Source organism: Nocardia sichangensis, from assembly GCF_047200615.1.
GTDB lineage: Bacteria > Actinomycetota > Actinomycetes > Mycobacteriales > Mycobacteriaceae > Nocardia > Nocardia sichangensis.
The window spans coordinates 57,672-105,237 of sequence record NZ_JBJZOK010000030.1 but is presented as its reverse complement, the minus strand read 5'-3'; the positions used below and the strand labels follow the sequence as shown (position 1 = coordinate 105,237).

General features: G+C 67.5%; 35 protein-coding genes, 1 tRNA gene and 1 pseudogene (1 of these 37 running past the window's edge). 18 read left to right on the top strand and 19 right to left on the bottom strand.

The genetic code is table 11. From position 1 onward, the window contains the following. Window position 1: 1 nt before the first annotated feature. The 8 genes and pseudogenes from ACL03I_RS31690 to dnaA form a co-directional block, all read right to left on the bottom strand. Window positions 2–1,183 carry a DUF3566 domain-containing protein gene (locus ACL03I_RS31690; RefSeq protein ID WP_412807662.1) on the bottom strand — a complete coding sequence of 394 codons (1,182 nt, stop codon included), beginning with the start codon at window positions 1,181–1,183 and terminating at the stop codon, window positions 2–4. A 39-nt stretch (window positions 1,184–1,222) separates the two neighbouring features. Next, window positions 1,223–3,739: a DNA gyrase subunit A gene (gyrA, locus tag ACL03I_RS31685; protein WP_355073421.1), complete on the bottom strand. Its 2,517-nt coding sequence runs from the start codon at window positions 3,737–3,739 to the stop codon at window positions 1,223–1,225. Window positions 3,740–3,809: 70 nt separating this feature from the next. After that, the gene (gyrB, locus tag ACL03I_RS31680; protein WP_356963234.1) at window positions 3,810–5,855 is read right to left on the bottom strand and encodes a DNA topoisomerase (ATP-hydrolyzing) subunit B; all 2,046 of its coding nucleotides are present in this window, start codon (window positions 5,853–5,855) and stop codon (window positions 3,810–3,812) included. Window positions 5,856–6,166: 311 nt separating this feature from the next. Continuing rightward, window positions 6,167–7,078, bottom strand: a complete 912-nt coding sequence (locus tag ACL03I_RS31675; protein ID WP_355073424.1) for an alpha/beta fold hydrolase — start codon at window positions 7,076–7,078, stop codon at window positions 6,167–6,169. Between the two features lie 128 nt (window positions 7,079–7,206). Then, on the bottom strand, window positions 7,207–7,776 hold the full coding sequence (locus tag ACL03I_RS31670) for a DUF721 family protein (protein WP_355073426.1): 570 nt from the start codon (window positions 7,774–7,776) through the stop codon (window positions 7,207–7,209). 464 nt (window positions 7,777–8,240) lie between these two features. Continuing rightward, window positions 8,241–9,407: pseudogene (recF, locus tag ACL03I_RS31665) on the bottom strand (DNA replication/repair protein RecF); the annotation flags it as partial. A gap of 243 nt (window positions 9,408–9,650) precedes the next feature. Further along, entirely contained in the window at window positions 9,651–10,826 is a 1,176-nt protein-coding gene (dnaN, locus tag ACL03I_RS31660; RefSeq protein ID WP_412807661.1) for a DNA polymerase III subunit beta, read from the bottom strand. Window positions 10,827–11,710: 884 nt separating this feature from the next. Beyond that, window positions 11,711–13,639 (bottom strand): chromosomal replication initiator protein DnaA, encoded by a 1,929-nt coding sequence (gene dnaA, locus ACL03I_RS31655; RefSeq protein WP_355073430.1) that lies wholly within the window; start codon window positions 13,637–13,639, stop codon window positions 11,711–11,713. Between the two features lie 635 nt (window positions 13,640–14,274). Between dnaA and rpmH the strand changes: the two genes are divergently transcribed. The 9 genes from rpmH (at window position 14,275) to ACL03I_RS31610 (ending at window position 22,386) form a co-directional block, all read left to right on the top strand. Further along, entirely contained in the window at window positions 14,275–14,418 is a 144-nt protein-coding gene (gene rpmH / locus ACL03I_RS31650; RefSeq protein ID WP_006550910.1) for a 50S ribosomal protein L34, read from the top strand. A 21-nt stretch (window positions 14,419–14,439) separates the two neighbouring features. Further along, on the top strand, window positions 14,440–14,871 hold the full coding sequence (gene rnpA, locus ACL03I_RS31645; RefSeq protein ID WP_412807660.1) for a ribonuclease P protein component: 432 nt from the start codon (window positions 14,440–14,442) through the stop codon (window positions 14,869–14,871). Beyond that, window positions 14,868–15,266, top strand: a complete 399-nt coding sequence (yidD, locus tag ACL03I_RS31640) for a membrane protein insertion efficiency factor YidD (protein ID WP_355073436.1) — start codon at window positions 14,868–14,870, stop codon at window positions 15,264–15,266. The genes rnpA and yidD overlap by 4 nt, the downstream gene beginning before the upstream one ends. A 4-nt stretch (window positions 15,267–15,270) precedes the next feature. Beyond that, a complete protein-coding gene (yidC, locus tag ACL03I_RS31635; protein WP_355073438.1) occupies window positions 15,271–16,350 on the top strand; it encodes a membrane protein insertase YidC in 1,080 nt (359 codons plus the stop codon). A 114-nt stretch (window positions 16,351–16,464) separates the two neighbouring features. Beyond that, the gene (locus ACL03I_RS31630; protein ID WP_355073440.1) at window positions 16,465–17,016 is read left to right on the top strand and encodes a Jag family protein; all 552 of its coding nucleotides are present in this window, start codon (window positions 16,465–16,467) and stop codon (window positions 17,014–17,016) included. Window positions 17,017–17,158: 142 nt separating this feature from the next. Continuing rightward, a complete protein-coding gene (rsmG, locus tag ACL03I_RS31625; RefSeq protein ID WP_355073442.1) occupies window positions 17,159–17,950 on the top strand; it encodes a 16S rRNA (guanine(527)-N(7))-methyltransferase RsmG in 792 nt (263 codons plus the stop codon). A gap of 1,415 nt (window positions 17,951–19,365) precedes the next feature. Further along, complete coding sequence (locus tag ACL03I_RS31620) at window positions 19,366–20,322, top strand: ParA family protein (protein WP_379250117.1); 957 nt, start codon at window positions 19,366–19,368, stop codon at window positions 20,320–20,322. A gap of 70 nt (window positions 20,323–20,392) precedes the next feature. Then, window positions 20,393–21,406 carry a ParB/RepB/Spo0J family partition protein gene (locus ACL03I_RS31615; protein WP_356963227.1) on the top strand — a complete coding sequence of 338 codons (1,014 nt, stop codon included), beginning with the start codon at window positions 20,393–20,395 and terminating at the stop codon, window positions 21,404–21,406. Between the two features lie 251 nt (window positions 21,407–21,657). Continuing rightward, complete coding sequence (locus ACL03I_RS31610; protein WP_355073763.1) at window positions 21,658–22,386, top strand: GNAT family N-acetyltransferase; 729 nt, start codon at window positions 21,658–21,660, stop codon at window positions 22,384–22,386. A 71-nt stretch (window positions 22,387–22,457) separates the two neighbouring features. Here ACL03I_RS31610 and ACL03I_RS31605 read toward each other — a convergent pair whose 3' ends face one another. The 8 genes from ACL03I_RS31605 to ACL03I_RS31570 all read right to left on the bottom strand — a co-directional run bounded on the left by ACL03I_RS31605 (window position 22,458) and on the right by ACL03I_RS31570 (window position 34,858). Further along, the gene (locus ACL03I_RS31605) at window positions 22,458–23,651 is read right to left on the bottom strand and encodes an N-acetylmuramoyl-L-alanine amidase (protein WP_355073447.1); all 1,194 of its coding nucleotides are present in this window, start codon (window positions 23,649–23,651) and stop codon (window positions 22,458–22,460) included. A 147-nt stretch (window positions 23,652–23,798) separates the two neighbouring features. Further along, window positions 23,799–24,131 (bottom strand): thioredoxin, encoded by a 333-nt coding sequence (gene trxA / locus ACL03I_RS31600; RefSeq protein ID WP_039803419.1) that lies wholly within the window; start codon window positions 24,129–24,131, stop codon window positions 23,799–23,801. A gap of 56 nt (window positions 24,132–24,187) precedes the next feature. Beyond that, complete coding sequence (trxB, locus tag ACL03I_RS31595; protein ID WP_355073449.1) at window positions 24,188–25,198, bottom strand: thioredoxin-disulfide reductase; 1,011 nt, start codon at window positions 25,196–25,198, stop codon at window positions 24,188–24,190. A 109-nt stretch (window positions 25,199–25,307) separates the two neighbouring features. Next, window positions 25,308–26,081: a hypothetical protein gene (locus tag ACL03I_RS31590; protein WP_412807659.1), complete on the bottom strand. Its 774-nt coding sequence runs from the start codon at window positions 26,079–26,081 to the stop codon at window positions 25,308–25,310. A gap of 102 nt (window positions 26,082–26,183) precedes the next feature. Continuing rightward, the gene (gene sigM, locus ACL03I_RS31585; protein WP_355073765.1) at window positions 26,184–26,765 is read right to left on the bottom strand and encodes an RNA polymerase sigma factor SigM; all 582 of its coding nucleotides are present in this window, start codon (window positions 26,763–26,765) and stop codon (window positions 26,184–26,186) included. Window positions 26,766–27,056: 291 nt separating this feature from the next. Continuing rightward, complete coding sequence (locus ACL03I_RS31580) at window positions 27,057–30,923, bottom strand: murein biosynthesis integral membrane protein MurJ (protein ID WP_412807658.1); 3,867 nt, start codon at window positions 30,921–30,923, stop codon at window positions 27,057–27,059. 825 nt (window positions 30,924–31,748) lie between these two features. Further along, the gene (locus ACL03I_RS31575; protein WP_412807657.1) at window positions 31,749–34,325 is read right to left on the bottom strand and encodes a DUF6049 family protein; all 2,577 of its coding nucleotides are present in this window, start codon (window positions 34,323–34,325) and stop codon (window positions 31,749–31,751) included. Next, window positions 34,322–34,858, bottom strand: a complete 537-nt coding sequence (locus tag ACL03I_RS31570) for an NUDIX hydrolase (protein ID WP_039803412.1) — start codon at window positions 34,856–34,858, stop codon at window positions 34,322–34,324. Before ACL03I_RS31570 ends, ACL03I_RS31575 begins: the two co-directional genes overlap by 4 nt. 635 nt (window positions 34,859–35,493) lie before the next feature. Between ACL03I_RS31570 and ACL03I_RS31565 the strand changes: the two genes are divergently transcribed. Beyond that, window positions 35,494–36,489 carry an ArsA-related P-loop ATPase gene (locus ACL03I_RS31565; RefSeq protein ID WP_397280859.1) on the top strand — a complete coding sequence of 332 codons (996 nt, stop codon included), beginning with the start codon at window positions 35,494–35,496 and terminating at the stop codon, window positions 36,487–36,489. Continuing rightward, on the top strand, window positions 36,486–37,625 hold the full coding sequence (locus ACL03I_RS31560) for an ArsA family ATPase (RefSeq protein ID WP_412807656.1): 1,140 nt from the start codon (window positions 36,486–36,488) through the stop codon (window positions 37,623–37,625). The genes ACL03I_RS31565 and ACL03I_RS31560 overlap by 4 nt, the downstream gene beginning before the upstream one ends. A 95-nt stretch (window positions 37,626–37,720) precedes the next feature. Here ACL03I_RS31560 and ACL03I_RS31555 read toward each other — a convergent pair whose 3' ends face one another. Then, a complete protein-coding gene (locus ACL03I_RS31555) occupies window positions 37,721–38,044 on the bottom strand; it encodes a WhiB family transcriptional regulator (RefSeq protein WP_014981178.1) in 324 nt (107 codons plus the stop codon). Between the two features lie 367 nt (window positions 38,045–38,411). Between ACL03I_RS31555 and ACL03I_RS31550 the strand changes: the two genes are divergently transcribed. Further along, window positions 38,412–40,778, top strand: coding sequence for a penicillin-binding protein (locus ACL03I_RS31550; RefSeq protein WP_355078680.1), 2,367 nt, complete (start codon window positions 38,412–38,414; stop codon window positions 40,776–40,778). A 55-nt stretch (window positions 40,779–40,833) separates the two neighbouring features. Here ACL03I_RS31550 and ACL03I_RS31545 read toward each other — a convergent pair whose 3' ends face one another. After that, window positions 40,834–41,298 carry a GatB/YqeY domain-containing protein gene (locus ACL03I_RS31545; RefSeq protein WP_355078681.1) on the bottom strand — a complete coding sequence of 155 codons (465 nt, stop codon included), beginning with the start codon at window positions 41,296–41,298 and terminating at the stop codon, window positions 40,834–40,836. A gap of 133 nt (window positions 41,299–41,431) precedes the next feature. On the opposite strand from ACL03I_RS31545, the gene ACL03I_RS31540 reads away from it, so the two are divergent. From ACL03I_RS31540 to ACL03I_RS31525, 4 genes are all read left to right on the top strand, one after another. Beyond that, window positions 41,432–42,394 (top strand): metallophosphoesterase, encoded by a 963-nt coding sequence (locus ACL03I_RS31540; RefSeq protein ID WP_355078682.1) that lies wholly within the window; start codon window positions 41,432–41,434, stop codon window positions 42,392–42,394. A gap of 38 nt (window positions 42,395–42,432) precedes the next feature. Further along, window positions 42,433–43,998, top strand: a complete 1,566-nt coding sequence (locus tag ACL03I_RS31535) for a hypothetical protein (protein WP_412807655.1) — start codon at window positions 42,433–42,435, stop codon at window positions 43,996–43,998. Between the two features lie 60 nt (window positions 43,999–44,058). Continuing rightward, window positions 44,059–44,132, top strand: a tRNA-Pro gene (locus ACL03I_RS31530). Between the two features lie 145 nt (window positions 44,133–44,277). Beyond that, the gene (locus ACL03I_RS31525) at window positions 44,278–45,000 is read left to right on the top strand and encodes an SDR family NAD(P)-dependent oxidoreductase (RefSeq protein ID WP_412807654.1); all 723 of its coding nucleotides are present in this window, start codon (window positions 44,278–44,280) and stop codon (window positions 44,998–45,000) included. Window positions 45,001–45,054: 54 nt separating this feature from the next. On the opposite strand, the gene ACL03I_RS31520 is transcribed toward ACL03I_RS31525, so the two are convergent. Further along, the gene (locus ACL03I_RS31520) at window positions 45,055–45,513 is read right to left on the bottom strand and encodes a hypothetical protein (RefSeq protein ID WP_355078685.1); all 459 of its coding nucleotides are present in this window, start codon (window positions 45,511–45,513) and stop codon (window positions 45,055–45,057) included. A 192-nt stretch (window positions 45,514–45,705) separates the two neighbouring features. On the opposite strand from ACL03I_RS31520, the gene ACL03I_RS31515 reads away from it, so the two are divergent. After that, a complete protein-coding gene (locus tag ACL03I_RS31515) occupies window positions 45,706–46,413 on the top strand; it encodes a GntR family transcriptional regulator (protein ID WP_412807653.1) in 708 nt (235 codons plus the stop codon). Window positions 46,414–46,485: 72 nt separating this feature from the next. After that, on the top strand, window positions 46,486–47,566 hold the 5' portion of the coding sequence (gene uca, locus ACL03I_RS31510) for an urea carboxylase (protein ID WP_412807664.1). The gene runs 2,471 nt beyond the window's last position; only the first 1,081 of its 3,552 coding nucleotides appear in the window; its start codon is at window positions 46,486–46,488; its stop codon lies beyond the right edge, outside the window.

The window sequence follows — 47,566 nt, the reverse complement described above, 5'->3', positions numbered from 1 at the left end:
ACTAGTCGGGGTCGGCCAGGGTGACCTGGATGCCGCCGACGAGGTCGCAGCACTGGTTGTAGATGAAGGTGCCGACGGTGCCGAGCGCGGTGAACAGCACGACGTTGATCAAGCCGATCACGCCCGCGTACCCGAACACGGTGCCCGCGTCGATCAGTCCCACCGAACCGCTGTCCTGGGACACCATGTCGGTGAACGTGTTGTTCAGCCGCTCCCACACGCCCATGCCCTCGAGCACGATGTACAGCAGGCCGACCGCCAGCATCCACACGAAGAACATCGCCACACTGATGACCAGCGAGATCTTCAGCGTCGACCAAGGGTCGATCCGACGGATCTGCACGGTGGCCCGCAGCGGCTCGCCGGAGGCGACCGCCGCGACCGCGACCGGAACCGCGGGCGAAACCGGCCCGGACTGCTGGCCCGCGGCTTCGGCCTGCGGCAGCGGATGCCGGATCTCGGACAGGTCCGGCATGTCCTTGATCAGTTCCGGCCGCGCGATGCTGCGGGTGGGGCCGTCGATGCCGACGGACTTCACCATCGCCGCTTCCTTGCGCGCCGCCTTGGCGGCCAAGTCGGCGGTGGTACGCGCGTTGGACGTGCCGCCGAGGCCGCCGCCCGCACCGCCCGAGGTCGGGCGGCCGGTGACCGGGGCCTGCCCCGGGCGGTACAGGTTGGACTGCGGCTCCCGCTGCGGCAGCTGCGCCCACCCATCCTGATACGGCGACTGCTGTCCGCCATTGGCGGCGCCCACCGGCTGCTTGTCCTCGCTCTCGGGCGCGGACTGCGGGGCCTGATTGGGGATCCGAGTCGTCTTCTGGTCGAAGCGATCCTGGCCGTCGCCTCCGGGCGCCTGGTCGGGCGCGCCCTGCTGCTGCGCGACCTGCGGATCGCGGATCTCGCGCGGCTGGTTGCCGCCGGGCTGGTTGCCCGGCTGGCCACCCGGATGACCGCCGGACTGCGGCCCGTTCGACTGGCCCTGCGGACCACCCGGCTGCGGCCCACCGGGATGGCCGCCACCAGGGTGACCGCCCGGCTGGCCGCCGCTCTGCTGGCCTTGACCGTTCTCGGCCGAGGCGACCGGCCGTGGGATCGGCCGCGGCGGAATCGGTGACGGTGCGATCCGCTCGGTCACACCGTTCGTCTGGTGCCGCTCGTCATTCGGCTGATTCGGAGTGGTCAATGGGAATCCTTAGATCCGTTCGTTGCCGCCGCTGTTGGGTTACTTCTCGGAGGAGCCGGTGTCGCCGCCACCGGAGACCTGATCGGGATCGGGCTCATCGGCATTGCGCGCGATCGCAAGCAAGGTATCGCCCTCGGCGAGGTTCATCAATCGCACGCCCTTGGTCTGTCGTCCAGCCTTACGAACCTGCTTAGCCGCCGTCCGGATGACGCCGCCCCCGGAGGTGATCGCGTACAACTCATCTTCGTCGTCGACGATGAGCGCCCCGACCAGGGTGCCACGTTTCGCGTCGAACTGGATGGTCAATACACCTTTACCACCGCGGCCCTGCGCGGTGTACTCCTCGATCGCGGTCCGCTTCGCGTAACCGCCGGACGTGGCGACCAGCAGATATGTGCCGGCGCGGACCACATTGAGCGACAACAACTCATCGCTGTCGTTGAACCGCATGCCCTGCACGCCGGAGGTGGCGCGCCCCATCGGACGCAACGCCTCGTCGGTGGCCGAGAACCGGATCGACTGGCCGAGCGCGGAGACCAGGAGCAGATCGTCGTCGGCCGAGCAGAGCACGGCGCCGACCAATTCGTCCTCGTCGCGCAGATTCACCGCGACGATGCCGCCGCTGCGGTTGGAGTCGAAGTCGGTCAGTTTCGACTTCTTCACCAGGCCGTTCTTGGTGGCGAGCACCAGGTACGGCGCGTCATCGTAGGACTTGATCTGGATGATCTGGGCGATCTTCTCGTCCGGCTGGAAGGCCAGCAGGTTGGCCACGTGCTGGCCGCGCGCGGTGCGGTTGGCCTCGGGCAGTTCATAGGCCTTGGCGCGGTAGACCCGGCCCTTGTTCGTGAAGAACAGCAGCCAGTCGTGCGTCGAGGTGATGAAGAAGTGCTTGACGATGTCGTCCTGCTTGAGGCCCGCGCCCTGCACGCCCTTGCCGCCGCGCTTCTGGCTGCGGTAGAGATCGGTCTTGGTGCGCTTGGCATAGCCGGTCTCGGTGATCGTGACGACCACGTCTTCGCGAGCGATCAGATCCTCGTCGGCCACGTCACCGTCCGCCGAGACGATCTGGGTGCGCCGATCGTCGCCGTACTTCTCCACGATCTCGGCCAGCTCGTCGCGCACGATCGCGCGCTGCCGCTCCGGCTTGTCGAGAATGTCCTTGTAATCGGCGATCTCGGCTTCGATCTTGGCCAGATCGTCGACGATCTTCTGCCGCTCCAGCGCCGAGAGCCGCCGCAGCTGCATGTCCAGGATCGCGGTCGCCTGGATTTCGTCGATGTCGAGCAGCTGCATCAGGCCGGTGCGCGCGGTGTCGGTGTTGGCCGAGCGGCGGATCAGCGCGATGACCTCGTCGAGCGCATCGAGCGCCTTGACCAGGCCGCGCAGGATGTGCGCCCGCTCCTCCGCCTTGCGCAGCAAGTACCTGGTGCGCCGGACGATGACGTCCAACTGGTGGTTGACGTAGAACCGGATCATCTGGTCCAGGCGCAGCGTGCGCGGCACGCCATCGACGATGGACAGCATGTTGGCGCCGAAGCTGGTCTGCAGCTGGGTGTGCTTGTACAGGTTGTTCAGCACGACCTTGGCGACGGCGTCACGCTTGACCGTCACCACGATGCGCAGGCCGACGCGGTCGGAGGACTCGTCGTGGATGTCGGCGATCCCGGCGATCCTGCCGTCCTTGACCTGCTCGGCGATCGCGTTGATGAAGTTGTCGGTGTTGACCTGATAGGGCAGCTCGGTGATGACGATCGTGGTGCGGCCGCGATTGTCCTCCTCGATCTCCACGACACCGCGCATCTTGATCGAACCGCGGCCGGTGGTGTACGCGTCGTGGATGCCTTGGGTGCCTACGATCAGGCCCGCGGTCGGGAAGTCCGGGCCCTTGATCCGCTCCATGCACGCGGCGAGGGTGGCCTCCTCGTCGGCGGCGTGGTTGTCCAGCGCCCAGTAGATGGCGGCGGCGAGCTCGGTCAGGTTGTGCGGCGGGATGTTGGTCGCCATGCCGACCGCGATGCCGTTGCTGCCGTTCATCAGCATGTTCGGCACGCGGCTCGGCAGGACCACCGGTTCCTGCGTCTTGCCGTCGTAATTGGGGACGAAATCGACCGTCTCGTGGTCGATCTCGCGCAACATCTCCATCGCCAGCGGCGTGAGGCGGCACTCGGTGTAACGCATGGCCGCCGCGCCGTCGTTACCGCGGCTGCCGAAATTGCCCTGGCCGTCCACCAGCGGGTAGCGCATCGCCCACGGCTGCGCCATACGCACCAAGGTGTCGTAGATCGCCGAGTCGCCGTGCGGGTGGTAGTTACCCATCGTGTCCGACACCGGGCGCGCGGACTTCACGTATCCGCGATCAGGCCGGTACCCGTTGTCGTACATGGCGTAGAGAATGCGGCGATGTACCGGCTTGAGGCCGTCGCGCACCTCGGGTAGCGCGCGGCCGACGATCACGCTCATCGCGTAATCGATGTAGCTGTTCTGCATCTCCAGCTGGATATCGACCGGTTCGACGCGGTCGCCCGCACCGTCCGGCGGCAGGGTGATGTCGGTCATGAAGTCTCCTTAACGGGCTGACGTGCGAAAACTGCCGGGCGCCACCGCCATCGGCGGCGCCTCGGGCAGGTCACACGTCGAGGAAGCGGACGTCCTTGGCGTTACGGGTGATGAAGCTGCGGCGGGCCTCCACGTCCTCGCCCATCAGCACGCTGAACAACTCGTCGGCCGCGGCCGCGTCGTCCAACGTCACTTGACGAAGCACCCGGACACTGGGATCCATGGTGGTCTCCCAGAGTTCCTTCGGATTCATCTCGCCCAGGCCCTTGTAGCGCTGGATGCCGTCGTCCTTGTTGATCTTCTTGCCCGCGGCGAGACCGCGTTCCAGCAGGCCGTCGCGTTCCCGGTCGGAGTAGGCGAACTCCGGCTCGCTGCGCTGCCACTTCAGCTTGTACAACGGCGGCTGCGCCAGGTAGACGTGCCCGTGCTCGACCAGCGGGCGCATGAAGCGGAAGAGCAGGGTCAGCAGCAGCGTGGAGATGTGCTGGCCGTCGACGTCGGCGTCGGCCATCAGCACGATCTTGTGATACCGCAGCTTGCTGATGTCGAACTCGTCGTGGATGCCGGTGCCGAACGCGGTGATGATCGACTGAACCTCGTTGTTCTTGAGGACCTTGTCGATGCGCGCCTTCTCGACGTTGATGATCTTGCCGCGCAGCGGCAGGATCGCCTGGTACATCGAGTCGCGGCCGGACTTGGCCGAGCCGCCCGCGGAGTCGCCCTCCACGATGTAGATCTCGGACTTGCTCGGGTCCTTCGACCGGCAGTCGGCCAGCTTGCCGGGCAGTCCGCCCAGGTCGGTGGCGGACTTGCGGCGCACCAGCTCGCGGGCCTTGCGCGCGGCGACGCGGGCCTGCGCCGAGGACACCGCCTTGTTGACGATGGTCTTCGCGTCGGCCGGGTTGGCCTCGAACCAGTGGGTGAGGTGCTCGTTGCAGGTGCGCTGCACGAACGACTTCACCTCGGTATTGCCCAGCTTGGTCTTGGTCTGGCCCTCGAACTGCGGCTCGCCGACCTTGACGCTCACGATGGCGGCCAGGCCCTCCCGGATGTCGTCACCGGTGAGGTTGCCGTCCTTCTCCTTGATGAGCTTCTTGTCCTTGGCGTACTTGTTGACCACAGTGGTCAGCGCCGCGCGGAAGCCCTCTTCGTGCGTACCGCCCTCATGGGTGTTGATGGTGTTGGCGAAGGTGTGCACCGACTCCGAGTAACCGGAGTTCCACTGCATCGCGACCTCGAGTTCGTGGCCGGTGCCCTTACCGGTGAACGCGACGACCGAGTTGTGGATCGGCTGCTTGGTCCGGTTGATGTGGCGGACGAAGTCCTCCAGACCGCCCGGGTAGTGGTAGGTCCGGGACTTCACCTTGTGCTCGGCGGGCGCTGCGCCCTCTTCGGCGTGCTTGGGCGCCTCGGCGGTTTCGCTGACCACCTCGTCGGTGATCTCGGTGTCGCTCACCCGCTGGTCGGTGAGGACGATGGTGAGACCCTTGTTCAGGAACGCCATCTCCTGCAACCGGCGCGCGACGGTCTCGAAGTTGAAGGTGGTGGTCTCGAAGATGTCCGGATCCGGCCAGAACCGGATGGTGGTACCGGTCCGCTTCGTCGGCTCGCCCTGGATGAGCTTGCCGGGCTTCGCGTCCTTGTATTCCTGGGTCCAGTGATAGCCACCGGTGTCGATCTCGGCCTCCAGCCGCGTCGACAGCGCGTTGACCACGGAGATGCCGACGCCGTGCAGACCACCGGACACCGCGTAGGACTCGGAGTCGAACTTGCCGCCCGCGTGCAGCTGGGTCATGACGACCTCGATGGTCGGGATACCCTGCGCGTGCATCTCCACCGGGATGCCGCGGCCGTCGTCGATCACTTCGACGCCGCCGTCGGCCAGCAGAGTGACCTCGACCTTCGTCGCGTATCCGGCCATCGCCTCGTCGACGGAGTTGTCGACGACCTCCCAGATCAGGTGGTGCAGACCGCGCTCACCGGTGGAGCCGATGTACATGCCCGGACGCTTGCGAACCGCCTCGAGTCCCTCGAGAACCGTGATGGAGGAGGCACCGTAGTCCTGCTTCCCGGTCGCTCTGGTCGAACCCGATGCGTTGGAGTCTTTGGCAGCCACTGGTCGGTAGCTCTCCTTACTTGCTGATCCCGGCATAGAGCGATCGGACAGCACACGTGGGGCCCTGGTGATGCCTGCTGGAGAATTAGGGTCCACGCGCGGACTGTGCGGAACGCGCCGAAGGTATCGCCGCTAGTTACGTCACCATCCTACTGGTACAGCCAACTTACAACCCACCTCCGACACCCCTCACGGCGGCGTGGATGCGAGAAATCGGAATTCGGTGACTCGGTTCCGCCTCCCGCCGGTTTCGATCCATCAGAAGTGGGCTGAGAGATGCGTTGGCAGGGCGACCCTTCGAGCGCCCGGGATCAGCGAGCGGCGTCGACCCGAGCGATGAACGCGGCGGTGTGGCGCGCCAGCTCCGCTGGGTGTGAGATCGGCGACCAGTGCCGCGCCGGGATCTCGACCCGGCTCAGATGCGGCACCCACCGGTCGGCCTCGGCGTTCACCACGGGCCGCACGGCGCGGTCGCCGGTGGCCACGATCAACTGGACGGGCACCTCGATCGGGCGCGGTCGGGGATGACGCAGGTGGGTCCGGATGTTCGCTCGATAGAGCTTCAGGTTGTTGACCATATCTGTGCGCAGCGTCGGCGCCGTCTCTACCAGCGCGGGGTCCAGGCCGTCGAAGAACGCGAGGAATCGCGGCCAGCGGCTGGCCAACACGCGCAGTGCCGGATCCGGCAGCTTGGGGATCTGGAAGGCGACGGTGTAGGCCGAGGCCACGGCTTGGGTCAGCGCGCCGCGCAGCCGCGCCGAGGTGAGCGGTCCACGCAGATAGGCGCCGAGGAAATCCAGATTCGGACCGGACACCGAGGTGAAGGACGCGATGACGGATGCGGCGTCCGTAGCGGCCACCAACTCCCACCCGATCACCGATCCCCAGTCGTGCCCGAGGACGTGCACCCGCTCACCGGGCGCGACCGCGGCGATGACCGCGCGGACATCCGCCGCGAGCTCTTCGATCCGGTAGGCCTCGACCGCTTCCGGCGCCGAACTGCTCCCCGCGCCACGGTTGTCGAAGGCGATCACGCGATGACGGCCGCCGAGCAGGCCCGCCACCCGGCTCCACAGCAGATGAGTATCGGGCCAACCATGGATCAGCAGTACCGGAACACCCTCGGGATTGCCGCACTCGTAGACCGCGAGCTCGACGTCGCCTCGGTGAACCGTCCGGGTCGCAGTCGCGGGGAACGGACCGACCGAGGTGGTGATCGTCATCGAGATTCCTTCTGCGCGGACGCTTCGATCCGACGCCGTGGGCTTCCGATGGGACGTCGAACCGGGGCGTTCCACGTGAAACGCCTCGAATAAACGTAACACTCGGTATCAGATACTGGCCACCGTGGTCAGCCGTAGGTGTCGCGCGGTCCGCGACCTTTGATATGACGCTCGCCCTTGCGCCAGCTCGGCGCAGCGGGCCCCGAGATCTTCAACGAGGTCACCACCCCCTGCCCGACCGCGGCATTGATCTTCGCGAGGATCTGGCTTTGCAGCATCCGTAGCTGCGTCGCCCAGGCGGTCGACTCGGCGGAGATACTCAATACGCCGTCCTTCAGGGTGACCGGTGTGGCGTGCGCGGCGATGTCCTCGCCGACCACGCCCGCCCAGCGACCGAAGACCATGCCCTCGGCGACTCGGTTCGACCAGCCGCGGCTCCTGGCGATGGAGCCGGCCAGCTTGGACAACAACTGTGGATCGCGATCGTCCGGACCCGCGCCCGACCATCCGGTTCGTCTGCGGCCACCCGTTCGCAGCCTGCGCTGAGGCGAGGAACGCCCCTGACCGACGGATTTTCCGCTCGCCCGTGCCGCCGCACGCGCTTCCTCCAGGGCACGCCGGGCCAGGTCGATTCCGCGCAGTTCGGGTTCCGGTCCGGTGGATTCGGCGGATCCGGGCTCCGGAGGCTGATCGCTCATCGCCCCCCTTTCTCCGCGTCCGATGATTTGTCCCCAGCTTCGATCGAGTTGTCCCCAGCCGTCGCACAAGGTTGCCTGCATCGAGAATCTCGCCTACTGCCTGCCGCAGGCAGCGGTTTGAACGCTCTGTTACCCGCCCAAACTGGCTTTTTCCGGCAAAGTTCGATGACTTGCTCAGCTGTTGCTGGGTGAGGTTTCGGGGAAGCGGGCAAGCGTGACCGGACGAGTTTTCCACAGGTGTTGGGGAATCGGTCTCAACTGTTGAGAACTCGATCGACGATCCCGACGAGAGGTCACTGTAGTGGACCGGGGCGGTGTATGGCGATTCTGTCCACTTCGCCTGTGGATGGCTAGGGCGCCCGCGATTCCGTCGATCCGGTGACCGGATCACGTTCGCCCTCGGCTGCCGGAGGCGTGGCGTGGTCCTGCCGTTGTTTGCCGTCGAAACCTCCGCTGCCGGACCGATCCTCGGCGAGGATCCGCGAAACGCGGCCGTCGGGGCCACCCGCCGTCTCGACGCGCAGCGGCAGCGCGGCGAGTTCGCCGGGCACGTCCTCCGGCACGGCCGCTGTGATCAGCACTTGTTCCGCGCTCGCGGCGACGGCCGCCAGCGCGGCGCGGCGACGCCGGTCGAGCTCGGCGAACACGTCGTCGAGCAGCAGGACCGGTTCGGCGCCGGTGGCGCGCAGCAGCTCGAACGCGCCCAAGCGCAATGCCAGCGCGAACGACCAGGACTCGCCGTGACTAGCGAACCCCTTCGCGGGCGAATCGCCCAACATCAGGTCCAGGTCGTCGCGGTGCGGACCGATCAGGCAGACACCACGTTCGAGTTCCCTCGGACGCGCGGCGGCGAGTTCACGCAGCATGATCGCCGCGAGCTCCTCGGTGTCCTCCGGGCGTGGAGGCCTGGCCGGATCCAGGAACTCGGGGGGAAGCGCGGCGCTGCGATACGCGATCGACGCGGGCCGGGATTCGGGGGCGATCGACGCATAGGACTGGGCGAGATAGGGCGCGAGATCGTGCACCAAACGCAGCCGTTGGACGAGCAGGACGGACGCATGCTCGGCGAGGTGCCCGTCCCACACGTCCAGAGTGCTCAGGTCGGCCTTCGACCTGGCCTGCCGCCCAGCGGTTTTCAACAGCGCCGAGCGCTGGCGCAGCACCCGGTCGTAGTCGCTGCGGACCGCGGCCAGCCGGGGGAGGCGACTTGTGCACAACTCGTCCATGAATCGACGGCGTTCCCCGGGATCGCCGCGGACCAGAGCGAGATCCTCCGGGGCGAACAACACCGTCTGCAGGATCCCCAGGATCTCCCGGGTCCGGCGGACAGGCGAGCGGTTGATCTGCGCGCGGTTCGCACTGCCCTGATTCAGCTCGACATCGATGCGCAGCTCGCGGCCGGCGTTGACCACCGTGGCGCCGATCCGGGCGCGCTCGGTCCCGGTCCGGATCAACGGAGCTTCCGTGGCGACGCGATGCGACCCGAGCGTGGCCAGGTAGCCGATCGCTTCCAGCAGGTTCGTCTTGCCGTTGCCGTTCGATCCCAAGAAAACGGTTCGACCTGGGGATAAATCCAGTTCGGCATGCTCCCACGAGCGGAAGTCACGCAGCGACAGAGCTCGGACGAACATCCGCTATCGCGCCCCTGCCTGCGTCGAAGCGGACATTTCCGCCGGTGGAAACATTGCTGGCGCGTCCTGCGCATGCCGCTCGGCGAGCCATACCCCTGTGGAACACCTGTGGATAAAGTGGATCCTCCGCTTTGCGGCGACCGATTTCTCTGCCGTCGCTGGGAATTCTCCAGCGACAGCACCGCTCACCCGCGCTGGATCACGCGGAGCGGATCCGCCGGGAACCAGATCGTGCACAGGCGATCAGCCCGGGAGCCGGACCGGCATCAGCAGATAGATGTACGGGCTCGACAGCGCCGCGAACGTCCCCGAGTCGAGTACCTCGGGCTCTTCCTCCGACGCGGGCAGCAGCACGGCGGGCCTGCTCGGCGTGGTGAAGCCGAAGGTGACCCGGTCGGCGTGCAGCGCGGACAGGCCGTCGATGAGATAACCGGGATTGAACGCGATGGTCAGGGATTCGCCGCGGAAATCCGCCTCCAGCCACTCCTCGGCCCGGCCGGCATCGTCGCCGCCCGCCGACAGCAGCAGGCCGTCGGCGGAGAACTCCAGCCGCACCTGCGCGCCGCGTTCGGCGACCAACGCGACGCGCTTGATGGCGTCGGTGAGCGCGGCGACGGCCAGGGTGGCGATCGAGGTGTGCTCCTTGGGGAGCAATTGGCGGAACTTGGGGAATTCCGCGTCCAGCAGGCGGGTGGTGGTCCGGCGGCCCGCGTTCACGATGCCGAGCAGGCCGTCCGACCCCGCACCGGTGCCAAGGGACAGCTGGACGGGCGCGTCGGAGGGTCCGAGCGTCTTGGCGGCCTCCGACAGCGTCCTGGCCGGAATGAGTACCGAAGTCTCGATATCTGCGCGTGCGGGCTGCCATTCGATGTGCCGGACGGCGAGGCGGAACCGGTCGGTGGCCGCGAGCACGACCTGCGATCCCTCGATCTCCACCCGGATACCGGTCAGCATGGGCAAGGTGTCGTCGCGGCCGGCGGCGACGGCGACCTGACCGACCGCCTCGGCGAAGACATCCGCGCTCAGTGCACCGGTCTGCTGAGGCACCTCGGGAAGTTGGGGATAATCCTCCACCGGCATGGTCGGCAGGGAGAACTTCGCGCTGCCACAGGTGATCAGCACGCGCGTGCCGTCGACGGAGACGTCGACGGGCTTGTTGGACAGCGCCTTGGTGATGTCGGCGAGCAGACGACCGGAGACCAGCACCTGCCCGGGACCCGCGACCTCGGCCGCGACCCGTACCTGTGCGGAGACCTCGTAGTCGAAGCCGGAGACGGTCAAGCCGTCCTCGTCGGCGACCAGCAGCACACCGCCGAGTACCGGAACCGGCGGCCGGGACGGAAGACTGCGCGCCACCCAGGCGACGGACTCGGCGAAATCCTCGCGGGCGACCCGAAACTTCATGCTTGCAAGCTCCATCGCCCGATCTGTCCTCTCCCGGTTCCGTGATCTGTTGTCGGCTCGTCAGTGTCGGTGCTCGAAAGGGTCCTGCCGAATCGGCCGCCTTCGAAGTCTGGCACAGGCGACCGACATCAAACCGTACCCGCGCGAGGGACATGCACCTAGCCCGACCCTCCGGTGCCGCCGATGGCCGAGCCACGAGCGGACGCGAGCGGGGCGGCGAGGGAGATCGGGCCGGGCGTGCGGTGGTCGGGCGGACGCCGCCGGCGATCGGTCGTCGGGACGGGTGATCCCGCTCCGGGTCGGTCCCTCTTCCTTGCCGGAAACCGGGAGCGGACGGCGAAGTGCGTCGCTCGACCGACTTTCCACACACCCTGTTTTGAAGAGAGATCTCTAATGAAAAGAACTGAAGTAGTAGTAGGCGCTGTGGATTCTGTGGACTGCGGCCGAAACCGCTGTTCAGGGGGCGTGGTGCCGTGGGGATGGCCATGGAGTGTCTCGAGGATGAACACGAGGCGTCTGTGGAGGTTCCGTGGTTGTCCCCGATTCATCCTCGAGCGCTCCTCGAGTTGTTCCACCGGATTCACCCGGTTGTTCACACATGTGCACGAGATCGTGGACAGCTCGAGGAATCCTCGAGGACTCCACACGGACTCCTCGAGGATTCCACAAGGCCCGATCCGGACACTCCCCTGGTCAGCGGCTGTGCGCAACTCTGCCTGGGGAAACTGTTGAATTCGCCCTGTGAGTGAACTCGAGGGAGCGGTTGCCTCGACCTGTGTACGGATCCGTGGACAAACCGGTGGATTCCTCGAGGACTCCACAAGGATTCCTCGAGGAATCCACAACCCACAAAAAAGCACCGCCCCAGGTCAGGGGCGGTGCTCAGATGTGGATAGCGCTCAGCGGGAGCGCTGCTTGATCCGGGCTGTGAGTTCTTGCACCTGGTCGTAGACGCGGCGCCGCTCGGTCATCTCCTTGCGTACCTTCTTCTCCGCGTACATCACCGTGGTGTGGTCGCGGCCGAATGCCTGGCCGATCTTCGGCAGGGACAGGTCGGTCAACTCGCGGCAGAGGTACATGGCGATCTGCCTGGCTTGGGCCAGCGGCCGCGCCTTACCTGGACCGGTGAGTTCTTCGAGTGTGGTGTTGAAGTACTCCGCCGTGACGGCCATGATCGTGGCCGCGTTGATCTCCAGGGCCGCGGTGTCCGGCATCAGATCGCGCAGCACCACTTCCGCCAGCGGAAGGTCCAGCGGCTGGCCGTTCAACGAGGCGAACGCGGTCACCCGGATCAGCGCGCCCTCCAGCTCGCGGATGTTGCGCTCCACCCGGCTTGCGATCAGTTCCAGCACGTCGTGCGGTACGTCGAGCCGGTCCATCCGCGCCTTCTTCCGCAGGATGGCGATGCGTGTCTCCAGCTCCGGCGGCTGTACGTCGGTGATCAGTCCCCATTCGAATCGGGTCCGCAGCCGCTCTTCGAGTGTGGCCAGTTGCTTGGGCGGACGATCCGAGGAGACGACAATCTGCTTGTTGGCGTTGTGCAGGGTGTTGAAGGTGTGGAAGAACTCCTCTTGGATGCCTTCCTTGCCCTCGATGAACTGGATGTCGTCGACCAACAGGATGTCGGTCTCGCGGTAGCGGCGCTTGAACGCGACCTTGCGGTCGTCACGCAGGCTGTTGATGAAGTCGTTGGTGAACTCTTCGGTCGAGACGTACTTGACCCGCATGCCGGGGAAGAGACGCTGTGCGTAATGGCCGGCCGCGTGCAAGAGATGGGTCTTGCCCAACCCCGATGCGCCCCAGACGAACAACGGGTTGTAGGCCCGAGCCGGGGCTTCGGCGATGGCGACGGCCGCGGCATGCGCGAAGCGGTTGGACGCGCCGATGACGAAGGTCTCGAAGGTGTACTTCGCGTTCAGACTTGCCGAGGACGTCGACGGAGCGGGTGCTTCCTGTGACTTGGCGAAGTAAGTGGGCCAGGAGTTGCGGACGTTCACCACGGGCTCGTCGTCCTGGTCGCGGTCACCTACCGGCTCACGCACCGGATCGTGCGCCAAGCCCGTGTCGTCGTCGGTGGTCTCGCGCATCGGCGCGCGCAGCGGGCCGCGCACACCGCTCGGCGACGGCTCCGGATTGAACAGTGACTCTTGCCCCGGAGGGATGGCGGGCTCTCGCCGCGGCGGAAGCCCGGGTTCGCGGCGCGGCGCGGCGTCGGGCCCGGACATCATGGGCAGCTCGGCCGTCGTGGCGTACTCACCGCGCGGTGGATAGTCGGCGTGCGCGTACTCCGGCTGGCGGTACTCCTCCGGCGGCGCGAAGTCCTGCCCGTATTCGGTGCCCGGGTAGTCGGAGCCGTCGTGGTACGCGGGCGCCGCAGGAAAGTCGGTGGGCTGTGCATAACGTGGCCCCGGGTAGGCATCGCGACCAGGAAACTCCGAACCCGGGTAGGCGGCGGGAGCACGGCCCTCTCGGTTGCGCTCCGGCCTGCTCGTCATCCGCGCGTGCCGCGGCGTGTTGGTCTGCCGGTCGACGGTCGGGGTGGTCGGGGCGGCGATGCGAACGCCGAGCCCTTCCACCTGAGGCCCGAGCCGACGGCCGAGAGAACGGAGGATGGGCTCGCGCAGATCGCGTTCGATGGCCTCCTGGGCCAGCGACGAGGGCACGGAGAGCAGCGCGAACCCCTGTGCGACCGTCAGCGGCTTGACCAGCTTCAGCCAAGCCTGCTGTGCTCGGGTCACCGGAGGAATAGCGCCGTCGGGCGACCCGGTGGTCAGCTCGGTGACAACCTCGGGCCACACCGTGGCCAGCACGTTCTGCTCGTCGTCCATGCAGTTTCCTCCCCGGAGTAGGTCGATAGGAGCAGACGGCCGGGGCACGCGTGGAATGTGATGCTCGGGATGGATCCCGTGATCCTGCGTACGTCCGTAACCGGTTCGGACGCTGCCCGGGTCCCCCATCTGGACAGCGGCGTGGCACCGTCGGCCCTACGAATATGCCACTCCAGGGGTCTTTCCACACAATTATCCACAGATGTGGAGAACCCTCGGGAACTGTGAAACGCGCGTACGCGCGGGAAGGGCAACGCTACGACCTGGGGTTCTGCAGCAATCGCCTGGCTACGTACCTTAATGGTGCGGGGTGCGCGATGGCTAGGGGTGTGGACGAACTCACGGTCATTGCCAGAATGCCTGACTCCGGCGAGCCGATTCCGCCTGGTCGCTGGGGGCGAGCGAAGCGATGGGGCGAGTTTGACCCGCCCCGAGCCGATCAGTACCCTCGTACAGTCACCCCTTGGTGCGGTGGCGGTCTTGTGCTGACCGCGTTTAGGTCGTGATCGACCGACTGTGCGCCAGGACCGACGCGCGCCGATGATGACCAGACCCGCGATTCATTCGCGCAATATACGTATCACCGACAAGCTTCGGGCACTACCTGGTGCCCGCCTACTCGAGGAGTGTTGACCGTGGCCAAGGGCAAGCGGACGTTCCAGCCGAACAACCGTCGTCGGGCGCGGGTTCACGGCTTCCGCCTCCGGATGCGCACCCGTGCGGGCCGCGCCATCGTGTCGGCGCGTCGCCGTAAGGGCCGCGCCTCCCTCACTGCCTGATCCTCGCTCTCGGACGCTCGGGTGTTGCCTGAGCCGTATCGGTTGCATCATCGTGCCGACTTCTCCCGGACGGTGCGCCGCGGCCAGCGAATCGGGAGGCGTGATCTGGTCGTACATGCGCTCGCGCACGGGTATGACGGAATCGTGGGCGCGAATGGACGACACGATCAGGTCCTGGACGACGTGCTGATCCGCGTGGGCGGACCGCGCTTCGGGCTGATCGTCAGCAAGGCGGTGGGCAACGCGGTGATTCGACATCGCGTCGCCCGCCGCCTGCGTCATATGTGTGCCCAGGTGGTCGACGAATTGCCCGCCGAGACCGATGTCGTCATCCGCGCGCTTCCTGGCGCCGCTACAGCGTCGTCGGACGACCTGCTGCGCCAGCTGCGCACCGCACTGCGCAAGCTCGGCGTCGGCGCTCAGGCGGGTATGTCGACGGGTGGCCTGGCATGAGCCTCTGGGCGAAGATCGCCAGACTGCCCGCGAACGTGCTGATCTTTTCGATCGAGCTGTATCGGACCTACGTCTCCCCCACCCGCATGCCGGTGTGTCGATTCACCCCGACCTGTAGTGAGTACGCGGTGACCGCATTGCGCACTCGGGGCCTGTTCATGGGGCTCTTACTGACGGTCGTGCGCTTGGCCAAATGCGCGCCCTGGCACCCTGGTGGGTGGGACCCCGTCCCGGAGCGGAAGCGGAGTACGCATCGCGCCGAGCCGGCGGAAGGGGCAGCGACCGACGCGACGTCGCAGGAAACGAGCCTGCTCACCGGACCGCGGTCGGAGCCGAAAGCTTGTAAAGGATCGCCGCACGCGGTGATCGGCGACACGAACGACGGGAGTGCATAGAGCCGTGCTCGACTTCATCTATTACCCGGTGTCCTGGATCCTCTGGTTCTGGCATCGGGTCTTCGGGTTCGCGTTCGGCGCGGACAACGGTCTCACCTGGGCGCTGGCCGTGGTGTTCCTGGTGTTCACCTTGCGCCTGGTGCTCTACAAGCCGTTCGTCAAGCAGGTGCGCACCACAAAGCAGATGCAGGAACTGCAGCCGCAGATCAAAGAGCTGCAGAAGAAGTACAAGAACGACCGTCAGAAGATGGCGGTCGAGATGCAGAAGCTTCAGAAGGACAACGGCTTCAACCCGCTGATGGGCTGCCTGCCGATTCTCGCTCAGGTGCCGGTGTTCCTCGGACTCTTCCACGTGCTGCGCTCGTTCAACCGGACCGGGCACGGTATCGGCCAGCTCGGAATGACGCCGGAGCAGAACGCGAACACCGCGAACTACGTCTTCAGCGCCGCCGATGTCCAGTCCTTCCTGAGCGCTCGCATCTTCGGTGCGCCGATCTCGGCGTTCATCACCATTCCGCCCCCCCAGTTGCAGGCCTTCGCCGACTACGGCGGCGTGCCGACCAAGTTGAGCATCGCGCTCGTCGCGATCCCCCTGATGGTCATCGCCGGTATCGCCACGCACTTCAACGCGCGTGCTTCGGTCGCGCGGCAGACGCCGGAAGCCGCGGCCAACCCCCAGGCCGCGATGATGAACAAGCTCGCGTTGTGGGTGTTCCCGCTCGGCGTGCTCGTCGGTGGCCCGTTCCTGCCGATCGCCATCCTGCTGTACTGGGTCTCCAACAACATCTGGACCTACGGGCAGCAGCACCTCGTGTTCGGCCGCATGGCGAAAGAAGAAGAGGCCAAGAAGCAGGCGAAGCTCGAGCAGCGCGCGCAGAACGCGCCCAAGCCCGGAGCCAAACCGGTCAACGTGAAGAAGAAGCCGACCGCCGCCGCTGCCGATGCCGCGTCGGACGAGGACACTGCTGTCGCGTCGACGAACGGCACTGCGAAGCCGCCGAAGCAGTCGGCGGGCCAACGGCGTCCGGCCGGGCAGAAACGGCCGGGCAACCGGGGCAGGGCGAACCAGAAGCGCAAGCGCTGATCGCACCATCGGTGGGCCGAGTCGCCCACCTCGATCGCTGAGCAACCCCTTGATCGCGAATACCGCCCGGCGGCGATTGCCCGGCGCGCGCGATGAGCAGATGAAGGAAATCAAATGACTGTTGAGACCGACGGAGGGGACGCCACCGTGGCGACGACGACGGCGAACGCCGGAGCGGACACCGACGATGTCGTGAATGATGCCGAGGAAGCGCTCATCGAAGAAGGCGAGATCGCGGGCGACTATCTCGAACAGTTGCTCGACGTGCTGGACTTCGACGGCGATATCGATCTCGACGTGGAAGGCGATCGCGCCGTGGTGAGCATCGACGGCGGACGTGACCTGACCAAGCTCGTCGGACGTAACGGTGAGGTGCTCGACGCGTTGCAGGAACTGACTCGGCTCGCCGTCCAGCAAGCGACCGGAGTGCGGAGCCGGCTGATGCTGGACGTGGCGGGTTGGCGAGCCAAGCGGCGGTCCGAGCTGAGCGAACTCGGCGCAGCGGCGGCGCAGCGCGTACTGGACTCCGGTGAGCCGGAGTCGCTGGCGCCCATGACGCCGTTCGAGCGCAAGATCGTGCACGATGCGGTGGCGGCCGTGGAGGGCGTCAGCAGCGAGAGCGAAGGTGTGGAACCGAACCGGCACGTGGTGGTCGTTCCCGGCTGAGTCGCGACATCCCCGGAGCGGGCGGCGTGTTTCGCGGCCCGGATGGGTAGTGGTTGGATAGGGCCTCTGGTCTTCGGACCGGGGGCCTTGTTCGTGTCCGGAGCCCGATTGCTCGTTCGTAGATCGACCCGAGTTCGGAAGGATGTTTCACGTGGAACGAGATCTCGGTGGAACCACCGCGGAGCCCGTGGAGTTGGAGCCACCCGCGTCGGCGGCGACCGTCTTCGGCGACCGACTCGATCTCGCGCGTCGATATCACACGGCGCTCGCGACCGCGGGCGTGGAGCGCGGACTGATCGGCCCGCGCGAGGTGCCCCGCCTCTGGGATCGCCACATCCTCAATTGTGCGGTACTCGGCGAGTTGATCGCCGAGGGCGCGTCCGTGGTCGATATCGGCAGCGGTGCGGGCCTGCCGGGCATCCCGCTCGCCATCGCGCGTCCGGATCTCCGGATCACTCTGGTCGAACCACTGCTGCGCCGCACGATCTTCTTGAGCGAGTTCATCGAATCGGTCGGACTGGACGTGACCGTGGTGCGTGGGCGCGCGGAGCAGTCGGGTGTGATGAAGGAGGCCGGTGGCGCGGACGTGGTCACGTCCCGCGCGGTGGCCCCGCTCGGGAAACTCGCCCAATGGTCCCTTCCTCTCCTCCGCGACCACGGGCACATGCTCGCCCTCAAGGGAGCGAGCGCGGCCGAGGAACTCGAACGCGATGGCGACGCGCTGACGAAGGCCGGCGCAGGTAACGCGGTCGTCCTGGAATGTGGCGTCGGTCTGGTGGCGACGCCCACGATGGTGATCAGCGCAGAGCGCCTCCCCCGCGCTGAGCGAGCCACCCGACGGCGCGCCGAACGAGCGGTCGAGCGTGGCGGAAAGGCCGTCCGCGCCGCGACGACGGAGCGTGCGCGTAAGCGTGCGGCACGCAAGGCCAAGTAGAAGCTTCGATCGCGAAGACTCGACCGTCGACCTCGGGCCTGGGATCGTTTCGTCACTCTGACGGAATGGCCCGGTTGAACGCGCGTCGGGTGGACTCGGCGGGCGATCTACTCGAACTTGATTTGCTTTCTTTCGATCCGTCGGCTGGACGGAGGGGTCCCATGCGGTACGTCCGTCTGGAACGGCGTGGCCGCTTGGTGGCTGAAGTCGAGGCGTGCGTCTGCCGTGGCTGTGGAAGAGATTGCTACTGGCGTCGCGGTTGGAACAAGTCCGTTGTGCCTCGGGTGAGAAGTCGTCGTGTTGTGTGCGCGTGGTTGCACAGACTCCCACGCGGACTGGATTCACGTGAAACATCGGCGGGAAGTCGGTCCGCGGCGAGCCTAGAGTAGAACCCCACCGGCACCTGAGCGAGGATCGGCAGGCAGCCCATCAGCGGGTTGAAGCCGTTGTCCTGCGATCAGCGCTTGCGCTTCTGATTCGCCGTAAGGGCCGCGCCTCCCTCACTGCCTGATCCTCGCTCTCGGACGCTCGGGAGTTGCCTGGAGCGAAGTTCCATGCGAGCGTGTCCGAGTCACACTCGACTTCATCGGGGTGCGTCTCGAACTACACCTCGAGCATGAGACAGGAGTGGGTTGCGGACCTAGCGGGCGCTCTCGGATCAGGAGGCCGCGGCCCATGTTTCACGTGAATCAAAGTCCCCCGGAACGAGTCCGCCGGAATCCTGAGCGCGTCTGGAATTGCCCGATGTTTCACGTGAATCGGTCTTGCCCCGCTGGAGACGCGATCGGTCTCCCAACACAGCTGAGGGGCAATACGTATGGCGCTCTGGCCGCTGCGTCACTCTCGAAGCGCGGCAACGCATACCTCGGCGCCGGCAGCTCTGTCGATGCGCGACTGAGCTCAATCCATTCGAAGTAGCGCGGGGCAGTGTGCCGGTCCGAGGTCGTCAGCCGAAGCATCTGAACCAGCTCGGTCGAACAGCCACTGCGAGTAGTCATCCGCGATCCGCGATCGGTCACGCGGCATGCCTGCTGTCCCACGCACCGTCCGGCGGCAATGTTTCATGTGAAACAGCGCGCGCGTCCAGGCGAATTCGTGCGGATTTGCGTGTCGCTTTGCGCCTCGCCGCGATTCAGCTTTCTTAAACCGCTCAGTGCTGGCAAGCTAGTGTGCGTCGGGCGTGAGCGTAGGTGCCACGAGGGATCTGGTTGTCACAGCGGCGCGCAGCTCCGCTCGGTCGATCGGGCGCCGCGGAGCCAGTTGTGCATCGTGTTCGAACCGACAAAGGCTGTTGCAGATACGACGCCGACCCGTCCCGTCGCGCGCACGTGTTCTGAAGTTTCTCGGGTTAGGAGCTGTCTATGTCGAGCGGTCCGGCGAATGTTTCACGGGAAACAACGTCGCGCGTGCCGGGGATGCTGGACTCCAGCAATTTCGACACGGAGGCATTCGGAAGTACGCCGTTCGGGCACATCTCCCCCAGCGAGACCCCGATAGCCGCCGAAGCCCAACGTGCAAGTCAGGTCCTCCATCCAGGAAAGGTGACTGTGCCGAAACCCCACGAGCAACGGATCATCACGATCGCCAATCAGAAAGGCGGCGTCGGGAAGACGACCACCGCCGTGAATCTGGCGGCCGCCTTGGCGCATCAGGGGATGACGGTGCTTGTGATCGACCTCGATCCGCAGGGCAACGCCAGCACCGCCCTGGGTATCGAGCACCACTCGGGTGTCCCCTCCAGCTACGAGCTGCTCATCGGCGAAGTCTCGGTCAGAGACGCTATCCAAACGAGTCCGCACAGCGAGCGCCTCCTCTGCATCCCCGCGACCATCGACCTGGCGGGCGCCGAGATCGAACTCGTGTCTATGGTGGCCCGGGAGGGGCGCCTGAAAGCCGCTATCCAAGAGGCGAATATCGCCGGATACGACATCGACTACGTGATGATCGACTGCCCGCCTTCCTTGGGCCTGCTGACGGTCAACGCGCTCGTCGCGGCGAAAGAGGTGCTGATCCCGATTCAGTGCGAGTACTACGCGCTGGAAGGCGTGGGTCAGCTACTCCGCAATATCGGCTTGGTGCAGGCGCACTTGAACCCGGAACTGCACGTCTCGACCGTGATCCTCACGATGTACGACGGGCGCACCAAGTTGGCCGACCAGGTCGCCGAGGAGGTTCGCGGGCACTTCGGCGATGTCGTACTGCGGTCGGTGATTCCACGCAGCGTGAAGGTGTCGGAGGCGCCTGGTTACGGCATGACGGTGCTCGATTATGATCCAGGCTCCCGGGGCGCGATGAGCTACCTGGACGCCGGACGCGAAATGGCGGCTCGCGCGGTGGCCCCGCGTGTCGCCGCGACGAAGTCGGCGGAGTGATTCGGCCGGCCGGGTCGACGCTCGGCACAGTGCGGTTCGGTAGCGGAATGAGGAAGGGGTCGGTAGACCGATGAGTCAGGCGAAGAAGGGTGGTCTCGGGCGCGGTCTCGCCGCGCTGATCCCGACGACACCGACGGCATCACCGGGCCTCAGTAGCGCTGCGGCGAGTGTCATCGGTCTGGATCCGGTCGGGCCGCAGCCCCCCTCGGCCTACCTGCACCGGGTACCGGATCCCGCCGACAACGCCGAACTGGAAGCAGGCGGCGCCGTCTACCGGGAGATCCCGCCGGACCAGATCGAGCCGAATCCCAAGCAGCCGCGTACGGTCTTCGAAGAAGACGCGCTGGCCGAGCTGGTGCATTCGATTCGCGAATTCGGATTGATGCAGCCGATCGTGGTGCGCCGGACCGAACCGGGTGTGGACCGCTATCAGCTGGTCATGGGCGAGCGGCGGTGGCGGGCCTGTCAGGAGGCGGGCCTGGCCGCGATTCCCGCGATCGTCCGGGAGACCGCGGACGAGTCCATGCTGCGCGACGCCCTGCTGGAGAACATCCACCGGGTGCAACTGAACCCGCTCGAAGAGGCGGCGGCCTACCAGCAGCTGCTGGAGGAATTCGACGTCACTCACGAAGAATTGGCTTCGCGAATCGGTCGCTCTCGCCCCGTCGTGACGAATATGATCCGTCTACTGAAGTTGCCGATCCCGGTGCAGCGCCGGGTCGCGGCGGGCGTACTGTCCGCCGGGCACGCGCGGGCACTGCTCGGTCTCGAAGCGGGTGCGGACGCTCAAGAGGTGCTCGCCGCCCGGATCGTCGCCGAGGGACTCTCGGTCCGGGCTACCGAGGAAGCCGTCATGCTGGCGAACCGAGAGCAGGACGCGGCCGCGCCCTCTCCCGTCGCTCGGCGCAAGCCGATCGAGATGCCAGGCCTACAAGCCGTGGCCGAACGGCTGTCCGGTTCCTTCGACACCCGGGTTCTCGTGAGTATGGGCAAGCGCAAAGGCAAGATCGTCGTCGAGTTCGGGTCGGTCGAAGACCTCGAACGGATCGTCGCCCTGATGGAGCAGAACGCACCCGCAGTGTGACAGAAGTGACGAAATTTAACTTGTGGTTTCGATAGGTGCGAGTACCCGGCCGAAACGTCACTGTGACGGCAGGGGTACGGCATGGCTGCGAGCGTCTATCGCTCCCGGCGGAGCAACACAAGTTCTTCCGACCAACAGCACAGCGACATGGAATGAGGCAGGTTCCCGTTGATCGCTTATTCTTGCTGGCGAGCAAACATTGATGCGACGTGAGCGTGGATGAATCGGACAGCTGGAGGCTGAGCAGAGCGGTGTCGACCAGCGTCACAGCACTAACCCTCGGCGGACTGGAGAAGCTTCCCGCGCATGCGCGGCGCTGTGTCTTCTGGGAGATGGACCCCGCCGTGGCCGAGGACTCGCGCAACTTCAGCGATCCGGTGTTCGAGAAGGAAGCCTGGCTGTCCACGGTCATGCTGGAGTGGGGTTCGTGCGGGCAGGTGGCGAACGTCGACGGCAACGTCGCCGGCTGCGCCTTGTACGCGCCACCGAGCGCCGTGCCGCGCGCCACGCTCTTCCCCACCTCCCCCGTGAGCCCGGACGCGATCCTGTTGACCACGCTGCGGGCCGAATTCCCCTATCAGGATGCCGATGTCGCCCACAGCCTGGTTCAGGCCGTGGTGTCCGATCTGGTGCGTCGCGGCGTGCGCGCCCTGGAGGCTTTCGGTATCCGCACCGACCCGACCACGCAGGCACTCTCGGAGCGGTCCGGCTCGATGACACTGCTCGAGCGGATCGTCGCGCCGATCAAGAATGCGAACCCGGCGGGCGCGACGACCGAATGCTCACCCGAGAGTTGCATGATCGATGCCGACTTCCTGGAGGATGTCGGCTTCGAGGTCGTGGCCCCGCATCACCGATTCCCGCGCTTGCGGTTGGAGCTCGCCTCCGATCACGGCTGGAAGGAAGACGTTGAACGGGCGCTGGATCAGCTGCTCGCGGCGGCGTCGATGACCGCGCCGACTCGTATCGGAGCGCGTTGAGCTGAACCTCGAAGCGCCCCCTGCCGGTCTGGAAAGGGCAGGGGGCGCTTCGACTTACGAAAGACCGATGGCTACATCCGGTCGGCGGCAGCCAGCTCTTCGGCCAGCAGTTCCGCGAAAGTGTACGTGCCGGTGGGCTGGTCGTCCTGACCGAGCAGGTACAGCCGCTTCACCGAGATCAGAATGGCTTCGGCGATCACGTCGCGCATGCGCGGGTTGGTGAGCACCGAGGCATCGTATTCGTTTGTCAGATAACCGATGTCGACCTGCACGGTGGGCATCTTGGTGAGACGCAGCAGATCCCAGGTTCGCGCGTGAGTGCGGCAGTCCTGCAACGACGTTCGGGCGACGACCTCGCGCTGGATGAACCCGGCCAGCACCTGCCCGATCATGGACACCGAGCCGTGTGAGTTGCCGAAGTAGAACCCGGCAACGCCGTTGGCGAGCGGGCTCGGGTTAGCGGCACAGCGCAGGGAGATCATCAGATCGGCGTCGAAGGCGTTGGATGTTTCCGCGCGTTCGGCGTCGGTGGGGTTGGCGCCCCACGGCCGCGACAGGAAGGTCTCCATGCCCGTGGCAGCCATCCGCCCCTCCAGACGGCTGGCGAGATCCCACAGAATCTCCGACTCGTAGACGTCGCCGTACTCGGTGGGCACGGCACCACCCTTGTCCGGACCGCCGAGACCCGGATCGATGACGATCCGCTTGCCGGTCAGCTGCGGCCCAGCCCGGTGCACGACCTCTTCCTCAGCGATCCGGTGTGGATTGCCGCCGGTCACCCTGGCGCCGAGCAGGTCGAGCGAGCGCAGCGTGTCGGGACCGCAGATGCCGTCGGCCGACAGGCCGATCTCCCGCTGGAAGGCGGTCAGCGCGTCGTGGGTGTGCGGACCGAAGTAGCCGTCGACCCGGTGCACGTAGAAGCCGAGGTCCTGCAGCCTGCGCTGGAGCGTGGCCACATCGTCGCCGTACAGCGGCGCGGACAGCTGATAGATCAGCGTGCGCGCGCCGAGTCGGTAGGACGCTTCCTTCAGTGCCCGGTAGGTCGCCGGACCGACCACACCGTCGACGAGTAAACCGCGATGCTGCTGAAAAGCGCGAACCGCGGAGTCGAGGTGATGGTCGAAGGACACTTCGGTGTCCTTCCAATATTCGCGTGCGTCCGCGTTGTCGGCAGCGATGTGCGCGTGTAGGAACCCGAGGCTTGCCAGGGTGCTCCGAACCTCTGCAACGGCTGGACCGGAATCGCCGTGACGAAGTCGGTGCATGCGTGAGAGCCCTTTCCTTCCGTCAAACCCGCGGGTACCCACTCATGCGATGGGATACACCTTCGCACGACCGGAGCGTCGGTCGATTGTCTCAGACCCGGACCGGGTTTCGACAATCCCCGGGTCCAGGCATCCTACGGCGCGTCCTCAGATGACGTCTTCGAGTTCGCGCAGAAGAGCCGCTTTGCCCTTCGCTCCGACGATCTGCTTGACCGGCTTACCGCCGCGGAACAGCATCATAGTGGGCAGCGAGAGGATCTGATAATCGCGGGCGGTGCTCGGGTTGGCGTCCACATCCAGCTTCGCGACGGTCAGCTTGTCCGCGTGCGCGCCCGCGATCTCCTCCAGGACGGGCGCGACCATCTTGCACGGGCCGCACCAGTCGGCCCAGAAATCGACGAGGACCGGCTTCTCACTCAGCAGCACGTCGTCGGCGAAGGACGCGTCGGTGACGGTGACCGTGTTGGCGGACTCGGACATGGGTGTTCTCCTTGCGATACAGCGAGACGGAAAGGTATGGCTCGTCCAGCGCGAGCTCAGTTGGCGGCCACCGACTCACCCGCGTGGGCGAGGGTGTTCGAGGTGATGTCGCCCTGCTCGGCCAACCAGCGCTCGGCGTCGATGGCCGCACGGCAGCCCGTGCCCGCGGCGGTGATCGCCTGCCGGTAGGTGTGGTCGACGAGATCACCCGCGGCGAAGACGCCGGGGATCTCGGTCGAGGTCGTGGGGTGCTGTACCAGCACGTATCCTTCGTCGTCCAAGGCGACCTGGCCCTTGACGAGTTCGCTGCGCGGATCGTGGCCGATCGCGACGAACAGGCCGGTGGCGGCCAGCTCGGAGGTTTCGCCGGTCCGGGTGTCACGCAGGGTCAGATGGGTGACGCTGTTCTCCCCGTGCACCTCGGCCACCTCGGCGTTGAGCACGAACTTGATCTTCTCGTTCGCCTTCGCCCGTTCCAGCATGATGCGGGAGGCGCGGAACTCCTCGCGGCGGTGCACGATGGTGACGCTGGAGGCGAACTTGGTCAGGAAGGTCGCCTCTTCCATCGCGGAGTCGCCGCCGCCGACCACCACGATGTCCTGGCCCTTGAAGAAGAACCCGTCGCAGGTGGCGCAGGCGCTGACACCGCGGCCGAGCAGCCGCTGCTCGCCCGGAACGTTCAGGTAGCGCGCGGCCGAGCCCATGGCGAGAATCACGGCGTAGGCGTGGAAGGTCTCGCCGCCGACGACGACCTTCTTGATCGGGCCGGTCAGGTCGACCGCCTCGACGTCCTCGGTGCGGATGTCCGCGCCGAACCGCTTGGCCTGCTCGCGCATCTCCTCCATGAGATCCGGGCCCATGATGCCGCCGCGGAAGCCGGGAAAGTTCTCGACCTCGGTGGTGGTCATCAGCGCACCGCCGAACTGGGTCCCCTCGAACTGCAACGGCTGGAGCTCGGCGCGGCCCGCGTAAACGGCGGCCGTGTAGCCGGCGGGGCCGGAGCCGATGATGATCAGGTCGCGAACTGGCGTGCCGGTGTCGCTTTTTTGCTCGCTACGCTCGCTCATGGGGCCCTTCCGGGGAGATTCGATCGGACGTGTCGGTCAACAACAGGGTAATGGCTGTTGTTCCCGCGTCGGCGGGGGTCACACCGCGCGGGTGGCCCAGATCGCAAGGTCAGCCGATGTCCTGCAGCGCCTTGCGCTGGGGATCGCCGGTAGCGCAACCGGTCCCGACGACCAGCGCGGTGATCTGCGGCGGGCGGGGGCCGTTCAGCAGGATGAGCACCGCGTTGCCGCCCTGGAATCGGATGTCGGTCGAGCCGAGGATCGTGCGGTCCAGGCCGTTCGCCCGTACGCAACGCTCGAGCGCTTCCGGGCCGGCCAGGGCTCCGGTGACGTTGTGCCTGCCCAGCGCTCCGAGGGCCACGGTGGCGGTGAGATCGTCACCCCAGTCGTCTTTTCCCGATGTCGGCTGCGCCGTGGGCGCTGGGTCGTCTCCGCTGCGCATCGTCGAAGCCCACACACCCGCGCCGACGACGGCGACGATCGCCGCGGCTGCCGCGGCCAACCAGCGCAACCTGCCGCGGCGACGCTCGTCCAGAGCCACCGGCGCGGATTCGAAATCTTCTGCTTCGCGGACGGATTCGCTTACTTGCGGGGGCGGAAACTCATGAACCGTGGCGCCTTCGGGTGGCTCCAGCTCGTCGACGAACCGCGCGAGCCGGGCCGCCACGTCTTCCGGCATCGGATGGACAATGCGCTCGTCCCCACCCAAGGCACGCAGCTCGGCACTCACGTCATCCAGCGCGCGCAGATACCGCACCGCTTCCGGGTCGCGCGAGACGATCGGCCACAACTGCTCGCGCTGCGCGGGCGTTACGTTGTCGGCATGTAGGTCAGCCAGCAATTCGGACGCGAACGGAGGCTGCGGCACGGACTCGGTAGCCATCGCACCTCCGTCGTTCGCATCGGACATCGCGGGGACCCCCTCGCCTACGGGGCCTGTCTCTGATTCGTTCAGTGGTTCGTCACTGTTAATGACGCATCCCAACTAACCCCGGTTCCCCGGATCACGCAGAAAATCCAATCGCTCTTTCAACCGCTGCCGCGCACGTGCGCACCGGCTCTTGATCGTCCCCTCGGGCACGCCGAGCAACGCCGCCGCTTCGGCAACGCTATACCCCTCCACATCCACCGCCACCAACGCGGTCCGCTGATCCGGCGGCAACGAAAACAACGCTCGATCGATGACCAACGACATCTCCACCTCGGCCATCTCGTCGCGGGTGTCCCTCGGCTCCGGCATCGACTCCGGCGCCAGCGACAATGCCCGCCTGGTCTTGTTCCGCCGGATCCGGTCCAGGCACGCGTTCACCACGATCGCGTGCAACCAACTGCGGACCTCCGCCTCGGCCCGGAACGAGCCCGCGGTGCGATGCGCCGACAAGAGCGCGTCCTGTAGTGAGTCGGCCGCATCCTCACGCGTGTAGGAGGTGCGCAGCGCGGTCTGCCACAGATGATCGTTGTGTCTGCGCAGTAACTCCGCGAACGCGTACCGCTCACCGGCGACGTGCGCCCGCAACAACTCCACATCGGTGCGTTCACCGAGTTCGAAGGCGCGCTCGCGACACATCACCGGCTGCGACGCCCCCCTGCCGAGCTCCTCGTTCACTTCGGACGACAAATGCCAACCCCTCGAGCCCTCACGGCGGCAACGGGCATGGTTGACCATCACCGAGACTTCGCAGCATCCAGGATCGAAAACACCGAAACCTGGGAAGCTCCCCTGCTGAGAGCGCGCGAAGATCATATCGCCCGTAACGTTTTGGCAGCAACCAAGTGATCGGGCCGGATACGGAGGAATGCGCGGCGTTCGACGCCGCGTGACGAATGGCCCGCGCGACCGATGCGCGGGCAGGCCGGGCTACGGCGCGGCGTCGAAACGGATGTCGGCGATGGCGGTCTGGAACTGTCCTCCGGAATTCCCCAGTCCGGTGATCCAGACGAGCACGTAGCGGGCGGCCTGGTCGGCGCGCACCGGGATATCGGTGACGCCGCCGTCCAGCCGGGCGGAACCGATCAGCTGGGTCTGATCCAGCGTCGGCGATCCGGTGGGCGACGTGCGGATCTCCACCGATGTGCCCGCGCTGGGCGAGTTGATCGAGACGTTCGTGAGCTTCGCGGGGGCCGGCAGCGTGGCGAGCAGACCGACCCCCTTCTTGAGCGCCGGGAACTGCTGGAAGTACTGATCGGTGCGCCACTGGGTGCCCGGATCGTTGTCCAGCACCGCGTGGACGTTGGCGACGCCGTCGGCGGTGCCCTCCGGCGAGAACACCGACACGCCGGTCACCGGAACCGGCGCACCGGTCGAGATGAGGCCGGGGCCCGCGGCGGCGGGCGTCGGCACCGGTTGGTTGTTCGTCGTCAGGCCGATATTGCGCTGTTCGTTCAGCGGCGCGTCGGAAGCGCTCGGCGCGAACACGCTTACCATCCACCAGATCACCACGCCGACCACCAGCGCGGCGAGGATGCCGAGGCCGACCATGATCCACATCATGCGTTGCGAGCGTTCGCGTTCGGCCGCGAGCAGTTCCGGATCGGCGAGCGAGTCGTCCATGTTCGCGGGAGCGCGCTGGCCAAGCCGCAGCACCGGGATGAAGTCGGTCTTCTGATCGACCACCGACGCCTGCTCCAGCACGTGCTGGACCGTCGCCGCCGTACGCACGCCCTTGTTCGACTCCAGCGAGCGCACGGCGACCGCGGAGATCTCGAACGGCACTTCGGGACGGATCTGGCGCGGTTCCACCGGCGTGCCGTCCGGTCCGAAATCGGCCAGCCGCAGCCCGCCGACGGTCGCGGCGGTGCCCGTGACACCGCCGGAGCGGATCGGCCAGCGGGCAGTGATCAGGGAGTAGAGCATCGCACCGAGACCGCGGACGTCGGACTGCGCGTCGGAGTCCGACAGCGTGCCGGGGAAGGCGAGCACCGCGTCACCGGACGCGCTGATGCGCACCCGGTCGGGATGGTCGATGGACAGCGACCCGCCGCCACGGTGCGCCAGCTCGGCCGCCGAGGCGAGGGCGCGGATGGCCCGCGCCGCGCCGATCGGTGACGGCACCGTCTCGGCCATCTCGCGCAGCGAACGACCCGGCGTCCATTCCGCCACCACGATGCCGCCGGAACTGCCGCGCACGACGTCGAGTACGCGGGCGAGGCCGGGCGAGTTGATCCGGCCGAGGCGCAGCGTCCGGGACAGGATCGCCTGGGGACCGTCCTGCCCGGAGTTCTCCGTCGCTTTCTGGTCGGCGTCGACGAAGGTCAGCGCGACCTCGCGATCGAGTTTGATGTCCAGCGCCTGCCAGAACTTCAGGCCGCGGGCGCCGCCGTGACTCGCCAGCAGGCGGTAACGCCCGCCCGCCACCGACGCGCCCGGAATCAACTTGGGGCCGCGCGGGATTCGCCGGGCGCCCAGGTTCTCGCCACCCATCGGCGGCATCTCCGGCGAGCCGACGGGGATCATCCCGGTGTCGTACATCGGATCGCGCGGCGGCAGCTGGTTCTCCTGCGGTCTCGCCGCGTCCTGCTCCGGTCCGGCCATGCCCGGCCCGTTGTTCGCGTACGCGGGATCCAACGGCTCCCCCGCGGTCGGCGGTACATCGGTGGACAGTCCGCCGGGCGTGGTCGCAGAAGAATCGGCGGCTGGGACGCCGCCCACCGCGTCGTCGCTCACCCTCGGTCCTCCTTCGCCCTGGTATGTCGAGGTTCCGGCGAATTCGCCACTTGTGCTTCTCTGCCGAACAGGGTACGGGAACTCACCCTTGCCGGTGCGGTCAACGGCATCGGGTCGGATCACAGGAAGCACCATGGTCTGGGCGTCCATGTACGGATCGAACCTCGGGTATGCCAAGTAGGGATCAGGCCTGCGGAGCACCTGCGTGACGTAGGGATCTTCGACCGGGCTCTCCAGGTCGAGTTCCGGCGCGGGCGGTGTCCAGCCGAGGCGCCGCGAGACGGCCACGGTGATGGCGACGATCTCCGGAATACCGGCGAGTCGCATCAAGCCGAAGGCCACCGCGAACATCACGATCGCGGTGATCGCCACCCGGATCAGCGAACCGGGGCCGCCGAAGGACTCGGTCAGCCGATCCAAGCCGAGTACCCGGTCCACGATCCACATCACCGCGCCGCCCGCGAGTGACGCAAGTACGACACGAGTCACCGTTCGGCCGACGTTCGCCATACGCAGGTCGCCGAGACTGCGGTGCAGTAGGAAACCGCCCACCACGGCGCCGACCGTGAAGCCGAGGCCGTTCGCGACACCGAGCGCGATAACCACGTGCTCGGAGTCGGTGACCACCGGAGCCAGGGCGGAGAAGACGATCTTGGCGGCGGTGATGCCGAGGATGATCCAAGTGGGAATCCACGCCTGCTCCCTGGCGTAGAACACGCGCAAGTGGATCAGCACCAGCGAGTACGGGATCAGTGCGAACGCCGACCAGCTGACCGCGAGACCGAGACGTTCGGCGTCCGATCCGAAGTTGCCGTAGCCATAGAGGGCTTGTCCGACCTGCGGACCGGCCAACGTCAAGAAGGTGACCACGGGTACCAGAGCGATCATGGTCAGCCGGGTGGCCGCGGAGAGATCGTCGACCACCGCGGGCGTGTCGTCGGCGGCGGCGTTGCGGCTCAGCCGGGGCATGATCGCGGTCAGCACCGTGACACCGAGGACGCCGTACGGCAGTTGCAGCAGCAGCCACGCGTTGTTGTAGATCGCCGGGCCTGCCGCGTCGGCATGCGATGAGATCCGGGTGGCGAAGACGAAGCCCGCCTGGCTGATGAGCACGTACAGGATGATCGCCGCGCCCATGCCGCCGAACTGCTTGAGGCGATCATCGATGCCCCACAGCGGGCGCAGGTCGATGCCCGCCCTACGGATCGCCGGAAGGAGGCTGACGGCCTGCACCACAACGCCGACCGTGACGCCGACGCCGAGCACCAGCAGCTTCGGGTCGCTCATGCGGACCGGATCCAGCGTGATCTCCCCCGGCATCAGGACGTACAGCCCGAGGACGGTGAGCACCACCAGGTTGTTCAGTACCGGCGCCCAGGCGCCGGGCTTGAACATCTGCCGGGTGTTCAGTATCGCCGTGAGCAGCGCCGACATGCCGTAGAACAGGATCGCGGGCAGCAACAGGAAAGACAGCGCCGTGGTCAGCGCCGTGTTGACCTTGCCGTCGTCGGACAGGAAGACGTGTGTGGTCAGCACCGGCGCAGCGGCCGTCGCCAGCAGCGCGGCAGTGGCCAAGACCACGAACGCCGCGGTCACCAGGCGCCGGACGAACGCCTCTCCGCGATCGGGATCCTCCTGCTCCGCGCGCACCAGCGTGGGCACCACGATCGCGGTGAGCACCGCGCCGAGCACCAACTCCGCGATCATGTTCGGGATCTGGCTGGCGACGGTGAACGCGCTTGCGATCGCCGGGCCGAGCACGGTCAGCAGCAGCAGTTGCTTGCCGAACCCCGTGATCCTGCTGATCAGTGTCGCGAACGCGATCGATCCGGAGTCGCTGAGCAGCCGGGAATTCGCGCTCTGCTTCGGCTCATCGGCCTTCGGTGGCTCCGCGGTGCCGGTGGCGGCGGGCCACTCCCTCGTCCGTGGGCGATCCGGTTCCGCGGGTTCATGCCGTACCGGGGCGGTCGGCCGCTGACGCGGCGGTGGGAACTGCTGCGGCTGCGGCGGGGCGTAGCGCGGCGGCGGCACCCGATCGGATTCCGGCGTGATCGCAGGCATCGGCCCGGAACGGGGTGGGCGCGGCGCGGCCGGGATCGGACCGGACTGCGGAGGCCGTGGCACCGCGGGTATGGCGCCGGAACGAGGTGGACGCGGCGTGGTCGGGATCCCGCCGGACTGCGGGGAACGCGGTGCGGCCGGAATGGCGCCGGACTGCGGCCCACGTGGTCCGGGGGGCGGCGGCGTCTGCCGGACATTGCCAGGCGGGCCGGAAGGCGCAGGCACCTGGCGATTGGGTCCAGGCGGAACGGGGCGGGGCCGGCCAGGACCGGCCGCCGGTGGCGGAGCCGGATATTGGCGTTGGTTCGGTACGGGGCCGGGTCGCGGCGGTGGCGGCACCGGCGGCCTCGGTTGTCCGGCGGGCGGTGGCGGCGGCATGTGCTGACCAGGGCGCGGCTGCGGTGCGGCCGGAGGACGGCTGACCTGCGGCACTCTCGGCGCCTGGCCGTCGTTGTACGGACCGCCGTTCACACCCTGGTGCTCGGCTTCGGCCGGAGCGGGGCTCCGCTCCCACGGCGCGACCGGGGCTCGGCGCACCGGTGGCCCGTCGAGCCGGTCGCTTGGTCGAGGGCGATGAGCCGATATGTCATCGTCGCTCATCATGCCTCCTGTACCAGCCGGGATTCCGCACCCCCATCGGTGCGGTGAGCCGCGGCTCGCCGCAATGGTTCGCCGTGTTCAGCGAACATTCTGTCCGTGGTCCCCGTCCGGATCGGACCGGCTCGGCAACACTGTGATTGTCCTCCACCGTGCCACATGACACTGCGGTACCCCACATCGGCGCAGGTAGCAGCGGTTTACGTAGCCCCGTCGGAGCGGGATCCGTCACCGCGTCTCCTGGAGGTGCTCCTGCTCTTTTTCCTGCGCCCGCAGCACACGCGAGCGCGCGCGCCGGTACCGGTTGACCCGGCGCCTGGTACTCGGATCGAATCCCTCGTCGGCCGGATCGGGCTGCCCGCGGAACCGGCGCCACAAACGGCGACCGGCCAGCAGGAGCAGCAGGAGTGCGGCGCATCCCGTAATTATCGCCAAGGCCTTGCCGTAGGCGTTCGAACGCACCGAGACCTGCGTGGGATTGCCGAGCGCGACGCCCTCCGGCGTGGTGAGCGAGATCGGAATGACGAGGTTGCGGCTGTCGCTGACCTCCGTCGGGATCTGGAAGGACCTGGACCCATTGGCCGGGAGCTGCTGCTCGCCGGGGTCGGTGATCTTCGTCTCGGCAGGCGCCTCGATCCGGAACCTGACCCGGATGGCCACCGGCAGATCGTTGCGCGCGACCAGCAACAGGGGGCTCTGCTCGGACGCGAGCGTGTACACGCCGCCCGGCGGCAGCACCGTCACCGAGCGATAGAGCTTGTCCATCGTCCGGGTGTTCTGGTCCAGCCGCCGCTGGGCGAAGGTGTCCGGCGGTGCGGCATCGCCCGCGCGCCGATCCGAGAGGCTCAGTACGCGCAGCAGGTCGTCGCGCAGCGGCGTCAGGAAGTCGTGCGGCGTCGGCTCGGCCTCCGGCACGTCCACCAACGCGCGCATCATCTCGGTGATCCGGCGACTCTGCTCGCGTACCGGCGGCAGGAATCGGTCCGGCACCGCGTCCTGCGCCGCCTGCGGCAGATAGTCCAGCTCGTAGGGCCGCGGGTCCGGCGGCAGCGTCACCAGATCGTGGAACGGACGCGCGGTGGCGAGGTTGCCGCGCAGCAGCTGGTCGACTTGGCGCAGCAGTGCGGTCGCCTCGTCCCGGTTCGCACCCCATTGCTGCGGCGGAACGAGCAACAGCGAGCGCGACGGGTTCGCCTCCGGGTGCAGCGCCTTCCACGAAATCGCTCCGAGAGCGTCCTGCAAGCGCGCCGCTCGTGAGTCGTTGGTCACGTCGTAGCGAACCCGGGACGGGGTGAACGGCGGGGTCGGCGGGTTCGAACCCACCGCGGCGAGCGCGGTCGCGGACCAGATGTCGAACGTCACCGCGTGCAGCGCGGGGTCGGCGGCGGGCGCGGGTGCACTCGCGGTGGGCACCGTATTGCCCGTGACCTGCGGTGCGGGCGCCGGTGCTGTCGGCTGGCTCGCGGTGATATCGGGCAGGCGTACCGCTTCCGGAATCGCCGGGTCGGCGGTGGAGAGAACCTCGTTCCCACCGGATGCGGATCGGCCGCTCTCACTGCTCGACTGCGCCCAGTCCACGCTTCCCTGCGGAACGGCCGCCGTCGACGCGAGCACGGCGGTACCGAAACCGTGACTGCGCAACAGGGCCCCCGCGCCGTCATCGATGCTGCCGGAATCCGGCAGGCTGACCCCGCGCACCGACCGGGTCGACAGGATCGAGTCGATGATCTCGGCCGGTTCGTTGATCGCGCGCGCGGACAGTGCCGGATCGTTGACCGCGGCCAGCGCGGTGAGATCGACCTGCGCGAACGGCAGTGCCACGGTGCACATCGACCCCGCCATGGCGCGCAGCCGGTCCAGCCAGGTCTGGGCCTGTTCAGCGCCCGCACCCGCTCTGGTCGCGCCGTCGGGATCGGACGGACTGGCCAGCACGCGGTAACCCTTGGTCATCGCGCGCACCGTGAGCAGCAGGTCTGGGTCGATGGCGAGGCACACGGCCGAGGCCAGATCGGTGCTGCGGCCCGCGCTCGGGTTCAACGTCCCCTCCAGCGCGGCCAGCAGTTGATCGAGACGGCCGCCCTTGCCGAGTGAGGCGGCCAATTCGTCGTCGGTGAGCTCGACCTTGCCGTCCACGCTGCCCGGACGACCCCCGACCTGCCGCGGCCGGTCGGCCAGCGGCCACAGCAGCGTGGTCGCCACCGGAGCGTCGGTGGGCGCCGATACCGACGGGGCTCCATCGCTCGCGGCGGGCGGCACGCCGAGCACCGGGAGCAGGAATCGCGCGTCGTCGAGCCTGGCCTGCGTGCCGTAAGCGGGTTCGCCGTTGACGTTCAGCAGCAGCGGGTAGACGCCCGGCTCCGTGATCCGCAGCGACGTGGCGCCGGTCTCGGAACGCAACGGGATGCTCAGCGTGAACTGTTTGCGCTGCCCCGGGTTCAGCCGCTGCGCGACATCTTCGAAGTCGCCATTCACGTCGTAGTTGACCTCATCGAGGCGCAAGGTGGCGCGCAACCCGACCGGCGTGGTGATCGCCGCCGCCCGCTGGACACGGATGCTGACGTCGTCCACCACACGATCGCCGATATTGGTGACCGTGCCCGCGACCGTGAGCACCGAATCGCTGCCCGCGGTCACTGTGGTCGGCGTCACCGAATCGAGGGACAGCTTCAGGAATTTGGGATTCGTCGAGGTGCCGGACCCGGTCGGTTGCGCTCCCGCCGCCGCGGAATCGAGCAGTGGCAGCGTCGTCACGGGGCCGAGGATGGTCAGGACCGCCACGAAGATCCGGAACAGTCCACGCGTCATCGCTTGCCGGTCTCCATCCGGTCGATCAGCTTGTTCGCCATCTCCGCCAGCCGCCGCTCATCGGCGTAGGCCAACCGAGAATCCAGTTCACTCAACGGAACCCAGGCGACCTGGGTCACTTCCACGTCGGCGTCGGACAGTTCGCCACCGACCGAACGCAGCAGATAATGATGCACCGTTTTGTGTACCCGCCGACCGTCGGTCACGAACCAGTAATCGATGCTGCCGAGTTCGGCGACCACGACACCGTTGATGCCGGTCTCCTCGGCGACCTCGCGGATCGCGGTCTGCTCGGCGGTCTCACCTTCTTCGATATGTCCTTTGGGCAGCGACCACAGTAACCGCCCGCGGCGATCGGTGCGTCCGATGAGGGCCGCGCTTCGTGCTTCCCGTGGACCGTCCAGGCCGTCGACGACCAGTCCACCTGCGGAAGTCTCCCGCACCGTGCGCATCCGCGGCTTCGCGGCGTTGGCGGCCGAACCGCGGCGCCGAGGCTGGCGGCGTCGACTGTTCGCGCGATCGGCCGGAGACACCTGGCAATCCTACTGTGTTGAATTTGCCACGACTTCGTCGCGGCGTGTTCGCGGCCCCTTTGGGGCTCGCGTTTGCGCGACCGCCGCTGGCGACTTCGTCGCGGACGCGGCGGCCGCGCAAACGCGAGCCGGGCCGCGAACGGAACAGGCTCGGTCTCGCTTCGCTCGAAAGACGTGGTTGCGGTGCGCTGGGCGCGTGGGGAGTGGAGCCGCACTACCTCGGTTCGCGATTGCAATCACCCCGGATTCGGGGTTGCGGTCTCCCGGGGTTTCGCAGTGGTTTTATGGACTGGCGGGGGCATTACTCGACCTCGCCATGGGCGCGGCGGCCGGGCGGTCCGAGGCGCACCGCGAATGAGTGGTCTGTCTCACCCGGCTCGGATGGGGTCGGCACGGTCGCCCGCAACCGGCGCCTGTGTCGGTTACGGGAGATCTGCTGGTTCGGCTACTGATTTCGTGTGGTTATCGGCGGCTCGCGGAGTGAGCCCGCAACTGGTTGCGGTGGCGGGAGCAGGGCTGGGAACCGCTTTTGGGTCAGCCCGTCTGGTACGGCCCGTGCCCCGCGGCGGCGAACCAGTTATAGGCTCGCGATCGTGGGAGTACCAACAGCAGTGCCGCTTTCGGAGGAGCCGGAAGTGGGCGCAAGGTGGCCGAAGCGCGCTGAACAGGCCCGCTTGCACTACGTCTCCGGCAAGGGAGGCACGGGCAAGTCGACGGTTGCCGGGGCGCTGGCCTTGGCGCTCGCCGCGGGCGGGCGCCGGGTGCTGTTGGTGGAGGTGGAGAGCAGACAATCGATCGCGCAGCTGTTCGATCTGCCGCCGCTGCCGCCGACCGAGACACGCATCGCCACCGCGGACGGCGGCGGCGAGGTGGTCGCGCTGGCGCTGGACATCGAGCACGCCTTCCTCGAATACCTGGACATGTTCTACAACCTCGGCTTCGCGGGCCGCGCGATGCGCAGGATGGGCGCCATCGAGTTCGTCACCACGATCGCGCCCGGTCTGCGGGACGTCATCCTGACCGGCAAGATCAAGGAGTGCGCGGTTCGCGTGGACAAGTCCGGCAAGCGGGTCTACGACGAGATCGTGGTCGACGCACCGCCCACCGGCCGGATCGCCGGCTTCCTCGACGTCACCAAGGCGATGGCCGAGGTGGCCAAGGGCGGGCCGATCGCCTCGCAGGCCGAGGGCGTCTCGCAGTTGCTGCATTCCGACCAGACCATGATCCATCTGGTCACGCTGCTGGAGGCGCTGCCGGTACAGGAAACCGCCGACGCCGTCGCCGAGCTCACCGCCGCGGACCTGCGCATCGGCACCGTCATCGTGAACCGGGCGACCGAGGGCCAGCTCCCGCCCGAGCTGCGCGCCCGCGCCGCGCAGGGCCACCTGGACGCCGACGCCGTCCGCGCGGGCCTCGACTCCGCGGGGATAAACCTCCCCGACAGCGACTTCCAGGGGCTGCTCACCGAAACGATCGAGCACTCCGCGACTCTGCAAGCACAGGACGACAGCGCCGAAGAACTGGCGAAGGTCGACATCTCCCGGCTCTACCTGCCCGCCCTGCCCGACGGAATGGACCTGGGCGGCCTGTACGAACTAGCCGAACACCTCACCGCACAGGGAGTCCGATGAGCATGCCGACCCATCCCCCGGCTGCCCCGCTGGATATTTCGCGGATCATCGCCGACCCGTCCGCGCGCGTGGTGGTCTGCTGCGGTTCCGGCGGCGTCGGCAAGACGACCACCGCCGCCGCTATCGCCCTGCGCGCCGCCGAAGAGGGGCGCAAGGTCGTGGTGCTCACCATCGACCCCGCGCGCAGGCTTGCGCAGTCACTGGGCGTCGCCGACCTCGGCAACAACCCGCAGCGGGTGGCCCTGGGGCCGGAGGCCAAGGGCGAGCTGCACGCGATGATGCTCAACATGCGTCGCACGTTCGACGACATGGTGCTCGAGCACACCAGCGGAGAGAAAGCGGAGCAGATCTTCGCCAACCCCTTCTATCAGACGGTCGCCTCCTCCTTCGGCGGCACACAGGAATACATGGCGATGGAGAAGCTGGGTCAACTGGCCCATCGCGGCGAGTGGGACCTGATCGTGGTCGACACCCCACCGTCGCGCAACGCCCTCGACTTCCTGGACGCCCCCAAGCGACTGGGCAACTTCCTCAACGGCCGGATGATCCGGGTGATCATGGCTCCCGGCCGTGGCGTGACCCGGCTCGTGACCGGCGCGATGAGCCTGGCGGTGCGCGGCGTGTCGACCGTCGTCGGAGGACAGATGCTCAAGGACGCGTCGAACTTCCTGCAATCCTTGGAGTCGTTGTTCGGCGGCTTCCAGGAGCGGGCCGAGCGCACCTTCGCGATGCTGTCGAAGCCGGGCACGCATTTCCTCGTGGTGGCGGCGCCGGAACCGGACGCGCTGCGAGAGGCCTCGTTCTTCGTCGACCGCCTCTCCACCGAGCGCATGCCGCTGGCGGGTCTGGTGCTCAACCGCACCCATCCCGTGCTGAGCTCGCTGTCGGCCGATCACGCGCTCACCGCCGCCGACCAGGTGGCGGACTCCGATCCGCTCACCGCGGCGGTGTTGCGGGTGCACGCCCGCCGGGTCACCACCGACAAACGGGAACAGCATTTGCTGCACCGCTTCACCGGCGCGCATCCGCGGGTGCCGATCGTGTCGGTCACCGCGCTTCCGTTCGAGGTGTCCGATCTCGACGCGCTGCGCGTCGTCGGCGATCAGCTCACCGGCACGGCCCGCGCGACCGCCTGATACTTAGGCGTATCCGCTATTGCTCCGAACGGAAATAACAGTCCTGAAACGAAACTGAGCCCGCTTCCGCGGGCTCTGTTTCGATTTCGCCGGGGCTACATCGCCACTTGATGCTGGCGCTGGGCCTGGAAGAAATCGGCCCACGAGGTCACTTCCGGATGCTGCTTCAACAGGGCGCGACGCTGCCGTTCCGTCATGCCGCCCCACACACCGAACTCGACGCGATTGTCCAGCGCGTCGGCACCACACTGCATGAGCACTGGACAGTGCCTGCAGATCGTCGCCGCTTTGCGCTGCGCCGCGCCGCGGACGAACAACTGATCGGGGTCCACTTCCTTGCATCGGGCCTGGGCTACCCAGGCGATCCTTGCTTCGGCCTGCTCCACGTCCAATCGAGCGATGGGGGTTGTCATGTGCATTTGGTGTGCCCCTTTGCAGTCCGAACACCGGGTCAACGGCGCTCCAGAATCGCGTTGTCACCGCGCAGCACCCAAACCCCGCTGCGAAGTGCACCACATTCCACTTTGAGTGTTAGCTCTATCACACTGGGTTCTCAATCTAGGTAAAGGTATGGCGCTTGCGCAAGACCACCTCGAGATTTTTTGGTACGTCCGTCCCTGCAAAGCCCTGCGCGCACTGGACGGGCAGGCAGATTGCGTTCGCGCCCTCCCGCGACACGCCGCGCACGATCACGCGACACGCCCATTCCGGTTCGTGAACAACCAGTTCCGCGCTCCGGACAAATGCCGCCAAGAACGCCGGAATGGCAACCCGTAGTCTTGATTCGTGCCGATCACACATACGCTCGCGCGGCTGGCCGGTAGCTGCGTGCTGGCCTCCGTGCTCGTCGCCGGGTTGTTGTTCCCGCTCGCCGGCGGCTTCGGGTTCGTCTCCAACCGTGCCGCCGACGCTGTCGACAACGTCTCCTCGGAGCTGGTCGAGGGAACGGTGCCCGCGGTCTCGACCATGGTCGACGCGGCGGGCAATCCGATCGCCTGGCTGTATGAGCAGCGCCGCTTCGAGGTGCCCAGCGACCGGATCTCCAACGACATGAAACTGGCGATCGTGTCCATCGAGGACCGCCGCTTCGCCGAGCACGAGGGCGTCGACTGGCAGGGCACGCTACGCGCGTTCCTCACCAACTCCGCCAGCGGCGAGGTCCAGCAGGGTGCCTCGACGCTGGACCAGCAGTATGTGAAGAACTTCCAGCTGCTGGTGGTCGCCAAGACCGACGCCGAGCGCCGCGCCGCCATCGAGACCACTCCGGCCCGCAAGATCCGGGAGATCCGGATGGCGCTGACGCTGGACCGTCAGCTGACCAAGGACGAGATCCTCACCAGGTACCTCAACCTCGTCCCGTTCGGGAACTCGTCCTACGGCATCCAGGACGCGGCGAAGACCTACTTCGGCGTGGACGCGGCCGAACTGAACGTCTCCCAGGCCGCGATGCTCGCCGGCATGGTGCAGAGTTCGTCCAAACTGAACCCCTACACCAACCCGGACGGCGTGCTGGCCAGGCGCAACACGGTGCTGGACACCATGATCCAGAACATTCCCAGCCGCGCTGAGGAGTTCCGCGAGGCGAAGACCAAGCCGCTGGGCGTGCTGCCCGAACCCAAGGGCCTGCCGCGCGGCTGCATCGCGGCCAACGACCGCGGCTTCTTCTGCGACTACGCGCTGGAGTACCTGGCCAACGCCGGGATCAGCCGCGAACAGATCGAGAAGGGCGGCTACCTGATCAAGACCACCCTCGATCCGGCCGTGCAGGACTCGGTGAAACGAGCGGTGACCGACGCGGCGAACCCGAACCTGGACAACATCGCGGAAGTCATGTCGGTGGTCGGCCCCGGGCACGACACGCACCCCGTGATCGCGATGGCCAGCAGCCGCACCTACGGCCTGAACCGGGACGCGAACGAGACCGTGCAGCCGCAGCCGTACTCGATGGTCGGCGACGGCGCGGGCTCGATCTTCAAGATCTTCACCACCGCCGCGGCCATGGAGAAGGGTCTCGGCATCGACGCCCAGCTCGACGTGCCAGGGCGGTTCGAGGCCAAGGGGATGGGTAACGGCGGCGCGCGCGGGTGCCCGGCCGCCACCTACTGCGTCGAGAACGCGGGCAAGTACAAGTCGCCCATGTCGGTGACCGAAGCGCTGGCGACGTCGCCGAACACCGCGTTCGTCAAGCTGATCCAGGCCGTGGGCGTCACCCCGACCGTCGACATGGCGGTCCGGCTCGGCATGCGCTCGTTCACCGAAGCGGGCACCTCCGGCCACGGCAACCAGAGCCTGGCCGACATGATCAAGGAACAGAACCTCGGCTCGTTCACCCTGGGACCGGTCGCGATCAATCCGCTGGAGCTGTCCAACGTCGCCGCGACGCTGGGGTCCGGCGGCCGCTGGTGCCCGCCGAACCCGATCAAGGAGGTCGTCGACCGTCAGGGCAAGCAGGTACCGCTGACCCAGCAGGCCTGTGAGCAGGTCGTCGAGCCGGGCCTGGCCAACACCCTGGCCAACGCCATGAGCAAGGACGACATCTCCGGCACGGCGGCGGGCGCGGCCCAGTCGGTGGGCTGGAACTTCCCGATGTCGGGCAAGACCGGTACCACCGAAAGCCACCGTTCCTCGGCCTTCCTCGGCTTCACGAACGCTCTGGCCGCCGCGGTCTACGCCTACGGTGACAGCCCGACCCCGGGTGAGATCTGCTCGTTCCCGCTGCGCAACTGCGGCGACGGCAACCTGTTCGGCGGTAACGAACCCGCGCGCACCTGGTTCAACGCGATCAAGCCGGTGATACCGCTGTTCCCGCCGCCCGGGTTGCCCCCGTTGGACAACAAGTACGTGCGTGGCGCGAACAACGCGCAGGTGCCCGATGTCGTCGGCATGACCCAGGGCGAGGCCACCTCGGCGCTGGTCGCCGCGGGCTTCCAGGTGTCGCCGGTGACCGGGGCGGGCGATCGGCCCAAGGGCACCGTCATGGGCACCGCGCCCAACGGGTCGGCGATCCCCGGCTCGGTGATCACGCTGTACATCAGCGACGGCACCGTCCGGGCGGCGCCGCCGCCGGGGCCGCCCGCACCGCCGCCGGGCATCCCCGGGCTGCCCGTTCCGCGGCTGCCACCGATCCCCATCCCGATCCCGATCCCGCGCTGAGCAAGCGAAAGGGGCCGCGAACCTCACGGTTCGCGGCCCCTTTCGCGTCGCCGTCCTACAGCCGCGCTTTCACCGCGGCCGAGATGCGCGAGCCGTCGGCCTTGCCCGCGGCGAGCCCGGTGGCGATCTTCATGACCTGCCCCATCTGCCGCATGCCGGGACGCTCCCCGATCTCCTCGGCGACCTGCGCGATCGCGGTGTCGGCGAGATCGGCGACCTCGGCCTCGGTCAACTGGGTCGGCAGGTACTCCTCGATGATCTGCGCCTCGGCGCGCTCGTTCGCCGCCAGTTCGCCGCGCCCGGCCTGCGTGTAGACCTCGGCGGATTCGTTGCGCTTCTTCGACTCCTTCTGCAGCACGGAGACGACCTCGGCGTCGGTGAGTTCACGGGCCGCCGAGCCGGCGACCTCGGCGTTCTGAATCGCCGACAGCAGCATCCGCAACGTGGAAAGGCGCAGCGTGTCCTTGGCTTTCATCGCGGCGGTGAGATCCGTCCGCAGCTGCGATTTGAGTTCCGACATGCCGCTCACGGTAGCCGCTGGGACGCGGCGGTCCCACTACATTTGCCGCGCGGCCCGATTTCCCGCCGGAAAAACGGGCGCCTGTGCGGAAACACACTCGGCGCTCCTGAGCGAGGTCACCTATGCTGGGCAAATGCCCGTGATCTCGACCTCTGCTGTACGCACGACCGCGCTGGGAGCCGCCGGGGCCGCGGTGGCCGGAATCGGCTACGCCTCGCTGGTCGAACGCAACGCCTTCGTCCTACGGGAGGCGACCATGCCCGTGCTGGCGCCGGGGTCGTCGTCGCTGCGGGTGCTCCACCTCAGTGACCTGCACATGATGCCGGGACAGAAGCTCAAGCAGCAGTGGCTACGGGAGCTGGATCGGCTGGAGCCCGACCTGGTGATCAACACCGGCGACAACCTCTCGCATCAGAAGTCGGTGCCCGCGGTAGTTCAGGCCCTCGGCGGATTGCTTTCCCGCCCGGGCCTTTTCGTTTTCGGCAGCAACGACTACTTCGCGCCGGTGGCGAAGAACCCGCTGAAGTACTTCAAGAAGGACCACCGCCGCACCTACGGCGCTCCGCTGCCGTGGAAAGACCTGCGTGCGGCTTTCACCGAGCGCGGTTGGCTCGATCTGACGCACGTGCGCCGCGATCTCGAAGTGGCAGGCATCCGCATCGCCACCGCCGGTGTGGACGACCCGCACTTGCAGCGCGACCGGTACGACACTGTCGCGGGGGCCCCGAATCCCTTGGCCGACCTGCGGCTCGGCCTCACCCACTCCCCTGAGCCCCGAGTGCTGGACCGTTTCGCCGAGGACGGGTACGACCTGGTGCTCGCCGGGCACACCCATGGCGGCCAGTTGTGCCTGCCCGGCTACGGCGCCCTGGTCACCAACTGCGGGATCGACCGGTCCCGGGTGAAGGGTCCGTCGAAGTGGGGGGAGCACACCCAGTTGCACGTCTCCGCGGGTGTCGGCACCTCACCGTGGGCGCCGTACCGGTTCTGCTGCCGCCCGGAGGCGACCCTGTTGACGCTGGTAGCCGCGCCGCCGAAGCGGCCGGGCGCCGACACGGGCCAGGGAGTGTCGGCATCGGAGGCCGTCGCCCGCTAATGTCCCCTGCCGAGACGTGTGGCAGGTAGGGGACAACTGTGAGTGGATTCGACGACCGGCGCGACCCGACGACTCCGGGACGGCCCGCCGGGCCGCCGACTCCTCGGCAACAGCCCTACCCCCCATTACGTTCCGTTCCCGCCTCGGCGGACGGTAACGACGCTCGACCGCCGCACAGCGGAGCGCATCCCGGCGGAACCGACGACTCGGGACGCCCCGCCGGCACGCCTTGGCAGCGCGGCGCTCGGTCGCCCGGCCTGATCCCGGGGCAGCCGCATTCGGGCCCAGCCGAGGACGGCGCGACGCCTCAGTGGTGGCAGCCCGACCCGGCCACGCAGTGGCAGCCGTACCAAGAGCCCGCACCCACACTCCAGTGGCAGCCGGGCGGGCAGAGCGATCCCGCACCGGCTCGGCCGCAGGGCACGCAGGACGACCCGACCTTGCTCGCTCCGTCGTCGGGTGGTCCCGCGCAACCCGGACCGTCGGGCCACAACGATCCCACCATGCAGGCCCCGTCCCTCGGGCAGACGCCCTCCGGGCAGTGGCCGCCACAGGGCGGTCCCGGCCCCGGTACAGGCGGGCGCAACGATCCGACCATGCTCGGCCAACCGCTCGGCGCGCTCGACCCCTTCGGCCGCGGGGGGCCGGGTCCCGCGCCGGGCTCCGGCGATTCGGCACCGACCTTGCTCGGCTATCCGAGCGCCGATCGATTCGGCCAACCGGCACCGGCCCCACAGTGGCAACCGGGCGGCGGGCCCGGGCAATACGGCACGGCACCGGATGGCCGATATCACCCGGGCTATGGTCCACAGGCCGGAGGTCCGCCACCGAACCGTCCGAGCGGGAGCGGCCGAGGGAAGGTCCTTCTGTCGGTTGGCCTGGCGGTGCTGCTGGTAGCCGGTCTCGCTGCCGGGGCAGTGGCCCTCACCCGGATGAAGACGAACGATCCCGCCGAGGGCACCGCGCCATCGATGGTGAACGCGCTCAACACCACCACAGCGAGCGCGCCCGCCCGGACCACGACCAGATCGGCCCCGACGACGACCGCGCGAGGTTCCGGCGACAAGACTCCGGTCGTCCCCGGCTATCAGGTGGTCCGAGCACCCGACAGCGGCGCCGCCTACGACGTGCCCGCCGACTGGACGGTGGCGCCGCAGGGCACCATCGGCGGCTTCGGCGAGCCACCGAATGCCGTCGCGGGGAAGGGCTTGGCCAGCGAGGGCAAGGGCTACTGCCCGGGCTCGACCCGGACCGTAGCTTTCCTGACCGGCTCGAACACCTCAGACCCCGGGAAGGCGGCCACCGAACTCGGCACCAGGACCGCCACGCTCGCCTACACCGGGACCCAGGGCGGCACACCCGGCCTGCCCATGCCGCTGGCGTCGCTGGACGGATCACAGCACGGCATGTTCGTGGAGACCAAGGGCACCGTCTCCGACGCCAAGCCCGGCTGCGCGAAGGCGTACTCCGTCTACACCGCCGCGTTCCCCAACGATCAGGGCAACTTCGTCATGGTGATCGCCGCCGACACGGGCGTCCCGCACGCGCTCGACGCCGAGACCGCCAAGAAGATCTTCACCAGCATCCGCCCCCTCGCAGGGTGACTGACCTGCCGGTTTAACGTCTCGGGCGCCCCTGTTGTAAGCTACTCCAGGTTCGCTTCACGGGGTGTGGCGCAGCTTGGTAGCGCGCTTCGTTCGGGACGAAGAGGTCGCAGGTTCAAATCCTGTCACCCCGACTCGTGGTTGAGACGACGGGAAGGCCCCTGACCGGTTCACGGTCGGGGGCCTTCTCCGTTGTGCGGCCCTTTGTAGGTTGGTCCGCTCGCATGCGGGAATATCATCGCTGAAACCGAATTCCCGCAATCGACGAAAGGTCGGCAGATGAGCAAGCCCGTCGACAGCGTGCCCGCGGACAGACCGCTGTCCGGGAAGACCGCCCTGGTCACGGCGGCCTACACCGGAATCGGCAGGTCGATCGCGAAAACTCTTGCCGCGCAAGGCGCTCAGGTCGTGGTGCAGCATCCGCACTTCCCCGAGCCCGCTGCGGACGTCGTCAAGGAGATCACCGAGGCGGGCGGCGCGGCGCTGGCACTCGCGGCGGATATCGCCGATCGCGACGAATACGAGGAGCTGGTGCAGGCGCTGCTCGAGGATCGCGGCGGCTGGCACGTGCTGGTCAACACCGCGGCGGTGCCGGAATCCGAGCCGTTCCCGAAGCTCAGCTCGGAGGCGTTCGACAGCAATTTCGCGGCCACGGTGAAGGGCGTCTTCCACGGCATGCAACTGGCGTTGCAGCACTTGGCCGACGAAGGCCGGGTCATCACCGTCTGCGATCCCGCCGACCCGGGCGGCGCGGTGCACGAAGCGGTGCGCGGCGCGGTCGAGCAGCTCGGCCAGGCGGTGGCCCCGGACTTCGGGTCCCGGCGGATCACCGTCAATACGGTCAGCTACGGCGCCGGGACGACCGACAACGCGGAACTCGAGACCGCCCTCGCCGCGATGCGGCCGACCGAGCCGGGCGCGGTGGTCGCCTATCTGGCCGGTAACGCGGCGAGCACGGTGAACGCACAGATCATCCGGCTCGACGGCACGGGCGGCCGGTAGCAGGCGCGGCTGCGGCCGACGCGCCCGCGGTCAGCGAGCGCGCCGGCCGGACGCTCAGGCGGTGACCGTACCGCCGTAGGAACTGAATCCCCGGCCCAGAGCCTGGCAGGTGAAGCTGCCGTGGAAGCCGACCTGGCACGACGCTCCGGCGTGCTCGATGATCGGACCCCACTGGCCCGAGCCGGTTTTCACGTCGTTGATGCTGGGGTTGCCACCCGGCAGCGTGTACGGCGTGGCCGGGTCGAAGGTGGGATGCGCGGGCAGCCAGGCCTGGTCGATCACGATCTCGTTCACCGTCACCGGTACCGGGATGTAGGTGCCGCCGACGTAGTAGCTCATGTGCTGGGGATAGCCGAAATCACATCCGACGGAGCCGTCCGCGAAGATCGCGCAGTTCGTGCTGCCCGCCGAGAAGTAGACCGTGCCCGGATCGGCTTGGGCGTTGCCGGCCGCCACAAGGGTCGCCATCGCCGCGGCGGCGAGGGCTCCGGCGATCTTCGTGCTGCGCTTCATACCTTCTCCTTGATGCTTCGCTGTTGGACAACCGACTCGATGAGACTGTCGGGGCTGCCCGGGATTTCGTTTCGCTCCGAGTACCCCGGACGGCGGCCGAACATTGCTCCGACCGGCGCGGTGAGCAGACGCTAACGCGGCGATAACTTACGGTCACTCCATCGAAACGCGAGGTCAATAGCGTATACAGCCATGTCGACACGGATAGCGACACTGGCCGACGCGGCGGGCAAACCCCTGCGCGACGTGGTGTACGAGAAGCTGCGCAGCGAACTCATGAACGGGGACATCAAGTTCGGCGAACGTCTCACCGAGCCGAAACTCTCCACCCGCTTCGGCATCTCGCGCACGCCGATCCGCGAAGCGCTGACCGTCCTGTGCTCGGACGGACTACTCCAACGCGAAGAATACGGATTCAGTCCGGTCCGGCCGAGCATCCCGCTGATCCGCGACCTGTACGAGCTGCGAATCACGCTGGAGCTGGGCGGTCTCCAGCGCGCGATGACCAATCCCGCGGTCACGCACGATCGGGCGCTGCTGGAGGCCGAGCGCGCCGCCTGGCTGGAACTGCGCGCCGACCCTCCGGCCCAGGAGCCCGGCTTCGTGGTGCGTGACGAGGAATTCCACGTCACGCTGCTGACCGCCGCGGGCAACACCGAGATGGTGCGCGCGCTCAAAGCGGTGAATTCCCGCATCCGGCACGTACGCATGTACGACTTCATGGTCAACAACCGGATCGAGACCACCATCGCCGAGCACCTCGGAATCCTGGACGCCGTTCTGGCGGACGACCTTCCGCTCGCGTATCGGCTGCTGCACACGCACATCGGTGAATCGCTGGACGTCGTGCTCGAGCGGGTCACCCGCGCGATCGCGGCGATGTCGCTGGCTACGGAATAGCAGGGAGCGGTAGTGAGTCTGGAATTCGATACGGTACTCGTCGCCAATCGCGGCGAGATCGCATGCCGCATCATGCGCACAGCCCGGGAACTCGGGCTGAAGACGGTGGCCGTGTACTCCGATGCCGATGTCGGCGCCGCGCACGTCGAAATGGCCGATGTCGCCGTGCACCTGGGTCCGGGACCGGCCGCGCAGTCCTACCTGCGTGCCGATTCGGTGGTCGAGGCGGCGCTGGCGACCGGAGCGGGGGCCATTCATCCCGGCTACGGATTTCTCTCGGAAAATGCCGATTTCGCCGCCGAGGTGGAGAAAGCGGGCATCGCGTTCGTCGGACCGACCCCACAGCAACTGCGCGTCTTCGGTGACAAGCACACCGCACGCACCGCCGCACGCGCGGTGGGCGTGCCGCTCATCCCGGGCAGCGACCTGCTCGAATCGGCCGAACACGCGGTGGCGGAAGCGGAGCGGATCGGTTTCCCCGTGATGCTGAAGGCGGTCGGCGGCGGTGGCGGCATCGGTATGCAGGCCTGCTTCGGCCCGGACAAGGTGCGCGCGGCCTACGAGCGGGTGCAGCGCATCGCCGCGGCGAACTTCGGTTCGGCGGGCGTCTTCCTGGAGCGTTTCGTCGCGCGCGCCAGGCACGTCGAGGTGCAGCTGTTCGGCGACGGCAGCGGCCGCGTTGTCAGCCTCGGTACCAGGGACTGCTCGCTACAACGCCGCAACCAGAAGGTGATCGAGGAGGCGCCCGCGCCGGGACTCACCGCGGAATTGTCCGAGCACCTGCTCGCCGCGTCGCGGGAACTGGCCCGCTCGGTCGGGTACCGCTCGGCCGGGACGGTGGAGTTCGTCTACGACACCGACAGCGGCGCCGCGTCGTTCCTGGAGATGAACACTCGCCTTCAGGTCGAACACCCGGTCACCGAGGCGGTCACCGGCGTCGACTTGGTCGAGTGGATGCTGCGCCTGGCCGGCGGCGACACCGCGATGGTGGACGAGCAGCCCGAGAGCGGACCGGCGATCACCGGCCATGCGGTGGAGGCGCGGGTCTACGCGGAAGATCCCGGCCACGATTACCGTCCGAGCGCGGGCCTGGTCACGGCCGCGCACTTCCCGGACGACGTCCGGGTCGACACGTGGGTCGGCACCGGTTCGG

Coding starts and splice junctions, on each gene's coding strand:
- ACL03I_RS31575 (WP_412807657.1), bottom strand. CDS start 34,325: ATGACGCGTGGACTGTTCCGGATCTTCGTGGCGGTCCTGACCATCCTC.
- rsmG (WP_355073442.1), top strand. CDS start 17,159: ATGTTTCACGTGGAACGAGATCTCGGTGGAACCACCGCGGAGCCCGTG.
- ACL03I_RS31545 (WP_355078681.1), bottom strand. CDS start 41,298: ATGTCGGAACTCAAATCGCAGCTGCGGACGGATCTCACCGCCGCGATG.
- ACL03I_RS31515 (WP_412807653.1), top strand. CDS start 45,706: ATGTCGACACGGATAGCGACACTGGCCGACGCGGCGGGCAAACCCCTG.
- dnaN (WP_412807661.1), bottom strand. CDS start 10,826: ATGGAGCTTGCAAGCATGAAGTTTCGGGTCGCCCGCGAGGATTTCGCC.
- ACL03I_RS31540 (WP_355078682.1), top strand. CDS start 41,432: ATGCCCGTGATCTCGACCTCTGCTGTACGCACGACCGCGCTGGGAGCC.
- sigM (WP_355073765.1), bottom strand. CDS start 26,765: ATGTGTCGCGAGCGCGCCTTCGAACTCGGTGAACGCACCGATGTGGAG.
- ACL03I_RS31590 (WP_412807659.1), bottom strand. CDS start 26,081: ATGGCTACCGAGTCCGTGCCGCAGCCTCCGTTCGCGTCCGAATTGCTG.
- gyrA (WP_355073421.1), bottom strand. CDS start 3,739: ATGACCGACATCACCCTGCCGCCGGACGGTGCGGGCGACCGCGTCGAA.
- ACL03I_RS31630 (WP_355073440.1), top strand. CDS start 16,465: ATGACTGTTGAGACCGACGGAGGGGACGCCACCGTGGCGACGACGACG.
- ACL03I_RS31520 (WP_355078685.1), bottom strand. CDS start 45,513: ATGAAGCGCAGCACGAAGATCGCCGGAGCCCTCGCCGCCGCGGCGATG.
- ACL03I_RS31555 (WP_014981178.1), bottom strand. CDS start 38,044: ATGCACATGACAACCCCCATCGCTCGATTGGACGTGGAGCAGGCCGAA.
- ACL03I_RS31615 (WP_356963227.1), top strand. CDS start 20,393: ATGAGTCAGGCGAAGAAGGGTGGTCTCGGGCGCGGTCTCGCCGCGCTG.
- ACL03I_RS31670 (WP_355073426.1), bottom strand. CDS start 7,776: ATGAGCGATCAGCCTCCGGAGCCCGGATCCGCCGAATCCACCGGACCG.
- ACL03I_RS31580 (WP_412807658.1), bottom strand. CDS start 30,923: ATGCCTGCGATCACGCCGGAATCCGATCGGGTGCCGCCGCCGCGCTAC.
- trxA (WP_039803419.1), bottom strand. CDS start 24,131: ATGTCCGAGTCCGCCAACACGGTCACCGTCACCGACGCGTCCTTCGCC.
- ACL03I_RS31620 (WP_379250117.1), top strand. CDS start 19,366: ATGCTGGACTCCAGCAATTTCGACACGGAGGCATTCGGAAGTACGCCG.
- ACL03I_RS31675 (WP_355073424.1), bottom strand. CDS start 7,078: ATGACGATCACCACCTCGGTCGGTCCGTTCCCCGCGACTGCGACCCGG.
- ACL03I_RS31560 (WP_412807656.1), top strand. CDS start 36,486: ATGAGCATGCCGACCCATCCCCCGGCTGCCCCGCTGGATATTTCGCGG.
- yidD (WP_355073436.1), top strand. CDS start 14,868: ATGAGCCTCTGGGCGAAGATCGCCAGACTGCCCGCGAACGTGCTGATC.
- ACL03I_RS31605 (WP_355073447.1), bottom strand. CDS start 23,651: ATGCACCGACTTCGTCACGGCGATTCCGGTCCAGCCGTTGCAGAGGTT.
- ACL03I_RS31525 (WP_412807654.1), top strand. CDS start 44,278: ATGAGCAAGCCCGTCGACAGCGTGCCCGCGGACAGACCGCTGTCCGGG.
- trxB (WP_355073449.1), bottom strand. CDS start 25,198: ATGAGCGAGCGTAGCGAGCAAAAAAGCGACACCGGCACGCCAGTTCGC.
- dnaA (WP_355073430.1), bottom strand. CDS start 13,639: ATGGACGACGAGCAGAACGTGCTGGCCACGGTGTGGCCCGAGGTTGTC.